This window comes from Nostoc sp. PCC 9305 (assembly GCF_963920915.1).
Classification (GTDB): Bacteria; Cyanobacteriota; Cyanobacteriia; order Cyanobacteriales; family Nostocaceae; genus Nostoc.
Window position 1 is genome coordinate 1 of record NZ_CAWUDN010000036.1, and the last position, 57671, is coordinate 57671.

Here is a 57671-nt window from a genome sequence, read left to right on the forward strand (position 1 = left end):
TAAAAGTATTTATATTTTAATCTAGTGTACCTCATAATAGACGCAAGTGCTGTATACTTATGCTTGCGATCGCTAATCAGGTTGAGAAGTTAGTTCCAAGTATAAAATCTTCAGGTAAAAATCAGAAAATTTATTTAATAACTTCTTAAGAAGGTATTATTAACAAGTAGCATTATATTATACAATAAAAATCTTAATTAAATTTACAAAGTGTAGAAAGTTAAAATATATGTTTAATTTTGACATCCAACTTAAGGATGAATTTATAACTGCCTCAAGAACCATTTAAAAACAAACATTAGTAATTAGAATAGAGTTAACAATCTATTAAATGTAGGTTATGTTGCTAGTGGATATCTAAGCCGGGAAACTTAGATATCCTTATATAAAATTTCACTAGTTTAATAAGTAATTAAGCAGACATAATCCGTACTATGCTAGCTCTATTAGGTCTAGCCTGTACACCTGGCTTGGAAAACTTGGTCAGAGACGACACTCACCCTTCAAAGCCAAGTCCTCCTGCCAATCCGCACATCCCAACTTTACCGCAACACGATTCACTGACATATCAGCAAGAGCATGTTACCCTGGCTTTCTACCTTCTCGTATGGCTAACAGTACAAGTGGATAAGCTTTTTGTGAGCTATCAAAACAACAGTTAATCATTAGGTATCTTGCAAAAGTCCCTAACACTCTACCCCTTAATACCCTCCCCAAGAATAAGGCTACGGTGTACACACAAGTCTGAAGTAGTTTACGAATCTGGTTTTTACCCCAATACGGTTCAGTTAAGCATTTTTTTCCTCTCTCTGTTCCCTCTGTGCCTCTGCGGTTCGTTAAAAAAATTGACTTTAATAAAGAGTTTTAGCCTTAACTGAACCGTATTGGTTTTTACCCCACCCTAACTCTGATGTAGAGACGCCATAAATCACGTCTTTCAAGACGTTTTTGCAAAATTGACATACTCATTAAGAATCTGGATTGATACATTTAAGATGCTCACAGCCAAAACCTTGAGTCATCATTGCAGATAGCTGTTGAAAACCTTGTTCATCAAAGTTGAGTTCTCGCGTGATTTGGTCATAGGGTTGTCCCTGCACTATCCGCTTTGCCATTTCCTGAAACTCTACCCAAGTTAAATTACTCTCAACAAATGCTTTAGCGAGGGTAATTACCAGTTCTTCATAATCATTGTCTTCCAATTTTGTCATCATTCGATGTTCAATGTGAAGCGAATCATCGAAACAGTAATACCAGGATTTCGGTTGCTGCTTAAGTATTCTTCGGAAGAAATCCTGCTGTTTCGAGCGACTAACAGCACGATCTGCCTCACTACATACCATTAAGATTGGGGCAGAAACACAGTCTTGAGCCTTGTCTAAAACCTGATATCCCAATTCTAGAAATATCCGTAATGCCTTGAGACGAAAACCTTTATAACCAAAATTCCCAGGTGCATTTTTGTTGAACCATTCAAAGTAAATTGGCAAAATTTTGATGAGTTGATCGAATAGTAAATAGCGGCTACCTAAATAAGGCGTAAACAATAAAGTGCAGTCAATCTCTTGAGGATGCTCTAAAGCTAACCAAGCAGCTAAAGTTCCACCTGTTGATAATCCACCAATCACAACTTGTTGCCCTAGCGTTTTGGCAATCTGCAACCATTTGATCACAAATTGTTGATAAATCTCAATATCTGTTGGCAAGGGTGGAGGATTTTGCGACTTCCAGTCACCTGAGCGTCCATGACCGGGTTGTAAAGGAATCAGAACGTTATATCCCTTGTTAAACAAAGCTTTACCAAGCGGCTCGAACTGGTAAGGGCCTGCTGTAAAACCATGCAAAAACAAAAAAACTTTTGACGTGAAGTCAGGATGAATCAAAAATTTAGAACGGCAGGGTTCATTTTTAAGACCTAGTGTGGACTCTAATTGGTGAACTTGCTCTATAATTTTTACTGTATTTTGAATGCCAACTTTCATTATGTAATTATTATGTTCATATATATAGTAATGCTACTTAAATTATGATTGGATCTTGAAAACTAAACCTTTGTGTGGTCAGCTTCTCAAAAGCTTAGTTGTTAAAAAATTAAATAGGAGTTCTATATATATGTTACTTTATTAATGAAGTAGTTACTCCGAATGCCTACATAACCTACATTAACCCTGGTGTCATGGATAAATTTGAAAACAATTTTTCAAGGCAACGATTACTCTTTCCCCAGTCGTAAAGCTGACCTTGGATGCTCGTAGCAGCTTCAACATGTGTGCTATCTCCATTGCTCTGAATTGATACGATGAGAGTACCTTCCCATGACAATAAATTAGAAGGTATAATCGCTTCAATCACACATCCATCTTGCCCCTGCCGAACGTAACGAACTTTTTGACCGTGCCGAGCAAGAGAACAAAGTAATGCAACCAGAATTTTACCAAAAGGCTTATTAAATGTTGCAGACCTGATTTTGCCTGTTCTTATTCCTAACCTGGCGTAAATAGGTCGTACTACAGATGCAATAGCTGTTACCGACACTCCAACTAATGGAACCAATGCCATATCACACAGTTTGAGATACTCTTCACCACTCATCTGCTGCCTTGATAAAGTTGCATGATGAGCAATCAAATCACGATCATCCTGATTGCTTAACAATTCCCTATAATTAACCGTATTGGTCGAATCAGGAGTTTGTTGGTTCACTGGCTCTAAGCCTGTCGATGATCGACCACAGTTTGCACAAAAGTTGCCATTGGCTTCAGCACCACAATTTGAACAATATGTCATGTTGTTGTCTCCATGTGAGATTGAGTATCTTCTAAGTCTATGTCCTCTTCATCATCTGCAAAATATATTACGTAAAATTCCCGATTTTCTAAATATTTCTTTAATTTAAGCAGTTCTGTAGATTTTCCAGCACCTCGATGTCCACAATACAATTGACAAGTTTTTTGACTTGCTATTGTCATCCTATTTCTTAATTCATCCAAAATACAGCAGATTATCAGGTTTATGAGTTACAGTAGCAACAGTTTCAAGCAAATCTCTCTCTTGACAATTTACCTATTTCCTTAACTTGTCACCAATGGAATCTAGCAGAGGATATATTGTCGAATTAGCTTCCTAGAAGTGAGAAACTTTTTTAAAGTCGGATGAGTATTCACTCCAAACTAATTTTCCACAACCCCTCTAGCGGATTAGACAGTTGGAATTGACTATCACTGCTACCGAGCCAATTATTGTCATACACCAACCCCACACTGAATATTCTATTTAAAGGATATTGTCCTAGTTTTCCAAAACCTTCAATATTCTTTGAGTCAGCGATCGCTCGCTGGTTCAACTGTATAGTTGTTTGGTTGCCGTCGTCAAAGTAAATTGTGGCTCGTTTGTTGTGAAAGCGCACCTGAACTTTGTAGACCCCACCAGTTGCATAGTAATAAGCTGTAGCAGGTAGCTTTTGACCGTCAATATTTTGTCCTTTAAGCTCAACTGCCATAGCAGGACTGCATAGCAGTAACATGACTGGCAGAACTAACCCTAAAACTTTCATTGGTAGTAACAAACACTTTCAATCAACTATTTTCTACTTTAAAACATAAGTAGAGCGACTGACAGCAGATTTCAAGTTGGTGAAATACACAAGCTAAGTCTGTTAGGAATCATGTAAAGCAATATGGTTGGGTAAGGACTTCTTTCTTATCTTTGCGTCCTTCTCTGACGAGACGCTGCGCGAATGCGTCCTTTGCGGTAGCCTGCGGCAAGCCGAAGCGTCTACGTTAAAAAAATTGACTTTGGCAAAGAGTTTTAGCCTTAACTGAACTGTATTGAGTTATAAAGCATGTTTACTCCTGAATTCTGAATTCTGCTGTAAGTTTCACAGCCAACGCCAGAAAATCATGTTTCCATACTCTTGTAGAGAGACGCGATATCTCGCGTCTCTAACCTTACTCCCTACTCATTAAATAAATCCAAGTCTGTGACAGCACCAACACTACTAGAGGAAACTAACTTGGCATATTTTGCTAAGATGCCTTTTGTATAACGGGGTGGACGGGGTTGCCATTTGGCGCGGCGACTGGCTAATTCTGCATCGGAAATGTTGATTTGTAACAAGCGAGAATTAGCATCGATAGTGATGCTATCACCTTCTTCGACCAGAGCGATCGCACCACCAACGGCGGCTTCGGGAGCAACGTGTCCGACTACCATCCCATAAGTACCGCCTGAAAAGCGTCCATCAGTAATTAACGCCACTGCATCGCCTAAACCTGCACCAATAATTGCTGAGGTGGGTGCTAACATTTCCCGCATACCAGGGCCACCTTTCGGCCCTTCGTAGCGGACGATAATTACATCACCGGCTTTAATCTTACTTGCAAGGATGGCATCTAAGCATTCTTCCTCGGAATCAAATACCCGTGCAGGGCCAGTAATGCCGGGATTTTTTACCCCAGTAATTTTTGCTACTGCTCCCTCTGTAGCGAGATTCCCTTTCAAGATGGCTAAGTGACCTTGAGCATACATTGGGTTATTCCAAGGACGAATCACATCTTGATTCGTGGGTGGTTCATCGGGGACATCTGCTAAAATTTCGGCGATGGTTTTACCTGCGATCGTGATACAGTCACCGTGAAGTAATCCATGCACCAATAGCATTTTCATCACTTGGGGAATACCACCAGCTTGATGTAAGTCTGTGGCGACATATCTACCACTGGGTTTTAAATCGCATAAAACCGGGACACGATCGCGGATAATTTCAAAATCATCTAGATTAAGTTCTACACCAGCCGCATGAGCGATCGCCAGAAAATGTAACACGGCGTTAGTTGAACCACCCACAGCCATAATTACAGAAATAGCATTTTCTATAGATTTGCGCGTGATAATGTGCCTGGGTAACAATTGATTGCGAATTGCTTCTACTAATACCTTGGCAGATTCTTCAGTACTATCGGCTTTTTCATTATCTTCCGCCGCCATTGTGGAAGAATAGGGTAAACTCATACCCATCGCTTCAAAAGCCGAGGACATAGTATTGGCTGTGAACATCCCACCGCAAGAACCAGCACCAGGACAAGCGTGGCGTTCTACTTCCATGAGTTCGGTGTCGTCAATTTTACCAGCACTGTATTCACCCACAGCCTCAAAGGAACTTACAACAGTCAAGTCACGGCTGTTGTAGTGTCCGGGTTTAATTGTCCCACCGTAAACAAAGATAGCCGGGATATTCATCCGTGCCATTGCAATCATTGCCCCTGGCATATTTTTATCGCAGCCACCAATGGCAATCACACCATCCATACTTTGACCATTACAGACGGTTTCAATGGAGTCAGCAATCACTTCTCGTGACACTAGGGAATATTTCATTCCCTCAGTTCCCATCGAAATCCCATCACTAATAGTAATTGTGCCGAACATTTGCGGCATTGCCCCGGCTAGTTTAATTCCAGCTTCAGCGATGAGTGCTAGTTGATTAATCCCCATGTTACAGGGAGTGATGGTGCTGTAGGCATTAGCCACACCGACAATTGCTTTCTTAAAGTCTTCGTCTTGAAAACCTACTGCACGCAGCATAGCCCGATTTGGCGATCGCTGTACCCCTTGTGTAACAACTTTACTTCTGAAATTCTCTGACGTTGTTTTTTCACTCATTGCTCTGGCCTCAATCAAATCTCTGTACGAGTATGATATGTAGCCTTTTTTGAGATGTCCAATATATATTTATTTAAAATTGATACTTATAAAGTATCAAAAAGATGAGACTACGAAACCTGAGCTACTTTATTGCTGTAGCTAAGGAATTACATTTCAGCAGGAATTAGACAAACGTATAATTTTATTCAGCCATAAATCGAATGGCTCTTTGCGTTCATATTACTCACCCGCAGAAATTATCAACTCTCAACTCGCGCCACACATCAGACGGTTGCCAGCCAGAGTTACCAATGGAGCGCAAAGGGCGATAGTGTTCACAGATGTAGTCCGATTCGGATGCTTCGATGTACACAGATAGATTTGGTTCAACCACCGATTCAGGAATATCTTGACTCTCAGGCATCTCAATCGGTTGAGTCGATGGTGGAGTTACTTCTGTTATCTCGCGAATTGGGTTAGAAGTTTTTTTGATGAGTCGTTGCATATTCAGAGTCATTATTTGGCTTTCCACAAGGTAAGATATCCCAGAATACAGTAAGTTATCAGACAATCCGAAATATTTTGTTGGAAAGTTTTTTCGGGTGCGGATTGCTTTTCGCTTTTCAAAGATGGGAGGATAGTACGATTGCATGATTGCACTAACAGGCGTTGCATAAATGCAGGATGAATTAGCTAAATACGAATATTTTTTTATACACTCAATAACCAAGTAACCATCGAAATTGAATATTTAAGCACATCTATTGATTTGGAATAGCATAATTTTTTTCGATAGCGAAGCGGTAGCGACGTTAGGAGCGTCTGTAGGCGTGTAAGATAATCACGTAAATGTGTATTTTCACTTTCTACGTAGTCATATATGTTTTACTGACGATATGATCTTCTGGGTTAATAAAAAAGAAGAATTTAGAATTCAGAAGTCAGAATCAAGTTCCGTATGGTTTTACACCATGCTTAATTGTAGACCGCCTATAGAGGCGTGGGTCTTAAACCCATTTATTCATCCACCAGTAGCACAGAATTCAATTCTGTTAGCGGATAGCTAAGGTTTAGCCCATCCTGACTCCTGAATTCTGTTTTGATAAAACTGGGGTAAACTTTCCATCCATCCGTCACATAAAAATAGCACTGCCAAGAGCAAATAATGTCCCATAAAGGTTTAAATGTTTCATCACTATGGTCTTCTAAGACCCAAGCTAAAATTCCAAAACTTTTCTCTCATCAAGAGGAATTTAACAACAAAATTAACTTACTATTTTATCAAGAAAATCATGAATAACACTAAATCATCTAAGCAATTTAAACGCAGATTTATCGGTAATTTTGCTCTTAAAGCGCTGTTATTTACAATAACACTATTATTTACAATAGTTTTATTAAATCATAGCACTACTGGAGTAAGTGTTGTACCTCAATCCCTGCGTCCTGATATCAAGGTTCGCAACATTATTAATACACTATCAGTCTCTCCTTCTGTGCGGATTGTAAAAGATCCACGAAACAATACTCTCTATTACCTCAAACGAAATGGTGAGATTTATCAAGTCAATTTAGCCTCCTCTACTAGAACACTTGTGTACAACTCTAGTAATCATAATATAAGTGAAACTCAAGGTATGGCCATCGGCCCTAACGGCACAATTTATTTAGTTGGCAATGCAGACCTTGTGAATAACCAAACTCAAGCAATTATTGTTAAAGGTGTAATTAATTCAAGTACAAAACAGCGTCTCTGGTCTATCTTAGCTAAGAGTGAAGCCTATCCCAAAAGCAAAACAGCTTATGACCATCGGTTCAACGGCGTAGTTGTTAGCCTGGATGGTAACTTTATCTATGTGAATAGCGGTTCTCGTACCGATCATGGTGAGGTTCAGTCTGTTGATGGTCTATATCCTAATACTCGCGAAGTCGGATTAACCGCCTGTATACTCCGTCTTCCTAGTAATGGTAACAATCTCTTTCTGGCAAACAATCGAGCAACTTTAAAGACAGCTGGCTATATTTTTGCAGAAGGAACACGTAATACTTTCGATATGGCTTTTGCACCCAATGGGGATTTATTTGGTACAGAAAATGGGCCAGATCGCGATATGTCCGAAGAATTAAATTGGCTACGTTTAGGTGGTAATTACGGCTTTCCTTGGCGTATTGGTGGAACAGATAATCCACAACAATTTCCCAATTATAATCCTGCTACTGACCGATTGTTAAGCCCTCAATTTAACGCTATCCAAAAGGGCTACTATCGTAACGATCCCACCTTTCCTATTCGGCCTACTGGAAATTTGATTGAACCAATTCCTAATCTTGGCCCGGACGCAGATAATTACCGCGATCCTGTAGATGGAAAAATCAAAGATGCCAGTGTTCTTGGGAAAACTTTTAGCACTTTTACAACACACCGTTCTCCTTTAGGGTTAGTTTTTGATATGCAAGGAGTAATGAGTCCAGAATTCAACAGAGATGGATTTATGTTGAGTTGGACACCAGGCGATCCCACTGGTGAAACACTAATAGGCCCTTTTAAAGATGCCAGCCAAGACCTACTGCATTTAAATTTAACTAAAGTAGGAAATACCAACTATAAACTTAAAGCTACGCGCCTTGTCAAAGGTTTTAGTAATCCCATTGATGCTGAGATTATTAGCAATAAGATTTATGTTCTAGAATATGGCGGAAATCAAGGAATTTGGGAAGTCTCTATGCCTACCAAGTAAAGTAAATTCGACATTCGCCCAACAAGTGACAGCATCGACAACGCCAAACGAAAATAGATTGCGAGAATCTAACTTTTCTAAACTTATTTATCTTTTTTCCTTAAGTGTCTTATCTGTCTTAACTGTCCTTGTAACGATTTTTCAGCCGTGATAAGTTCTTGTAAAACAACACTATTAACGAAGCATAACTATGTCAATAGAAACAAGAACTGTGAAAGACGTGACTATTTTAGATGTAAAAGGCAAAGTGACAATTGGCCAAGGTGATTTAACCCTTCGCGAATCTATCAGCAGCGCACTTGCAAATGGTGCTAAAAAGATTTTGCTCAATTTAAGCGGAGTGACTACAATAGACTCTTCGGGAATAGGTGAGCTAGTATCAGGTTATACTACAACCAATAACCAAGGTGGGAAACTTAAATTAACAAATCTTCCCCCGAAAGTTAATGATATTCTGACGATAACCCAACTAATAACGGTTTTTGAGACTTATGACAGTGAAACAGAAGCACTTGAATCATTCTAATTAGTAGGATTTTTGTTCTCTGTAATGATACTGAGAAACAAGTTGGTAAGTATCTAAATACAGTAGAGATTTAAAATTTTTGCTCTGCCTGTCCCTGTAACCAATTCAATACTTAACTCATCCCACCTTTTGATTGGTGGGATTTTTAGTTTCGGGATCTATGCATTAGTCACATCTTTCTTAACAAAAGAGTTAAAGTGTAGAAAGCAGATACAGCAGTAGTTTAAGCGATAGAAGGCAAGGATTAACGGGAGTGCGATGTCTGACGACAAGCCTTACGGCTGGCTACGCTTTTATTAGAGTAGTTGAGATCAGAGGATGCTGATTAAAAAATATTTCACAGAATAACACGAGTACTGTTATTTTTAAGCCATGCTAATCTAAGTAACATGAATCTTGTGATGTCTTTTTTGATGTCTACAGACCTTAATTTGCCGTTGGTGTTCTTGGAAGATTGCATTACGCAAAAAAAGCGATAATGCTATAGTAGTATAGGGAATACAGCAAAATTTCCTTAAATTTACAGCATTTGAATGTATAATAGATACTCAAATGTCTGAATAAATAGTTGGAGAGGTGTCCGAGCGGTTCATGGTGACGCACTCGAAATGCGTTTTGGGGAAACCCAACGGGGGTTCGAATCCCCCCCTCTCCGTTCAAAAGATTACTGAAAATTTACTACAATGTAGCGGAAATTTGCCTACCTTTAACAAGGGCTTTGAGAAACTTATCTGTTTATTTGCAAGTTAGATAGAATTATCGCTTAATATTTACGTAGTCAAATATTTGCCAAAAACACTAAAATATACACCGCTAACACAGATTTTACAGATTTTTGGGATAAACTAATGCCATCGTGTGAGGAGTGAACGATGGTAGATCGCAGCTTGGGGCGAGTATTCTCATTTAGTCTAATCAGCATTTCTTTATATCTGGGTATTAGTATAGGAGTCATCATCCGGCTTGGTCAATCACAGCGATTAAACGCTGCTACTATGCCTACTAAGCCTGTGCAATTTCCATTAGCTATTCCTGAACTTACGCCATCAAAAACACAACAACAAACCTTTCCAAATACTATTACCATCAAAGCTGTTGGAGATATTATTCCCGGTACTAATTTCCCTAACTATAGATTACCCCGTTTTCGAGATCAATTATTACCAAAGTCAGTGATAACTCACTTGCAAGGAGCTGATATCTTGTTTGGTAATTTTGAAAGTAGTCTAACTAATTATCCCTATACTGCCAAAGATATTAGTCGAGGACAAGTCTTTGCCTTTCGCTCTCCACCTGCATACGCCCAGCTTTTTGCTGAAGCTGGTTTTAATGTGTTCAATATGGCAAATAACCATGCAATGGACTTTGGCCCGGTAGGGTTCAAAGATACAATGAAAAATCTTCAGGCTGTAGGCATTGCAACATTAGGTCATAAAAATCAAATTCTTTATTTGCAAGCTAACAATATCCCCGTGGCAATGATCGGATTTTCTCCTTATGAAATGTATAACTCCATCCATAATTTAGGAGCGGCTAAAGCACTCGTGGCAGAAGCCAAAAATAAAGCCAATATTGTAGTAGTATCGATGCACGCTGGTGCGGAAGGAACGGGGGCACTACATGTTAAGAATCAAACAGAGTTTTTTTATGGAGAAAACCGAGGTAATGCGATCGCGTTTGCTCGAAACATGATTGACGCTGGAGCAGACTTAGTACTAGGACATGGCCCTCACGTTCCGAGAGCGATGGAAATTTATCGGGGAAAAATCATTGCCTATTCTTTAGGAAACTTTTTGGGATATCGGACTTTATCTACAAATGCCCAAACAGGTGACTCAATGATTTTAGAAGTCAAACTCAGCTCAGCAGGAGATTTGGTTTCAAGTAAAATTATTCCCGTTCGGATGGATCGGCAAGGAATTCCTCATATCGATCGGAGTTTTCAAACTGTAAAACTTATGCGTTATTTGAATAATCAAGCTTTTCCCAAGAATCCGGTGAAGATTAATAAGAAGGGGGAAGTTGTTGTACATAATAGGCTTGATCCTTCCTAAAATAATTCGTAATTCGTAATTCGTAATTCGTAATTAGTTAATAGGAGTCAGCGTGGTGCTTGAGTCACCGCGCTGCTTTACCAAACTCCAAAATTGATTAGTACAGTACGGCGTAAATAAACCACCCATTTCAAACCAATTAAACGCTTACGCTGTATTAATTTTGAATTTTGAATTTTGAATTCCGCCTTGCGGTACTAGTTATTGTCATCTTGTGGCTTTTCCTCAAACTTCTGAATATTCTGGGATTCACTATTAGTCGGTGAATTTTGCTTTTCCAATGTTGGTACTACCACAGCAGAAGGATCTGATTGTTTGGATTCTGTTGGTGGTGCTGGTGGTATAAGTAGAGGTTTTGATGGACTTACGGGTTGAGGGGAAGCAGGATTTTGACTAGAAGCGGGTAAGTTCTTTTGTGGAAATGGCAATGGTGCGGGGGCGGGGGAAGCTTCTCGAGATGAGCGGATTGCCCGTAATTTCTCCACTAATGAGGGTGTGGGTGAAACGCTAGGTGAAGGTGTGGATTGTTCGGAATCACCGCGTTGCGATTCTCTTGTGGGGCTGCTGGTAGATTCTTCTTGAGAAGAACGACGATTGCGGCGACGCTGCTTGGAATTAGAGCCAGGTGCTGTTTCGGTTCTTGAGGTAGTGTTAGTCTGTTCACCTCTGGGTGAAGATGTACTATCAAAATTAGGTGCTTTCGCGCCTGATTCTTGAGTTGGCTTTTCAACAAGTGGCTTGGCAGTTGGCTGCTGCTGAGATTTGGGTAATATGCTTGTGATCCCAAAACCTGCTGTAGCAGCAACTAAGGCTACACCTATACCAATAAGTACCTGAGATGATCCCAACTTTTTAGCCAGTACAGTTTCCTTAGCTATGCCTGGGTTGGGTTGCGCCAGCACAGATGGTCTATAAATAGAATTTTGGGCAGTTTTCCCAATTACAGTTGCTGCTTGCTGCGCAGATAAATTGACAGTTGGTACTGCGTAAGTGGGTAAAACTTGCGGTGTTCCATTCACCCCATTTCCAGGTAGCAATTGCAGCCACTCAGCAACTGTCGCTGGCCGAAAACGAGACTCTACTGCCATACCGCGCATTACCGCTTGGTTGACAGCAGCACTCAAGTGTGGTTGCAGTTCGCGGGGGGAAGGCATTTGTTCGCGATCGCGCAATAATGCTGGCATGGGAACTTGGGCTGTCAACAGTGCATACAAGGTTGCCGCTAAACCATAAACATCCGTGGCGGGTGTGCGCGCCGCTTGCGTCATATACTGCTCAATGGGAGAATAACCCTCAGAAACCAAACCTGTGTGGGTCTGCCTGACATTGCCATTAAATTCCCTGGCAATGCCAAAATCAATTAGTATTACTTCTTGTGTTCCTTGACGAAGAATAATATTATCCGGTTTGACATCGCGGTGTAACAAGCCGTTGTTATGTACTACCTGCAACGCTGCCCCAATTTGCCGGATGTAATGAATTGCTGTGGCTTCAGGCAAAGTTATCCCCGGTAATACAAATGCGTCTCCCAAGGTTTCGCCAGGAATGTATTCCATCACCATATAAGGCAGTCCAGCTTCCACAAAAAAGTCACTAACTCGGACTATATTTGGGTGAATACACGTAGCTAATCGTCTGGCTTCATCTTGGAATTGGCGCTCGAATTTGGCAAAATCAGGATGTTGTCGCAGCCGTTCATTGATGGTTTTCATCACCACCTCCTGACCCAAGTAGTGATGCGTAGCTTTAAACGTAATGCCAAAGCCACCCCGCCCTATTTCTTGAATTAGGGTATATTTTCCATCCTGCAAAATTGTGCCTGCTAACATAAAGAGTCCTGAGTCCTGAGTGAGCAGATAAGTACCGAGTCCTGAGTTTTGAGGGATTTCCCAAAAATTTTCCCATATTTTTATCGGGCAGGGTTCTTGCCTGTCTATTTTACGGGATGTAGTTGTTGGAATTTCTAAAGTGAGAAAGGCCTCCCCACGATCGCAACAGTTTTATCTTTCTCAGATGATAACGCGGGAGTGCGGCAAGCTTAAAGCAGAAGACGGGCTAAGGCTATTTTTGAGGTTTTATAGAAAAGTAGGCCAAAGTTTAATGTCAAAACAGAATTCAGGAGTCGGAATTCAGAATTCAGAATTCAGAATGAATTAATACGACTGGCGAATTTTGTGAAATTTCTGTTTAAACTCACTGGAATCTTGCTTAGTTTTGGATTTTAGATGTCTCTGAAATCTAAAATCCAAAATCTAAAATCCAAAATTCTTACAGTTGCCGCACTAATGGCTGACCATCTTTGACTTCGCCAATTAAAACTAAATCGACACAGTTCACAAAGATCCCATTTTCCAGAACGCCGGGAATGTTATTCAATGTCTTTTCTAGTCCGGCTGGATCTTCAATGGAGTCAAATCTGACATCTAAGACAAAGTTTCCTTGATCGGTGATTACTGGCCCAGCTTTTTTTACACCCATACGGAGTTCTGGTTTGCCACCGAGTTTTTTGATGGCATTGGTGACAGGGGTAATTGCCATTGGAATCACTTCCACGGGTACAGCAAAACTAGAACCCAAGCGGTCTACTAACTTACCACTGTCTACTACGACGATGAACTGTTCTGCCAGGTAGTCTACAACTTTTTCGCGGGTATGTGCTGCACCACCACCTTTAATCAAATTCTTCTGCGGATCGACTTCATCTGCGCCATCGATGGCAATATCGATGTGGTCAATTGCATCCAAGGTGGCGAGAGGAACACCGTACTGTTTCGCCAGCACTTCTGACTGAAACGAGGTAGGTATGCCAATAATATCTTTGAGTTCGCCCGACTTGAGGCGATCGCCCAAAAACTGAATCGTATATGCTGTAGTTGACCCCGTACCCAACCCCACAATGGAACCCGACTTGACTAGGGCGGCGGCGGCTTTGCCAACTTCTTGCTTCATCAACTTTACGGGATCTGCTGCTGCTGTCATTCCCAAAACTCCTGAAAAACTGACTATAGTCCATAGTAGTGGGCGGATAACGCCAAAATCTCAAAGAGAAAAAACAAGTTTTTGCTGATTTCTACTCCCTTGACGATCGAAACCAGCTAACGCACTACGTAACGGGAGCAACATTGCCTAGCCGAAATTCGTCATCAACTGAGACTAAATTTTGCGTTAACCTCAGTAACGTAGTTTTTTTTAATTCACGTTAGCAGCTAAAAGTAGTTATCATGATGCGTCAGCTTTCAATTACTCTATCTTTAATGGCACTACTACAAAGCTTGCCAGCAATTGCTCAAGTACCAGAATCTAATTCTGGAATAACAGCTGATTCCATTCAACAAGTAACTGCTGTCAAATGGATGACAAACTTTCCCGATGGCAAATTTTATCCAGAAAGATTACTGAGTCGGGCAGAGTTAGCCTCGATTATGGTAAAAGCATTTCGTCTAGATAAAAGAGAAGCTGTTACCAAAGAAAATTTAACTATTCCAGATGTTCCTCGTTCTTATTGGGCATTTAATGATATACAGACAGTCTTAAAAACTGACATCATGAAAGGCTATCGGGGCAATGAATTCTTTCCTAACCAAAAGGTGACAAGGGCAGAAGCTCTGGCTATTTTCGCCCAGGCTTATGGTGTATTTCAATTTCCTGATGCCGCTGTAAATGAGATTCTGGCTTCACATCCAGATGAAAAGTTTATCCCAACTTGGGCTAGAAAAGCGATCGCTACAGTCGCTACTGAGGGATTTCTGAATACAGATGCTCAAGGCAATATTTCCCCATTAAAACCCGTAACCCGTGGGGATATGGCTTATGTATTGAGTAAATATTTGCAACGACAACAGCAACAACCTGAAACACCAGAAGTTCCGATAATTCCAAATAGCCCACAATCACCTTAACTAGACTCGATCAAGCCAACGTACTCAAAATCAGTTTTGACCAGGATTTCTATACCTGTCTCGAAGTTGACGAAGATATACGGAATTAGACTGTGTTGGTTGCTGCAACACTGGTTGCTGCAAGCCATTATTCCCATAATTAGATTGTGGTAGTTGGGTCGGTTGCTGCAAGCCATAATTCCCATAATTAGTTTGTGGTAGTTGGGTCGGTTGCTGCAAGCCATAATTCCCATAATTAGATTGTGGGAGTTGAATCGGTTGCTGCAAGCCATAATTCCCATATCCCACGGGGTTTGTGGGTGTGACAACACTTTGACTCGGACTCTGGCTAGAGTAAGGTACAGTATTACTTGGTGTTACGTTAGGCACTACATTAGGCACTGCTTGACCGTTGTTTAAATTAGTGTAAGTATTGTAGGAATTTTGCGGTAAGTTCGTACCCGTAGTTAACCCATTATTAGGCACTACTTGACCGTTATTTAAATTACTGTAGGGATTTTGTGGGAAGTTCGTACCCGTTGACGTGTTGCCTGTCCCAGTAGTTAACCCAGTATTTGGTAGAGAATTCTGACTGGTTAAGCTATTGATGGGTGGCATTAGGGTTGTTCCTGGAGCGGAGTCTTGCCCCAAGGCATTTGTCTGAGTTGCAGTGCTACTACTAAAGCTAGACAATTTCTGGTTTGTCGATTGATTAAGAGCTGCTTGCAAAGGGTTGATAGAGAGAGAATTTTGATTCTTATTGGTTTGATTAGTGAATCCAACACCCAGGCTAGAAGATGTTTGGTCTCCCTCTGTTGGTTCAGACGCCGTATTAAAGGTTTTAAGACCTAGAAACGGGTTATTACTATCAACTGTTCCAGTACGCAATAAATTGTCTGTTTGTTGGACAAAGGGATTTTTCGCGGTTGGGGAGGTGTCGCCGTTAACACCTGAACTAGGATTTAATTTGGTATTATTAGCAGACTTTTGTTTATTAATTACATCATCTAATGAGCCTTTGGTTTTTTTTGCCTCAGTCTTTTCTTCAGGCGCATTTGCGTTTAATGAGAGAGTTGCTTGCTCAAAGTCATTAAATAAAACTGGTAGGTTATCAATATCTGCTGCAATAGCTTTGTTTTCTTCTGACAGCGAGGAATCAGCAGACTTTTGTAAAACGACTGGTTTTTTTTGCTTATAAACGAAAATATCTGGGTTTGACCAGTATTCCCAGGTTGCTAGCCCAACTACAGATAAAAAAATCGCAGTTCCCCAAAAACCAGGCCGCCCTAGATTCCATAACCTGGCTTTGAGATAGCGTAAGTAGGCGGGAGGATAATGACGATGTGGCATGGGATTTGCTAAATGAGATTTACTATAAATTGGTAGAATTCGACGGAAGAGGCATTGCTGTTTGATGCTTTTATTGTCTGGGAAGGAAATATCTTAACTAAAGTTCGATTGTGATTTCATCGTAACTTCTCAAGAAATTATTAGTCACAAGTAAGTCAAAAATTTACTAATCACTATTTTTAAACTAAACGGTTTAGTTTAAAAATTGCGACAACTTGTATTTTTCGGTAAGTATTTTGGTTTGTATATTTTATTAGAAACCAAAATACTTATAACAAAAATCTGTGATTTTGGATTTTATTATTAATTTGATTTTTAATTTAAATAAATAATTTTACTCTTCAAGCATAAAACAATCTTTAGATGCTAATTCTGCTAGCTTTGAGCGCAAATACTTGCGTAAAAGCTTTGACTGTCCTTTGGTTAGTCCGCTAGGTAAAGATTGCTCGAATAAACCAATGATTCCAGAGTGTCCTTTTGCCCCTGGATGGCTATCTCTTACAGATTTTTCAAGAAACACCCATATAACATCTAATAATTCAGGGTAAGTATTTTCTTTATCAACAATCCCCACAACTTTACGAATTTCCTCAACTTTCAGGCGAAGAACCAATTTTTTGTCTGAATTAGGATTGTTCTCCCGCAAGAAATTATATGCTTGGTTTGGTGTTGTAAGAAATTCAACCCAAAAACTGAGATGAGGAGGCTTTGAATCCTTGTCTTGAGTTGAAGGTTCCAATTCTTTATCTAGTTGAACGGGTAAAACCTTTTTCTTTTCTAAAAAATCTTTTGGTAATCGAGCAAGGCGTATAACGTGGCAATGATCTGGCACTGATTTTAAATCTTGTACCAGATCCAGCCTCATAGACAGGTCACCAAGCAAACAGCGCAAGCTTGTCAATAATTGCGGTAGAGAACTCCTGTCCAACTTTTATATCTTCTCCCCAAATATCATCATTATTGCGATAAAAGAACTCCACTTCTCCAGTGCCAAAAATTTCACATTCAAGATAGTGTTCTCCTTTTGACCAAGCATACATGAAATTATCTTGGTATCCAGGACAAGCATCTGGTACTTCTAAGCACTGGTCTTTCGACAAAAAAACGCTTCTTAGGTTTTTCCATACCTGCTCGGCTTTTTCGAGAACTGATAGCGTAAACTCAGTTTCATTGCTAGTAACCATTTTAGAGCGCAGAGATTGGATATAATCCAGAAGTCTTTGATTTCTTTGCTGATTATCTTCTTCAAAAGATTTTAAAAGTCTCTGGATTGGTTCATCCGTTTTAATTTTGTCTGATACTTGATGAATTTTACTGTTTAATAGTCTTCCTTCTTGCCCTTCAAGTGGAAGTGATGTGTTGCCAGTATTACGAACAAATGAGCTATTCTGTGACGCCAAAGTGAATGTAGCCATTATTTTAACAACTCCCTAGTTTTGTCGGTAATGCAAGCTTCAAATATTTCGTTTTTACGACTACGAAAAGTTTCTAGTAAACTCCAATGTTTATCATCGTTGCTAGCAAAATCAACATTAGAAAATAAATCTATATCTAATAATACAGAAAGAAAATTATCTTTAGAAGACGGTATAAGTGCTTCAATCAATACTAGTGTTGCTCCAATATCTTCTTGAGGAATTTCTAATTGCATAAAATAATCACTAAGCCCTTGAGAAAGTTTATGGGATATTTCTGGCGCTGTGAGTAAATATTCTTTGAGATTATTTAAAGGTAAAGGTAAATCTAGCCGATTGATGTAACGTACTGCTACTCTGGTAACCGTTGTTGAATTAGTGGTAACTTGGTATAAATCCCATAATCGTCGTGCCTCATCTCGAAATATTTCCCATTTTTCATAAGGTGCTAGTCTGCTGAATGAGAAGCCATCTAAACGTGCTTGAACAATTTGTTTATTGTCAGGAGATGAATAGCGATAACCGAAAACAGTCTGATTACCAGCTATGGATGTTTCACCCTCTTTAATCTGGATTTGACTTTCAACGTTAACTAGCTCGCTGCGTTTTAAGTATTCCGCTTGTATACGATGCCCAAAATCATTAAGAGAGGACAACCCTCCCTCAAAAGACATTTCAACGCGTAAGTCAATAACAGCCTCAGTAATTGGTGCTTTTATGTAATGCTGTATTTTTTCCTCCATCTTTTTACCTGTTTTGCTGCGTAGCGCTAAAGCCCACAGTGTTGCTATAGCAATTCCCATGCCATAATATTACTCTTAATAGATGCTTAGATGTGATTTAAATCAACAATTTTATATTTACAGATTAACAGATTTTAATAGAAGAGCTAAAACGCAGCCCAGCAAAGGAGTATAAGTTATTCTGGAGAAGCTAGTTTCGCTACAATCCTTGTCGAGCATTGAGCAGCTAAAACGACTCTATAGGCTGCTTGAGAACACGCTTGCCGACAAGGATTATTGCCTTGTAAATCATTTAGTTCAATCTCGTCATCAGCTAATGCTTCTGCGAAGCTAAGGGCTGTCAATTGCTTCCTGGTTAAATTCAGTAGACCGAAAAGTTTTGTGATCGCTAAAAAATAGTAGTGTATGATACAATTTTTCGGAGAACGTAAAAAAGCTGATTGCCTGGAACCGATAATAAGTCTAGCTTATAAATAAGCCGCAAAAATCAAGCAAAATCAGCCGGACGGTAAATAAACTTCGCAGGCTACCCCATAGTTGCGGTCTACTGCTTGGCGTAAAAATTCAAGCATCTGTTTGAGAGTAAATAGGTGAGAAAAAACTTGTCTAGTACTTCTTTTTAAACGGCTGATATAATGCCATACTAGATAAATCCAGACATTAATAATTAAGAATGCCAAAGCTACAAATAAAAGCCGAATGGTGGGATTTTTAATCTTTTGTTTTGATTCGGCACTGGTTTTTCATGCAATAACTACTCTCAATCCCGAAACGTAGACGATAGTCATCGTGTATCAGCTGCAAAGTTAACTTAACTTTATAGACAGCATAAACAAAAAATTCCCGCCCATGCTCTTGTCTTTTACCATTTTTATATGTGCAAACTATCCACACACTAAAAGTGACTGAACCATATTTATCGCTGTTTAAAGTGTAACTGGTCTTATAACTCCGCCTACCTCTAATTAATTGTTTAGTTCCACCACTTAGACTGGTATTCAGAAAAGAGCGATCGCAGAAGTTTTCGGTCTACTGACATTATGTAGAATACCATCGGTTGCAAAGTAGTCATTTTGATAACCAATCAAGATTACAGCAGTACGTTGGGGTTGCATTGTATTTATAACTATTTAGTATATCTAGACACTTTATTATTCCCGTTTTAAGTGTGTTTCTAACGCATTCCCAAAAAGTCAGCCACTGCCGCTAAACCGCTATCCCCATACAAACGGCTTCATGTGATTATTCCGATTAAAGATATGTTGTGGGCATCGCACCTTTTTCACCCAACCTCACAAAATCCCGTTCCTCCCGGCTGCTGCGATCGCTCCAGCTTCAATTTTCGCTATCTTAATTTTCTACAGGACTAGCCGACAGATTAGCAGAGGTGGCATCTCTGCGGTGAAAATGGTTGACCGCTATTGACTAAAGCGATCGCCAAGTCTATTTTTTATACCGGATAAAACTTGATTTATGAATTATAACTGTACAGACGGGCTATGACGCTCCTAACTTCTTCTTTAAATTATGATATACAAACCCCCTCAACCAAAGCTGTTGAGATGGATTGCATTGTTCCTAATTGGAACATTTCTGCAATTTTTGTTTTACATCCCGACACCAGTCTTATCTCAAAATTCCAATAGCTGTAGCAATATTACAACCCCGCTGACATCTGAAGAACAGACTTATGCTCGTGCAGCTTGGCAGTATTTTGTCAAAAATTATCAGCCAGCAACGGGATTTACCAATTCTACTGGGGGTTATCCTTCAGGTACACTCTGGGATATGGGTAACTACCTGATGGCATTGAATACTGCACGATGGTTGAATCTTACCGATCAAGCAGACTTTGATTCCCGCCTCAATAAGTTTTTGACGACTCTTAGCAGTCTGAAGTTATTTGAAGATGCTTTGCCCAATAAAGTCTATAACGCAGCCACCGCACAGATGGTTGATTATGGTAACAATCCGCTGGAGCGTGGTCTTGGCTGGTCTGCTTTGGATGTTGGGCGAATAATGGCTGCGTTTGATGTCATCCGTACCTGTCATCCTCAATATAATGACTGGCTCAAAGGAATTATAGCGAAGTGGCAGGTGGCGCGATCGCTCAAAGATGGACAACTTTTTGGCGCTACTGTTCTCCCTGATAACAAAACCTTACTAGTACAAGAAGGACGACTCGGCTACGAAGAATACGGCGCTAGGGGTTATCAACTTTGGGGTTTCTCAGCACCCAAGGCTATTGCCTTAGAACCGTTTAAGTTAGTTGAAATTAATGGTGTGCAAATCCCTGTTGATAGCCGTGACTTTCAAAGCACCAATGCTAATAATTACGTTGTGAGTGAGTCTTATATCCTTGATGGGATTGAATTTGGCTTGCAGGGTGAGTTAGCTGATTTTGCTGCTAGGGTTTTAGATGTGCAAAAACGGCGTTTTGATACCACAGGTCAGTTAACTGCGGTGACAGAAGATAATATCGACCAAGCACCTTATTTTCTCTACAACACCGTTTACGCCAACGGTACAAATTGGGCAACTATTACCGATACCAATCAACCTTATCCACAGTTTCGCAGCCTGAGTACAAAAGCAGCTTTTGGCTGGCACTATCTGTTTCCAGAGAATGCTTATGCCCAAAAAGTTTTTGATGCAGTCAAGGATCTCCGCAGTCCTGATGATAGTGGTTACTATGCTGGGATCTATGAAGAATCAAAACAACCCAATAAAGCTTTGACTGGTAATACTAATGGGTTAATTTTAGAGATTTTATACTACAAAGCTAGGGGAAATCACCCGTTAATTGCTTCCGCTTCTACGAGTGTGTCTACTAGCAAGCCTAGTGAGAATGCTTCTTCAGGAACATCCTCAAATCAACCTAATTCTACTGGCAAACCTAGTGAAAATGCCTCTCCAACAACACCTGCAAATCAACCCAATTCTACTGTTACGACTCCAACTGCAACCCCTGCGGATACTTCTAAACCGACAGAAGTAGCTGTTGCACCTATTCCACCAGTGGATAGTCCCCAGTCATCATCTAACCTGAAACTAGATCGATCGCTAACGCCTGTTGAACGGCGCTATGCAGAGGCGGCTTGGCGATACTTTCAAGCAAATTATCACGCCAAGAATGGGCTGATAGACGATCGCAGTGATTTTAAAGGTGCAACCCTCTGGGGATTGGGAGATTATCTCGCAGCACTCCATGCGGCGCGATCGCTCGATACAATTACCCCCAAAGAATTTGACCAGCGCACCCGCCATCTCTTAGGAGCTTTGACAAAGTTACCGTTATTTGCGGGTGAATTGCCGAGTCGGAGTTATGATACGCGATCGCTGCAACCAGTCGATTATGGTGGTAATCCAGCTCCCGAAGGCAATGGCTGGTCAGCTTTAGATTTGGGTAGAATGCTGGCAGCGCTTTACAACTTAAAAAGCTGTCATCCAGAATACACGGCTGCTGTAGATAAAATTGTTCTGGATTGGTCATACTTGCGTGTGGTGCGCGAAGGTATTCTCTCCAGTGCCACCGTTACCAGAGAGGAAGATGGGCGATATCTCACCCGCGTTAACCCCGAAATCCGCTTGGGTTATGAGGAATATGCCGCTCGTGCTTTTCAATTATGGGGGTTTAATCTCGATCGTTCTGCTGTTGGGGGTGAATATCAAACTGCCTCAGTGGAGGGATTGAAAGTCCCAATTCAACGCCATCGCACAGATACTAATTCTAAAGTTAACCAATATACAGTTAGCAATCCTTTTGTACTCTATGCATTGGAGTTTGGATTAGATCCAAAAATGCGATCGCTCTTTGAGCCAATTTTTCAAGCACAAGCTGAACGTTACCGTCGCACCGGCACCCTCACAGCCTCAGCCACCACCTCGATCGATCGTAAACCTTACACTGTCCACAGTACAATTACTGGACAAGGAGAGTCTTGGGTAGCTTTAGGAGATGACGGTCAACCAGTACCAAAAGGGCGATTGGTAAGTACAGCAGTAGCTTTTGCCTATAATGCCCTGCTTCCAGACAATAAGTATAGTCAACAGTTACAGGAAGGAACGACTGACTTATATAATCCACTAATTGGATTTTATGAGGGCTTCTACGAAACCACCGGCAAAACAGCAGTTGGTTTCACCAGCAGCACCAACAGTATGATTTTGCAATCCTTACTATACAATGTGACAAATCGACAACCCTTAATTCGTCCGACCACTATGAACTCCCTTTGGTGGCAGACAGTTACCAAGGGAAATTCTGGGCGAGGTCTACCAAATACTGCCATACAACAAACCAAGTTAACTTCTGATAGTTCTGGAAGTTACTGGGTTTCAGATGGTGAAAAGACTCACTTAGTAACTGGCACAAAATAACATAACCAAAATCCTGATTTTCAGATAGGGGCAATTCATGAATTGCCCCTACAGTGTGTAGTTTTGCATAAGTCCTAGTAATACCAAAATCCTTGTAGAGACATAACAGTGCTACATCTCTACATCCAGATTCATAACTCAATTCAGCAACGCCAATTTTGGGTTTGTCGACAAAAAATTGTTAGTCACAAATTTAACTAGGGAATACTTATTTTGATGGGGATGCAGATACATTAACTATCGGTACTAAGATGACTTCAGTTTCTCTGACAAACTTTTCTGGGAACAGCCGCTCATTACTCAAAAAAAGAACGCTGTTATTTCGTTATCTCGCAGAAATCAATTTAATTTTTGGTATCTGGTATTTGCAATGGCGCATCACCCATTCGATCAATTTTGATGCCCTCTGGATATCTATTCCTTTGCTGATGGCTGAGATTTACAGCTATTTCGGTGGCGTAATGTTTGTAATTGGGTTGTGGCGACCTTTGGTTAGACAAATTAAGTCTCTCGACCAGATGACCCCACCCATACCCAGAGCCGATTGGCCAACAGTAGATGTGTTTGTAACCTGCTACAATGAGCCGCCGGAAATTGTCGAAAAAACTGCCAAAGCTGCTCTGGCAATGGATTATCCGCCAATCAAGTTACGCGTTTATGTGCTGGATGATGGTAACTCGGCTGATATGCGAGCGATGACAGAAAGATTGTGTATTGAAGATTTGCAGTCAGCGCAATTACAGCTAGAAGCGGAACGGATTGATGCAGAACATTTTGGTTTGTTGGAGCGCTTGAAGCAACTGGAAAATCTGACGCCTGATACTCAAGCTGCCGAACAATGGCTGCAAACATCAGAATCAGTAGTGAACCAGCCTGCGGCTGGATTTGTGCAAAGTTTGCGATCGCTGATTCTTTGGCTATCTGCGACTCATCCCAGTATTAGCGATTCTCCGACAAAGACGCTACGCGATCGCCTAATTACCGAACGGAAAACTTTAGAAGAAGCTATTTACAAAAAAGAACTAGAACTAGTTGAACTCACTCGTTTTCGCTACATTGCTCGTCCGAAGACGCCTGGTGTAGCACATCATGCGAAAGCAGGCAACATCAATTACGCAATTTTTTCTGGAGAAACTTCAGGAAATTTTATTGTTACTCTAGATGCTGACCACATTCCCAAGCGAAATTTTCTCAAGCGAGTTCTGCCTTATTTCTACGCCTATAATCTTTCAACCGGAAAATACGACCAGAATCAAATTGCTTTTGTACAGACCCGCCAGGATTTTTACAATATTCCTCCAGGCGATCCTTTTGGACATCGAGCAAATTTATTTTATGGGCCACTTCAACAAGGTAAAGATGGCATGAATGCCGCGTTTTATACGGGTACAAATGCGATCCTCAGACGTGAAGCATTAGTTAGTGTCGGACTGCAAAATTTTGCTGATGAATTTGCCAAAGATGAAAAACGTTTAGATGAATTTGATTTAGTTGGTGGGGTATCCAGTAATAGCATCACGGAAGATATGAACACAGCCATGCGTCTGCATAGTGCTGGCTGGAAATCTATTTATCACAATGAACTTTTGGCAGAAGGTTTAGCTCCAGACGATCTAAGTTCTACTCTTAAACAGCGGCTACGCTGGGCACAAGGAACTATCCAAGTGCTAGTGAGAGAAAATCCACTGACAAAATCAGGGCTAACGTTTTGGCAAAGGTTGCAATATTTCAAGACGATGTATAGTTATTTCTCTGGTTTTGCAACTCTGGTTTTTATTTCTTGTCCAATTATCTATTTTTTTACGGATATTGTTCCAGTTAAAACCTACGGGTCTGACTTTGCCATACACTTCTTCCCAGCTTTTATTATTAACCGTCTGACTTTCCTTACAGCCACTTGGGGCATTCCAGCTAGAGAAGTATGGCGTTCTGAACAATATGCGATCGCTTTATTCCCCTTATTAATCCAAGCTGTATGGAGTGTGTTAACAGGACAAAAGCTCAATTTCCAAGTCACACCTAAGCAGCGCCAATCCGGGATTTATCTCCGGCTCGTTTGGCCACAGTTGGTTGTTTTTATCCTTACCATCTTGGGAATGCTATGGAGCCTTTACCAATTCGCAATTGGCCATTTAAATAATCCTGATGTTCACCTACTTAATGGTGCATGGGCCATCTATAATTTATTACTTTTGTGGGCGATCATCCGCGCATCTGTTTGGCAGCCTCCAAAAGAGGTTTAAAAGGTAAGTAAGAGGAGGAGCAGAAGGAAGAATGACTACTGACTTATAAATCCAGTCTAGAAAGAAAACAGCTATGAACACTCATTCAGACTCAAAAAACTTTGGTCAGCGAAGTGTCTTAACAATTTATGCTCATGCTGATGATGAAGTTCTACCTGCTGCTGGTACTCTCAGTTTGATGTCTCAAGCAGGATGGAATGTTCATTGCTTAATTTTGACTGATGGTGGTCTTTCTAGTTCGCCTGTTAAGGGTACACGTCATCAAGAAGCAGATGCGGCTGGTAAAATCATCGGTGCAACTTACGAGTTTCATGCTCTTGAGGAGTGTAATTTCTCAACACAAGCAGTGATTAAAGTTACTGAAGAAGCTCTTGGACGTTGGCAACCCGATCTGATTATTACTCACGCACCACAACCTGAAAAATATGGGCATAGAGATCATGAAGTGTGTGCGATCGCAGTTTCTAATGTTGCTACCCGCAAAAATATCCCTTTATGGTATTCAGCACCACCTGTTTTTTTGCGGGGTTTTGAACCCAACTTTTTTGTAGATATTACCTCTGTAATTGAGGAAAAAGTCGCAGCCATCGGTTGTTATGAATCAGAGTTAAATAAAGCATTTATGCAACTTGATGCCATACTTGTTCTGTCTCGCTTTTGGGCGCGAGAGTTAGGTCAAAAAGACGGCTATTTTGAAGCTTTTGAAATTTCTCGGCAATGGGTTGACGCTAGCTTTTTTACTGCTATAGCAAATAATAGTAATCAGCAAGTATTAAAACAAAACTAATTGTGGACTTTATCTCTTGCAGTTTGCATGAAGTCAATGCCAAAATATAACTATCCAATAGGCAAATAAAACTATGAACTTGAGTGTAAAAGTACTAGAAATATCTGGGATTTTAGATGGTATTAGAGGTAACGAACTACGTCGTGAAGTTAGAGGTATGCTAGCAAACGGGGCCGATATTTTGTTGATCGACATGAAAGAAGTAAAGTTTATTGATAGCTCTGGTTTAGGTGCTTTAGTATCAGCGATGCAAATGGTACGAACTGCTAATGCTAAACTGTTTGTTTGTTCGATAAGCGATCAAGTCAGGATGTTGTTTGAACTAACTAAAATGGATAGGATTTTTCAAACATTTGCTGACAAAGATGAATTTCACCGCCAAATATTGGCAACACAATAATCTCTTATCAAATCCAAACTTAACTATACATATTTGACTATTCTAACCAAAATTCACTTTTACTAAAGATAAGTCATCATCAAGATTGTCTTGAGCATTTAAGGTGAGAATCTTTGCTAATAGTTGATTGAGGTTGCAAGTATGTTTCTGACTATATTTGGTTAGTAATTCAATGAAAGCATCGATCCCCCAGATTTTACCATCTGACTGATTAATTTCATAAGCACCATCACTAAAAATGTATAAAGTGCTGTTTTCTTTGACCTCGAAAACAGCATCCTCAAATTGAACTTCCGGTAAAAAGCCAATTGGTAAATCTAAAGAAGTTAGCTGTTTAACTTCGATGTTGTTCGTGGAGGTATTAGATAACAGTAAAGCTGGTGGATGTCCGGCATTGGCATAAATGAGTTGACGTTTAAGGCGGTGATAAACTCCATACCAGATTGTAAAGTATTTATCACCGTGCTTACTCATTTGGAAGGCATGATTGAGAGCTTTTAGGACTTCACTTGGTTGACAAAAGTTAGTGTTTGGTAGAGATTGCGATCGCAAAACATTCAACACCGATACCGATAGGAGGGCTGAACCTACCCCATGACCTGATACATCTAACAAATAAATTGCCAAATGATCTTCGTCAATCCAATGATGGTCGAAACAATCACCACCTAGCTGTGCTGAAGGAATAAACAGATTTTCTGTAGTTACCAATCCTACAAGCGGTGAGGGTAAAAGCGATCGCACATAATCAGCGGCCTCAGACAATTCTGCTTCCAAAATTTGCTTTTGAGTTTGCAAATCCTGATTTAGTGTCTCCAAAGCTTGCTTTTGACTTTGTAAATCCTGATTTAGCTGGTGTAACCTTAGTCCTGCTCTTACTCGTGCTTTCAATTCATTCATCTCTATTGGTTTGGAAATAAACTCATCTGCTCCAGCGTCAAGTCCCCTAACTCTATCTTCCTCCTCTCCTCGAGCTGCTCCCCTAGCCGTCAATAGAATAAAAAAAGTAGTTGCCAACTCTGGATCTGTTCTAATTCGACGACACACTTCTAGCCCATCTACCTGTGACATCATCCAATCACAGATAATCAGGGCAGGATGTAGCAGTTGTGCTTGTCTAATTCCTTCTTCGCCATTGCTGGCTACAGTAGTCTCATAACCCTGCCTTTGGAGTGTAGTTTTCAGTACAGCTCGTACTGTCGGGTCATCATCAATAACCAGAATTTTAAACATAGATTACAATTTATTAAGTAAAATGTTCGGTAAATAGTTGCTTTAATTTAAGTTATATGCAATTTAGTTTTTAATGTATAGTAAAAATACTCAAATTAAATAAACTAATTAACGAATATGATGTTTAAAAACATTTTCTTAGTTAAGAAGTGAATCAGAAAATTTATCTCAAAGTCAATACAGACCTGACAGCTTCACCTCAAGTTTTGTCTTGGTTCGAGCAGATGAATCAACCACCTATTCCCGATCAAGAAATGTGGTGGCAATGTCAAACACTTTTGATGGAAGGCTTTACTAACATTGTTGAACACGCCCACAAAAATTTGCCTATTGAAACTCCTATTGAGATAGAAGCTGTGCGGTTAGATGAATCTATAGAAATCCGCATTTGCTCTCAAGGACAGCCCTTTGATTTAGAGCAGAAATTACGGCAAACATCTGAATTTGAGAATAACGATCGAGAGCGCGGGCGGGGTTTAAAAATCATGTCTGCCATTGCCGACAAGTTAAGTTATGAGCCGACGGCAGATAATCGTTACTGTTTATTTATTATGAAATATTACAAAAAATGCCTATGATTGGAATAGGGAGATAGGAACTACTTACTCATGATTAAAAACTCTTGGATGCGTTTAATAAAATTTTCTAACTCTACAATTAAGTTAATAGTACCTCGACGCTCTTGATTTATCGCTAATTGTTCTAGTTTTTCTGCTGCTAGATGCATGGTTGTAACTCCTATATTGGCACTAGAACCTTTAATTTGATGGACTTGAAGGGCTAGTTGATCAAAGTTACAATCTGCGATCGCTATTTTAATGGCCTCTAGACGAGGTTGAATATCTTCAACAAATATTTGTAGTAGTTCTAATTCAAATTCTAGGTTATTTTCTGAAAGTTGATGCAAGCGTTCCCAATCAATTGGGAGTTCAACTGAACCGACATCTGTTGTCGAAACAGTCTGCTCTGTGGTAGCTGTTTCTTTTGCCTTGAATATTACATTTCCCCAATACTCTAGCGTCGCAGCCAAATTTTCTTTCATCACCGGTTTGCTCAAATAGTCGTCCATTCCAGCATCTAAACACATTTGTTTGTCTTGTTTCATTGCATTAGCTGTCATTGCAATTACTACAGGACGACGACCACTAGCAAAGCTGCTTTCTGGCCAACGATGAATTTGTTTTGTGGTTTCTAAACCGTCGAGCATCGGCATTTGACAATCCATCAGAATTAAATCATAAGGAATTTTTTCTAATAGTTGCAACGCTTCTTTTCCATTATTAGCGATATCAGCACTGTAGCCTAGACTTTTGAGTTGCTTCAAGGCTATTTTCTGATTCACCAGATTATCTTCAGTTAAAAGAATTCTTAATTTATATAGGTCAGGAGACGGGGGGACGCTTAATAACTCCTGACTTCTGAATGCCAGTTGCTCCACTTTGGGGGACTCGATCGCTTTTGGTATCTCCTGTTGAGAGAAGACCACACTGGCTCCTGCTGACTCCTCTGGAATAACAGAAGCGGCAATCGTAAAGTAAAATGTACTACCTGCATTCAGTTCAGTTTCAACCCAAATTCTGCCACCCATTAACTCGCACAGTTGCTTGCAGATAGCAAGACCTAAGCCAGTACCGCCATACTGTCGAGTAATGGAGGAGTTAACTTGACTGAAAGCTTTAAATAAACGCTCTAGGCGATCGCGTGGAATTCCAATGCCTGTATCTTTAATACTAAACTGAATTTCGTCAGGATTTGCAGCAGAATGATTAATATCGCTATTCTTGCGGATTATAACTGAAACTTCTATACTTCCAGTTTCGGTAAATTTAATCGCATTACTGATTAAATTAATCAAGACTTGGCGCAGTCTGGTGATATCCCCCACAATCGTAGTCGGAAGTTGAGGACTATCTAAAAATGTGAGTTTTAAACCTTTTTCTCTAGCTGTAGGTGCAAGTAGATAAAGAGTCTCATGAATGCAATTTCGTAAAGCAAAAGGTTCCTCTTCGAGTTCTAAGTTACCCGATTGGATTTTGGAGAAGTCAAGGAAATCGTTAATAATTTTGAGTAAGGAATTTCCACTGGTGTAAATAGTTTCAACAAAATCTTGCTGTTCAGCAGTTAATTCAGTATATTGCAACAAACCGGCCATACCAATTACCGATGCGATCGGAGTCCGAACTTCATGGCTAATCATCGCTAAGAATTCCTGTTTAGCCAGTTCTGCTTGCTTTCGTTCAGTCATGTCTCGCAAAATGTAAACATAACCTTGAAAATGTTCAATTTCTGTCTTGACAATTGAGGATGAAAAAGCTATTGGAATGGTTTTACCACTTTTGGTATAACAAACGGTTTCTACTTCTTTTACTAAAAAATTTATGTCTTGACTGTGGGATATATCAATATCATCAATTATCAATGGATATTTATTGGCTTCTCCAATAACTTTTGCGATCGGTTGACCGATCAGTTCTATTTCGTTGTATTGCAATAAGATTTGTGCGGCATAATTCATTTTTTTGATCTCGCCTGATAGCGTTGTCACTAACAAGGCATCCGCCATTGATGTCACAATTTGGTCAATGTATTGTTTAGAAGCCTTTAAGTTGCGTAATAAAAGATTTGCTTCATTTGCACCTTGAAATAAAGATTGCTCAAGCACCATCCGTTCTGTCGCATCTTCGACAACAATGGTTAGTCGATTCCTAGAATGGTCTTCTTGGAGATTATTAGTAATACGAATATCAATATATAAAGGAGAAGCCATATCTTGCGATCGCATAATTCCTTTTAATTCAAAATTATCTTGTTCTCCCTGGAGAATTGCATCAAAAATATCTTCCAGTCCCTCTAATTCTGGAAACACAATCCGAACATCCTGACCTAGCTTTACTTCATTAAGAATATCGGCAAAATGATTTAATCCCAAAGACATCTCTAGAATCTTGAAGTTTTCATCAATTATCAAATATTCAATACCACATACAGCTAATAGGTTTGTAAAAAATGAATTCATCTTAATTAAATTAAACGAGTGGCTAAAGCTTGAAATATTTTATCAACATTATTGCCAGTTTTAGCTGAAGTTATATAAGTGTCTAATATATTAGCTTGATTAGTGAATTGATACATCTGCCGAATTTTGTCTAAATATTCGGCAGCAATCATATCTGATTTGTTCAGTGCAACAACAATATAGCTGTTAGGATTAACATCTAAAAAAGTTTGAACATGCTCATGGATATGATTGAGCGTTTCTGCTTGTGTCACATCACCGACTATTACAGCACCTTTAGAACCTTGAAAATAATTTTTAGCAACTGCTTTAAACTTATTACTACCTTCAATATCCCAAATTATTAACTGTAACTTTTGTTCAAAATGTGGGTCTTTTTCGGAAACAGAAACCAATTTACGAGAGATTTTTACTCCTACAGTTGAAAGGTATTCATCACTAAACTGACACTCTACAAATTGGCGAATTAGACTAGTTTTACCAACACCAAAATCACCAAATAAGCATATTTTTTTAGAGATTGTAGACATAGTTGCAGGAAAGTAGAGAATATTTTATCAAAATCATAACTACTATAAACTTAAAATTCCTTGTTGATCGCTTCGAGAGCGACACAGCGGCTTAACCACAAGGGTTGAGTTACATCAATTCCTGGTGGTAAATTTGTCCTCCCAATGACCTGTAGGCGAGATGGCTTGATGCCTAATTTAATCAGTGCTTGTTGTACAGCCTTTGCTCGCGCCAGTGCCAATTTTTGAGATTTGTTCGCGCCAGTACGGTCACTATAACCAATGATTTTTAAATGCTTATTTGGGTGCTGATTAAGGAAAAACTTAACCTGTTGAATCTTGTGTGCTGTATCTGCTTTCATTAAACTCGCTGAGTCGGGTTGAAAGTAAAATCGAACTTCAATCTGTGGGGGTTCTACTCGCACCGCACTAGACACAGATTTTACACCGGGAATTTGCGCAAATGCATTCGCAATAATCTGAGCATCTGCAATTCGGTTAACAGTTCCTTCAACAGCTACTTTACCAGCGATATATTGAGCGGAAATTGCTATATCGTTAGTCTGATTTAAAACTGCTGTGACTCGTTTGACTTCAGCAGCAGCTAATACGGGATCTGCTGGTACTTCTACTAATAAAATTTGATTGTCAATCAACCAATTAGGAGAGGTGATTTTAACAGTTTGCTCGGCTTTCTGGCGAAGAAGTTGATTAGGTAATCGTCCTGTTAGTTTTATTTTGTTGTGTTCTACTTGTACAGTGAGCCGATATACGGCTAGTTCTGGAACAGAAGTTAGAGCCAACGAAGTTTGATTTTCAATGGAATGTATAACTCCACTACGGTATTGCCAAATACCCCAAGGAATGAAAATGGTAGCGATAACTGTTAAAACTACTAGCTGTATTGGCGATATTTTCGCTTTCTTTTTATCCTGAATACCTGAATTTTTTAGCTCTTCAAGAAGTGTATGAATTTCAATAGGAACCAAATCTGGATCGCCGTCAAATTTCTCAATTAAATCACCATATTTTTTAACAATTGTGCTGAATACTTGCCGCATTTTCCAAATAAAGTTTTTGCTTGGCTCTCCTCGTACAACAATCGCTAAATAACAGTATCCTGCAACTTCTAAAATTATTTTTGATGTTCCATATTCAATTGCATCTAATTCTGTTATGTTTCCAGATTGATTGATACAATCATTGGCAAAGCTACGAATTGCTGTCAGCATTCCAGCTACCATTTCAGCCTCTAGCTGCTCTACATGAGAGTGCTGAATATCTGAGATAACTAAACCAGATGTTTTATGAATCAAGAAAATGGCTTGAATTGTAAATGGCAGAGCTTCTTTAAGAATTAATTCTGCTTCCGAAACTCCCTGTAGCTTGGCACGAATTTTACGTTTAACACCTTCAACACTAAGGGTTTCTTCAACTTGTCGGTTAATGGCACGGATTGTCTCTGCCATATATTTGGCTATGGTACTACCAATAATTGGATAGAGTGCATCCACCACAATATTCTGCTCAATTTCAATTTGCTTTTTTATGGCTCGTCCCATTGCCGGAGCGATCGCATCTGAAACTTCTTCTGGAGCTATAATAATTTGCTGGGAAATAGCTAGAGGAATTACAGGTGCGATCGCTGTACTCATGCTAACTTTATCTTGTTCAGTGCGACTGCGGATAGTCTCATCAATGATCGGAGCGATTATTTGGACAATTTCCTCTCTCGACTCTGTAATCTTCAGCCTTAAAAGTTCAGAAATCCACGGTAGTAGTAGATTTATTAGCTCTTTAGGGTCATAAATTTGATGCTCTATTTTTGTTAATTTTTGTTCCAACTTATCTGTAATATTGTTTATTTCTGTTAGCTCATATCCGACTAATATCTCCCGTAATTTTTGCAATGCATCTTCTGAGTTGTCTAATTTTTCCTCAAATTCTGTAAATATTTCAATAGATTCTTCTAATTCTTCTTGAGTAGTTTGTGAGTAATTAGATATATCTTGAGGAAAATTAAAATCAGACTCTAAATAAGCTTCACATACTTCTAATGTCACTGGAGGAAGTTGCAGTAATTCAATTTCTTCTGGAATATACTCATTACTATTATTAGTTTCTGATGGTAATAAAGGAGATTGCTCAGGTGATTCGATAATTTTGAGATCGATAAGCAAATGCAGCAAATTGTCAAGCTGTACAGCTGTTTCTGACTTCAACTCAACAGATTGAGAAACCGAATTTTCCACCTGAGTTATCCTTCTTAGAGTGCTGAGTTAGGGGTTATGAGTTTGGAGTCATTATCTCCTTCATCTCTCTTGACTTTCTGACTTTATTATGAATGCAATTTTGCTGTACTATTAAAGTGAGTTAACACTTAATTTTGACAACTTTGTAGTTTCTAGGAGCGGTACAGCAGTATATTCGTCGCTGCGTTCATTGGCTGCTTCTCGTAATTTAGGAATAAATTCAGTTTCTTTCAAACGCATTCCCAAGGCAAACAAAGTTTCAGCCATATCGTCTTTAGAAACTTTCGTGTCTGTCAACTGTGAGAAACGTCGATCTATTTCTTCTAAAATCAGATCCCGTAATGCCGTAACATCATCTTGTAATTGGACTTTAGTTTGAAAGATTTCATCTCGAATCGAGGTAGTTTGGCTATCTAAGGTTTCATCAAGCGACTGAACGCTGCTAGAGAACTTTTTATTAAGTCTATCAACCTGTTGCCGTAAGTCAAGAGTTTCTTCTTGAGTTGCGAGGTTCAGTGATTTCAGCTTTTTATCCAGCGACTCAAATCCCGCTTTTAGTTCGGCCGAAAAGTTGGACTTGAGTTGCTCGACATGCAATCGCGTCTGTTGTTGCAGGAGAGATATATCTGACTCCAGCTTGCTAAATCGATTTTCATACTCTCTTAGCTGTGTTCCAAGAATAATATCGCGGATCTGATCGATATTACCAAGTCTTTCTCGTACATCGTCTCTACTCATCTGACTCATTAGGAAAACCTCACTTTTTGGGAATCAATTGGGAATAATAGATGATGCATTTAACTGACATTTAGGCTAGAAATTCTTAGCTGATGATGTAGCTAACTCACCGAATGTACTTTGTTATTATTCCCAATCGGTTACAATTTCTATCTGTAATATAGAAAATGAGAGTGTTTTTTATAACTTACTCAGAAAAAATGCTTCAGTTAATTTTTTAATAAATATTATTATTTAAGGTTGTGGCATTACTATCTTTACAGTTCAAAAACTCTTGGATGCGTTTAATAAAGTCTTCTAACTCTACGATTAAGTTACTAGAACCTCGACGCTCTTGCTTATAAGCTAGTTGTTCTAGTTTTTCTGCTGCCAGATGCATGGTTGTAACTCCCATATTGGCACTAGAACCTTTAATTTGATGACCTTGGAGTATTATTTGCTCAAAGTCATGAGCTGCGATCGCTATTTTAATTAACTCTAGACGAGGTTGAATATCCTCAACAAATATTTGCAGTAGTTCCAATTCAAATTCTGGGTTGTTTTCCGATAGTTGGTGTAAGCGTTCCCAATCAATTGGGAGGTTAACTGCACCGACATCTGTTGTAGAAACTGTTTGCTCTGTGGCAGTTGTTTCTTTTACCTCGAAGATCGCATTTCCCCAACGCTCTAGCGTCGCCGCCAAATTTTCTTTAATTACTGGCTTGCTCAAATAGTCATCCATTCCGGCATCTAGACACATTTGTTGGTCTTCTCTCATGGCATTAGCTGTCATTGCAATTACCACCGGACGATAACCACTAGCAAAGCAGCTTTCTTGCCAACGGTGAATTTCTTTTGTGGTTTCTAAACCATCGAGAACTGGCATTTGGCAATCCATCAGAATTAAATCGTAGGGAATTTTTTCTAATAGCTGCAAAACTTCTTTCCCATTCCCAGCAACATCAGCACTATAACCCAGGCTTTTGAGTTGCTTCAAAGCGACTTTCTGATTCACCAAATTATCTTCGGCTAAGAGAATTCTTAATTTGTGGGAGTTAGGAGGTGGAAGCTGCAAACTAGAAGAATAATAGTTGAGGTTGTTTTCAGAATTTTGCAGTTTTAAATCCTGACTTCTAACTTCTAACTCCTGAATTTTGACTTCAGACTCCTCTTGCATCTGTGTTCCTAAAATAGTCATAATGGTATCGAGGAGCCGCGATGGCTTAATAGGTTTGACTAAATAAGCCGCAAATCCTATTTTTAGCGCTCGTTGAATTTCATCGCGTTGATTAGTAGAGGTAAGCATAATTAAAGGTAGCCCAGCGATCGCTGAATTTGCTTTAATTTGTTCTCCTAAAGTCATGCCATCTATTTTTGGCATCTGCATATCAATCACAGCTATGTCATAGAATTTTTTTTGCTTGGCAGCTTCCTGAATAGCTTTGAGAGCAACACTAGCCGAGGCAACCTGATCCACCAGCATCCCCCAACGGGTAGCTTGATGGTAGATAATTTTGCGATTAGTAGCATTATCATCCACCACTAGCAAGCGGCGATTGACCAAAAGTTCGCGTTCGCCTTCTAAGGAAATAGAGTCAAGTTGCTTGGCAAAAGTTACTTCAAACCAAAACTTAGATCCTTTCCCCAAGCGACTTTCTACGCCCATTTCTCCTCCCATCAAGCTTACTAGTTGCTTGCAGATAGCTAATCCCAAACCTGTGCCGCCATATTTACGGGTGGTGGAAGCATCTACTTGGGTAAATGGCTTAAAGAGTTTGGATTGATCTTCAGGAGTAATGCCAAGACCGGTATCTAAGATCGCAAAATAGATGGTGGCTGTAGTCAGGGAAAGCGATCGCAATTCTGCTCGTAATACTACCTCTCCTTTGCTGGTGAACTTGATCGCATTGCTAATCAGGTTCATAAGAATTTGCCGCAGACGGCCAGCATCGCCTTGGAGGTGGGTAGGGACGTTGCTGTAAATTAATCCTGCAATTTCTAATCCCTTATGATGGGCAGAGGGAGCCAATAATTCCAACACCTCTTCTACACAGGTAGATAAGTTAAAATCTAGAGTTTCTAGTGCCATTTCCCCAGCCTCTAGTTTGGACAGATCCAAAATTTCGTTGATCAGGCTTAACAGAGCATCGCCACTAATGCGAATTGTCTCCATAAAATCCCGTTGCTCGGAATTTAGAGGAGTTTCTAGCATTAAGCCTGTCATGCCTAATACAGCATTCATCGGAGTCCGAATTTCATGGCTCATGTTGGCCAAAAAGGCACTTTTGGTTTGAGAAGCTAATTCAGCTTGGTGACGAGCAATTTCGAGTTCTCGTCGTTGTTGAGTTTCTGCATCTAACATTTGGGCTTGGGCTAAGGCAATACCTACTTGGTCAGCTATTTGCCGTAAAAGATGAGTTTCAAAGCTAGACCATTGGCGGGAACTGCCGCACTGATGGACAATCAGTAAACCGCAGAGTTCTTCTTTGACAAGAATGGGTATGACTAAATTACACTGGACTCCAAATTGTTGCAGTAATTCAAGATGGTTTTTTTGGACTTCTGCTATATCCAAGTCAGCAAGACCTAGATTCGGTTTTTGTCGGTACTGCTGTAAATAGTACTGCTGTATGTATTCAGCTAGAAAATAAGCATCGACTAGCTCTTTATCTTTAATTGCCAGCCAGCCAGAAATTACTGCCTCAACTATGGTAGCTCCAGAGCCATCTGCCAAAGGCTGATAAATCAAAACTCGGTCGCTATGGAGAATTTTTTGTACCTCGGTGACAGTGATTTGGAGAATTTCTTTGATTTGCAAAGACTGACGAATTTTGAGGGTGATTTCAGTAAATAGTTGCGATCGCAAGTTTTGACGTTGGAGTTGTTCTTCTGCCTGCTTGCGCTCAATAAACTGCCCTACTTGCTCGCCAATCAAATTCATGACTTTTGCCAAATCTGGGTCAGCTTGCTGGATTTCATGGCTAAAGCAGGTAATGACACCGATGATTTTTTTACCGCTACGAATCGGAAAACCGAAAGCTCCGTGCAGTTCTGCTTGGGCAGCCATTTGAGAGCGGATGAAACTCCGATCTTGAATGACATCAGCGATCCAAACAGGTTCAAGACTAGCCCAGACACGACCAGGCAGCCCAATTCCTGGTGTAAACGTAATCTGCCGACTGAGGATGTCAAACTCTTGCATCTCGAAGGAGATTTTATACCATGAATTTAGCAAAGACAGTAGATTTGCTCGCCGATCTAGCATCCAAAATTCACTTAAATCCCATCCCAAACTTTCGCAGATTCCTTGCAAGATTTGGGGCATGGCTTCATTAATTGTGGTTGACTCTGCCAAGACACGGGTTGTAACATACTCTGCTTTCAAATGCTGTTCAGTTCGTTGGCGTAAGCGAAGTTCCTCAAAGACATCGCTGATATCAATACCTGTAGCAACAATATATTCAACGTGCCCCTCATAGTCTTTCAAGGTGGTGTTAGTCCAGGCAATCAGCCGCCGGCTGCCATCCTTAGTTACCCAATAGTTTTCGTATTCTTTGGGCGCTTCACCAGATCGCAACTGCTCAAAAACTGCTTTAACCGGCTCTACCTGTTCAGGAAGTAGAAACAGGTTCCAGAAATGCCTTCCTTTCACCTCATCAAATGAGTAACCAGTAATTTGTTCGCAAGCTTGATTGAAGCGAACGATTTGCCCTTTTGGGTCAAGAACTATTACTAAAGCGCTGGTTGTATTAAGGACTGCTGAAATAAAACTGCGTTCTTGATTCAGTATTTCTTCTGTTAATTTCCGCTCTTTTCCTTCACAGTAAATAAAGTAGTAGACTATAGCCAGAATCAAAAAACTTAAACAAATAGCGATCGCCAGTGTCAAAACTGTGTTGTTAGCACTGGCTTTTGCAGCTTGTGACTGCTGTTGAAGTAACCCTCTATCCTGATTTTGTATCTCATGGACGATCTTGCGGATATCATCCATGAGATGTTTTCCTTGATTTGTCTGGATTACCTGCAACGCCGCCTCAAATCCCTGATTTTGACGCAGGTATATAGTCTGCTTGAGTATGGCAAGTTTTGCAGCTATCAGAGATTCAAGAGTTGTGAACTGCTTTTGTTGGTTAGGTTGATCTGCGATTAAATCTTTCAGTTCTACAATTTTGCGATCGATGTTTCCAATTACTGCTTGATAAGGTTCTAGATAACTTTCTTGTCCAGTAAGGATGTAACCGCGTTGTCCAGTCTCAGCATCCTTTATCTCGGACAGTAATTCTTCTAGTTTATTGATTTTCTCTTGGGTTTTTTGTACCTGATTATTATTATCAATCAATATGCGTGTATTTTGATAAGAAATCACACCAATCAAAACTAAAATTGCCGATGCTAACCCAAACCCTCCGGCTATCTTTTGAAAAAATTGTTTGCGTCCCTTCTGGGCTTGTTTGCGTGTATCACTTGCCAATACCAAACTTGCTAAAGTGCGCCGCATTTCTAGTTGTTTAATTACCTGGCGACCGAGAATTCGTAATGCTTCAAGTTGTTCTGGAGAGAGGTCTCTTGGTACACGATCGATTACACAAAGTGTTCCTAGTGCATATCCTTCAGGGTTAGTCAGCGGGACACCAGCATAAAACCGAATATTTGGGTCAGAAGTGACTAACGGGTTTGTCGCAAACCTTTCGTCTTCTGTGGCATTAGGTACAACAAAAACTTCAGGTTGCAGAATAGCATGGGCGCAGAATGCCAAATCGCGGGGTGTTTCCAGACCATCCAAACCAACTTTTGACTTGAACCACTGACGATTAGTATCAATTAAACTGATTAAGGCAATGGGAGTTCCACAAATATACGAGGCTAAACGGGTGAGGTCGTCAAAGGCTGCGTCTGAAGGAGTGTCGAGTATTTTATACTGCAAAAGAGATTCAATTCGCTGTGTTTCGTTATCAGGTAATGGTGCTTTCATTCTCCAGCCTTATACCATTTTGGATTTTAAAAACAGAATTCTGAATTTAGGAGTTAGGAGTTAGGAGTTAGGAGTTAGGAGTTAGGAGTTAGAAGTTAAAATTAAGAAGACTTTGATAGTCAAAGTTTATAATTTGAAGAAAATCAAAAAATCAAAAATATATAGCGCACTTGATTTTATATTCATTCTGAATTCTGACTCCTGTTAGCGGTAGCGGGGCGTTTAGCCCATTCTGACTCCTGAATTCTTTTTTGTTAAAATTTGACCCGCAACTGTCCTGTGAAGGAATTGCCACCGTAGGCGCTTCCGCCGGTTTCTTGATTGCGGACATTACTAAAGCTATAGCCCAAGTCTGCTTCTATACTGGGCGACAGTTTTACCGTACAGCGCGTTTGATAAGTATTGGCGTTGTCAAATTCTCCTTTAAGTCGCTGCCTTCCTAAGTTGGCAGCAAAGCGACAGCGTAAGAATTGAGCAATATCTCCCTCCCAAGCTACCTCACCGTTGTAAACTAAGAAATCTGGTGGAGAAAAATAACCACTTGTGCGTTCTAAATCGCGATCAAAACTCCAAGTGAATAAGTTAGCTGCCAAAGAAAATTGTCCGAACTTGCGCTCTAACCTACTAAAAGACTGCACCTCAGAATTACCATCGTTGTAATTACCCAAACGCAATGACGAAAATAAGCTGGTATTACGGTCAATCTGCCAGTATAAATCAGGCCCAAATCGCCAAGCAGTAATTTGATTGTCTAAAGTTCGAGCATTGGATTTAGAGGGCCCTTGTTCTAAATTACCTGATATTATTACTGCCGATAGCAATCGACCTGATGACGAAACTCGCGGCGGCGAAATGGGAGCATCCACCTTAACATTGAGATTGATCGCTGTGGGTAAACGATTGAACACATCGACTCCGGCTGCTGTTTGTAGAGTCAATTGTCCAATTTTGCCTTGCCATCCAACTTGCAAGGGAAAATTGGTAATTGATTCAACACCGCGTTGCTCAAAGAAGTTAAAACCTGTCTTGAAAAATATTTTATTGCCATTTCTCAATCGAAACTGAACTGTTGGTTCTAAGAAAAAATTAGTTTGACCAAAGTTGTCTGTCTCATAGTGATAGTCTGTATGAATACTTTCCAGAACTGCATCCGGCGTTTTTGCTTCGGTGGCAGTTGTTGGTGGGCTAGAATTCTGCTGTGGTGGTTCAGGTAGCGGTGGTGGTTCAGGTAGCGGTGGTGGTTTGGGTAGCGATGGTGGTAATCGCAAATCAGGATTGAAGTTTTCGGGTGCTGCCATCAAAATAGGTGTTGGCTTTAATCGATAGGGGAGTGGTTTTGAGTATTGCTCTGCTGACTCAGGATTTATTGTGGTGACTTGCTTGGTCAATTCTGAAGGTGATTTCCAGGTCTGATGTGCTTGGGCTGCTTGTAACTTAGCTTCTGATAATACCCAAATACCTACGCTACAGATTACTCCCAACTGAATCTGTAGGCATCCCAAAAGAAATACAGCGTACAAACTATATCGAGAAACAAAGAGATAAGGTCTAAAACTATATACCATCGGTTGATACTATATTTATAAATGAAAAACTTGCTGCCAAATAGTTTTCTGGCTGCTAGCTGATGTATTCGGACTGGGATTATGATGCCCATAATCGATGCTTGTTAAGACATAGGAAAGGCAAAAAGCGTAAAAGCGTTTATTTGGCGGGATATGAAAGTTCCCAGGTGCATGAAGTACATATTAAAACCTCACCCCCAATCCCCTCTTGTTATCAAGGGGTTGGGGGTGAGGTTAAGTTGTACCTCATTCTGATAGGAAACGCTATATTCGAGTCGATAGTTAGTGTGATTTTGACGAGATGCCAACAGTGATTTTCGAGTCTGCTGTTCCTATCTCAGAGTTTTCAGCATTGTCAACCTCAAGACTTCGGAGCAATTCTCGAATTACATCTGTTGCTGGTCTTCCTGTGAGAGTACAGTATTGTTCAAGTTTCTTCATTTCCTCAGTTGTGAGATTTACTGTCAGTCGTTTAACAGCCCATTTTTTCTTCATAATTTTTTTGGATCTTCAATATTTTGCTTTTTCTCGAAATCACCACGTTATTACGATTACTCCCGTAGTGCATAGCCTACACCACGGACTGTATGAATCAAACGTTTTTCATTATTTTCTTCTAACTTAAGTCGCAAATAACGAATATATACTTCAATAATATTAGAATCACCCATGAAATCGTAACCCCAAACTTTCTCTAAAATTTGATCTCTAGTAAATACTTGACGGGGATGTGAAAGGAGATATTCTAATAAGTCAAATTCTTTTGCTGTTAACTGAATGCTTCGTTTTTCCCGAAATACTTCACGAGTGCGCCTATTTAAGCTTAAATCTTCAAATTGCAACAAATCCTCGTCTGTTTCTTGCGTGCGCCGGAGATGAGCGCGAATTCTAGCTAATAGTTCCTCAATGCTGAATGGCTTAACTACATAATCATCGGCTCCTGCATCTAATCCGGCGACGCGATCGCTCACTTCATCTTTTGCTGTCAACAAAATCACTGGTACTGTACTGCCTGTTGTTCTCAAACGGCGACAAATTTCCAAACCTGTCAACCCTGGAAGCATCCAATCTAGAATCGCTAAATCTGGTGATGAGTCTCGCGCCAGAGTCAAGCCCGCGATGCCATCATGGGCGACACTTACCCGGTATCCTTCGCTATTAAGTTCTAATTCGACAAATCGCGCCAGTTTGACTTCATCTTCCACCAAAAGTATATGTGCTGTCATATTTTTGCTCCTAAAGCAGTTAATGTGAGAATAAAAGTGCTACCATAACCTGGCTTTGAAAGGATGGCAATTTTGCCTCCCATACCTTCGGTTAGGTGTTTCACAATCGATAAACCCAAATCTGCTTTGCCAGTTAAACGAGGGCTGCCTTTATTCTCACAGGAAACGGGGTGACTTCCAAATAGATTACCCGATGCTTAAATTTCTGGCATGAAATCACGCAAAATCATTTTCATCCTGGAATTCAGCAACGCCAAATTTCTCTGTCATCTGTACTATGTCTGCAATCAAATCAATAAACTGGGGATCTGAGTCTTTCAAATTTTACAAATCAGATAGAACTACTATATGTAGGTAAATTGATTGTAAACACACTCCCTTCTCCTAACTTTGATTCCACACTGACACTACCTCCCATACCTTCTACAAGAGTCTTAACAATCGATAAACCCAAACCACAACCCCCAGTATTATGAGAGCGAGATTCATCTACACGGTAAAATCTCTCAAATATCCGTGCTTGCTGTTGTAAAGGAATGCCATAACCTTTGTCACAAACTTGAATAATAGCCCGATCTTGAAGCTGGTTTAACTTAAAATTTATGGGTGAATCAGCGTCAGAATACTTAATGGCATTATCAATTAAATTTAATAACACTTGTTTAAAGCGACTATAATCTGCTTTGATCTCAATGGGATAAATTTCTGACTCGATTGTAATTGTGCGATCGCTATATTTTTTTGCCATCATGACAACTTCTTCAACCAAGTCATTCAGCACATAAGATTTCATTTGAAAATATAGGTATCCACTATCTGCACGTGCTAAATCAAGTAAATCTTGTAGCAGACGAATTGTGCGTTCAGCTTCCGATGCCGCAGTTTCTAAAGCTTCTTGTTGAGTTTGGGTTAAGTTATTCTGCCTTCGCAAGACGCTTTGTAAATATCCATGTACAATCGTTAAAGGTGTGCGTAATTCGTGAGAAACATTACTCACAAATTCTCGCTCTTGCTCCCATGATTGGGAAAGGCGCGATAACAGCATGGTTAAAGTTTGAGCTAATTCTTTAACTTCACTGGGTGCATTATCAAGATATAGCTGCGCTTGTCCTAAATCTTCAGCAGAAATCATAGAAGCCATTTGATTTAGCTGACGCAGAGGTTGCAGAGAACGCTTAATATAAAATGCGATCGCAGCAGTTAAAACAATAATTGCCAAAATACTAGTAATACCTAAACTCTGCACCATTACCACAAACATTCTCTGTTCGCGGGTAATATCCTTGACTACAAATAACTCACCCAATAACTTACCCTGCACTTGCACAGAACTACCACATAAAACAAAATAGCTTTGGTTCACTTTGTAAACTTGTGGTTTAATCGGCATCTTAGTCAGGGTCATTAACTCACCTACCGTAGTATCAGATAATAAATCCAAAGTGGTAGATTTTGCTATAATTTTATAATCGGGACTTTTTAGCCATAATAATGTGTTAGTACTTGCCAAATTATTAATAGCTTTTTGCAATCCAGTTTCAGGTCGCATCATTTCACTATAAATTTGCACATCTTGCGGCAAGCGCTTGGCAATTTTTTCTATATTATATTTATGACTATCAACTAAAATTTGCTGCATTTTCCAACTAGTCCATGTAGCAAAGCTACCTAATACTAAAGCTGAAAATGTTGCAATACCAACCGTGAGGCGTGACTGTAAGGAAAATGGATCTATATTTATCCCAACTTTTATGATTTGCTTCACTGTTCCGGTTGCGCTGAAGGTGTTTAATAAGGCTCGATCAATAAAAGAAGACTGCTGAATATCAAATTATTGTTAACCACTACATCTTTAGTTATAGCTGATTTGAACTTACCTCTGTTGCATACTTACAGGGAAAAGTGCAGCCATTACAAAAAGATTGCTAAACTTTTTATTTAATTGCCATCTCAAATCTGCGAATTATTGTCTAATAATAATCTAAATGCATTTACTAGTAATTAAATTAATTTCTGCTGAGAATTACCTTAAAATTTTTAATCCTCGAAATTGATTGCGAGGCAGGGTAGTAACAACAAGCCTTTTCACTCCTTAGAGAGAATTAGAATTAGATTTAGATGTTGTTATGTTAAAGCGATCGCGTCTTTATCCTTCTCTATTTCTGGTTCTTGATACTGTGCTTCATATTCACAAAATTGCTGGATTAATTTAACATCTTCCCCATGATTTACTTCGCTACCAGTTAGACTAAAAATTCTTTCTTTGAGAATTGAATCTTCGCCATTCCAAAGTGCGATCGCAAGTTGAAAATAAGCAGACGAGAGCGACACTATAGCGTGTCTATAAACTTTTGAGGATTACTTCAGCATTACGTCTTTCCTTTTCTGAAGGATGTTAATTTCTTAAAAATTCTTGACAAAATCGACTTTGTAGATAGAGCACGGTTCGGCGTATCAACTCGTTGTTGCCAACCAAGCACGTAAAACCTCTGCCACTGTCCACGCTTGGGCAATACATCCCCGTGGAGTCATCGGGGCATCACCATCAAAAATTTCGCTGAGACTGCCAACACCGTGCGCAGTCAGATGATTAGCCATTGGTTCCAAAAATTGACGAGCCTGCTCAGGATTTTTGTAGACGCGCAGGTGTGCTAACACAAACGGCCCCAACAACCAACCCCAAACGGTTCCCTGGTGGTAAGCTCCATCACGTTGATACTGATTGCCACCGTATTCTCCCTGATATTGAGGACGATCGGGGGAAAGCGATCGCAATCCATAAGAAGTCAGCAGCGATCGCCCGCAAGCTTCCACCACACCCCTTTGCTGGGTAGGTGTAAGCGGACTTTCTGGTAATGACACAGCAAATATTTGGTTAGGACGTAACGCCGCATCATCACCATCAGGACTGTCTAAAACGTCATAGCAATAACCAGTCTCGTCATTCCAGAAGCGAGAAAATCTATACTTGGCACGCTCTGCCATTGCCTCATATTCTTGGTGTGGTTTACCAAGTTGACGGGCAAACTTTGCCATTGTCCGTAAAGCATTATACCAGAGAGCATTAACTTCAATCGGTTTGCCAATTCGGGGTGTAACTACCCAATCGTCAACCTTGGCATCCATCCAGGTCAGTTGTACGCCTGCAACGCCGGCATAAAGTAAGCCATCGGCGGCATCAAGATGGATGTTGTAGCGTGTACCGCGACAGTGCCAATCAATGATGTCTGCAAGTATGGGAAAGAGTTCACCAAGCAAAGTATCATCATCTGTAGCGCTGTAGTAGGCGCGGACTGCTTCAAAGTACCAGAGAGTGGCATCGACTGTATTATATTCTGGTTGCTCACCCACATCGGGAAAGCGATTAGGTAACATTCCCTGGTCTACGTATCTGGCAAAAGTGCGAAGAATTGAGCGTGCTACCTCTGGACGACCAGTGGAAATTGTCAAACCAGGTAGACTAATCATCGTGTCGCGTCCCCAGTCGCTAAACCAGTGATAACCGGCGATGATGGTTTTGCCGTAGGGGTCTTCTGGTAATGAGCGATCGACAATAAACTGGTCAGCAGCTAGTACTAGATGGTCGATCCAGCTAGGTGATTCCTTAGTTTTCAGGGGTCGATTAGTTTTCCAAAATCCTGTTAACTTCTGCTCTTGAGCGCGACGTAACTTGAGTGCAGCTTCACCGTTGAGATTTGGTTGTTTTTCTGTGCTGGCTACAAAGGCGATCGCTTCCCCAGGATTCAGTGTAACTTCAAAGGTGGCGGCGTGGAGGTGGTCTTCTTTATCTCTCAATCCCCGATAGCGTTCAACTGCTAAGTCAAAACCATGATACCAATCGTGGACAACAGATACACTAGGGCGCGAAGCGTTGCGTAGCTTGCCGCCGTAGGCATCGCCTTTAGGTGAATCACTCAGTAGATATAGTGGTACAGCACCCGGATAAGCAGTTACACAAATCCCCTGTTCTACCTCCTCAACAGACATTTGCCAACCATTACTTTGAGTGTCGCTGTGATAATCGCGGTAGTTGACTATTGCTTTGAGCGTCAACTTTAGCGGTTGAGTGGCACGACGCAAAGTATATTGAACATAAGTTGTGTTCGCGCCTTGTTGCATCCACACCCGTTTTTCTAATAAGGCATCAGCAACAGCAAAAGACCATACAGGAATTGTACCTTCCAGAGAAAAACGTTCAATATTTTGATAACCTTGGGGACTGACAATACCATCAGCCCAACGATTGGTGTCTAGAGAATAAGAGCGAGCCTCCTGCGGAGGAGCTGGGCTAACGCCATACAATACAGTTTCATCTAGTTTTGCCAGCATTAAAGTGCGACCCAAAGGTGGTTTTAATGCTGCTACCAGTAGTCCGTGATAGCGGCGAGTCAACAAACCAGCCACAGTCCCAGAGGCGTAACCACCAATACCGTTAGTAACTAACCACTCCCGCGATTCTGCAATGTCAAGATTGCCGCAGATTTCCCGCCCAAATTCTATACACATAAGTCACGCCACTTTGCTCTAAATTCAAAATTAACAATCGCCATCATGCTTTTCTCTCTGCGTTTTCTATACCTCTGCGGTTTAAAAGTAATTTATTCAACCACAGAGGCGCAGAGAACACGGAGAAAAGAGAAATTATTACCCCAAAATTTTACCCAGCTTGAAAGGGCTACTCTAGCTTTTATTGGATTGGGGATTGATCCTCAGTTATTTGAGATTCATTCACTAGAGGATTGAGGACGACTTCATTAGCAACACTATCAGCTTTCCGGGCACGAATTGCTGGACGCGATCGCTTGTAACCAGCTCTTTCAGCTTTTTGGTGTTCGTAATCAATTAATCTGCCATAATATTCGTGCTTGCTTAAATTCATCGACAAGAAAATATGCTGGCGAGTATTACCAAAACCTTTGCGGTTAAAAAACTTTAATGCTGAAGTATTGGTGGGGTCAGTGTCTACCAGCATAAACCGCGCCCCATCTTCAATCATCCGAGCGACGACTTTATCAACCAACTTGTCTGCAACTCCCCGACGCTGATATTTTGGACTAACTCCCAGCCATAAAATATATCCATAAGTCCAGGATGCTTTGGTGATGATCGTTCCCAAAACGAATCCTGCTAATTCCCCCTCTGTTTCAGCCACAAGACAATATTCTGGATCGGTGTTGTAAAGTCCAATTACCTCCCATTCGTCCCAGGTGCGGTATAAATAAGGATATAAATCACTGGTAAATAACCCTTCTCCCAAGTGGTAAACGGCAGCAATGTCATCAATTCCTAATTCGCGCACATAAATTGCTTCAGTTTCGTCAAAGGTTGACATAAATTTACATAAATTTAAAAGTTATAGCTTCTTTATACCCCGATTGGATTTTACAAACATCCTCTAATTTATAGGGTTGAGTGAGACTTCTTGAATACTGTCAAAATTTGGCAATGAGTCTTTCATTGCTTCTTTAGTAGCTTGTGTGCGTAGTTTACCGCCGTGGGCATCGCACCGTTTGGCAAACTGACAATAATCACAGGTTTTGCTACCCTCCACCACTTGGGGAAACTGCTGGTTATTTTGATAATTTTCCAGCCAATGAGTTAACCGACTTAATAGTTGATTAAGTTTCTTTCCTGTTTGTGTATGTTGAGCAGTACTGTAATTAAATTTAATATTTTGCGGTTTACCCTCAGATTGAACAAACCAATAAGTCATAGAAATATTTTCTGGCAAATAGTCGCTAGTTTCTGCCAATACATACAGATAAAGCCGTGTTTGCCAGTTTGATTCTAACTTGCGTTTATTGGGTGGTTTAGGATAAGTTTTCCAGTCGAGAATTTGAGCTTGTTGGTTATCTGCAATCAATAAATCATAGATAACTGTGAGCAAATAATCCTGAACTTGCAAAGTGCGGTAGTGTTCGCTTTCACGGAAAGTTTGATTATCAGATGCAGTGGTTAAGATTTCTGGCGCTGCATCAGCAAAACCTAGCATCCAGCTTTGCAGTTGAGCATCTGCTTGCAGGAAACTATCAATTGGCAAACCCATTTCTCGCTGTTGCATTAGCAAGTGAAAACGACTACCCAAAGTTTGCCGTTCTTCTTGTTCTGGATTTGAGGGGGAATTGAGTTTTTCTAGATAGGTATGTTGAAATTTACGCGGACAAGTTTCTAGTAAGTTAAGTTGTCCTTGAGATAGTCGCAATAGTTGAGTGGGAGTTGACAGCATTCTTCTATTTTAGAAGTAAATTATAATCTGCAACTCACCTTTGGTAGAGTATCTGTAAAAAACAGGTAATTAAAGTCAGTGAAGGAGTTACCCCCTTCACTGCTCTCCAAAACGGAACGTGATAGTTTCCCATCATTCCGCTCCTCAGTAAAACGGCTGTTGTCATCAGTACGTCGTTGCCAACATATCGTTTTCCCCGTTAGTTTACGGGTTCCACAGGTGGCTTAGGTTTAACACTATTAATGTGCTAATTTCTTACCGAGACTACCATCAAGGGCAGTCTTTTTATCATGGCAATGTCGATGGAGTAGTTGCCAATTCTCGTATGAGTTCCGTCCACCAATGGATGTAGGAACACGGTGGTCAACTTCAATCGAATCTCCATCTGTGAAGTAGTTATAGCAGTGAGCGCATAGGGTGCATCCCAGTTTTTATTATTCCAAAACAAATAAATAACTGGGAAGGTTTGTTACAGAAAACGGAAGTCAGGAAGTAAGGGGACATCAGGAAGGGATAATAAAGTCATCAAGACTAGGTGTATCAATGACTCCTGAAGAAGAACAACAGATAAAAGAATATTCTCGTGCAATAGCAAAGATACTGTACAAAAGTACTACGAGTGAGCAACTCACAAGTTTGGCAAAAATAGAAGAAGTAGTACGCTCTCAAATGCAGGAATATGTCATGCTAGAAGTAGGGGTTTTTTTATCGAAAATGCCACAGGAGAAAGCAGCGGATATAAACGAAAGATAAAAAGTATTATTGGAGAACTGCCAATTACAAACTCTCAAGCACAAAAGCTAGAAATTAGACCCCATAATCAATTGAGTCCATATCTAGAAGCTTGTTGTTTACGAATTAGCGCGTCGGTATCGTATCAACGTGCGGCAGAAGATATTGAATATTTAACTGGTGTAGAAGTATCAAAAAGTGTGCAGCAACGACTAGTACATCGTCAAAATTTTGAATTACCGCAAGTAGAATCAACCTTGGAGGAATTGAGTGTGGATGGGGGAAATATCCGCATTCGTACAATCAAGGGACAAGTGTGTGATTGGAAGGGTTATAAAGCTACCTGCTTACATGAAAAACAGGCGGTTGCTGCCTCATTTCAAGAAAATAGTCTTGTAATTGATTGGGTCAAAAGCCAATCACTTGCTCCTATCTTGACCTGTCTTGGCGATGGCCATGATGGTATTTGGAATATTGTCCGCGATTTTGCTCCTGAACACCAACGTCGGGAGGTACTTGATTGGTTTCATCTGATGGAAAACCTACATAAGATTGGCGGTTCTAATCAACGGCTCAATCAGGCTAAAACCCAACTCTTGCAAGGAAAAGTTGATGATGCTATCGCTGTTTTTGCTGACTGTCAGCTAAAACAAGCTTTGAATTTCTGTGCTTACCTTGAGAAACATCGACACCGGATTGTCAATTACCAATATTATCAAGCAGAACAAATCTGTTCCATTGGTTCTGGTGCTATTGAGTCTACTGTTAAACAGATTGACCGTCGAACCAAAATTTCTGGCGCACAATGGAAATCTGATAACGTTCCTCAAGTCTTAGCTCATCGTTGTGCTTATCTCAATGGATTAATCTTTGCTCGCTAAATAAAAACTGGGATGCTCCCCTTCGTCTTTTAGTTTGTTCAGGGTATGGGCAAGTCTTGTTTTACTCGGTTTTAGTTCTAACCCAATGTCACTTAACCACTTCTCTATCTCTGTTTTACACAGTTTTATGACTTCTAAATTCTGATGAACTACCACGAAGTCATCTGCGTATCTGATTAATGAAATCGATTTCAGCTTATCTCTGACACTCATTTGAGTATTATCGGGTCGCTTCATGTCGAATTTTGGGGCTAATCCCATAATCAATTCCTCTAGTCCGTGTAAGGCAATATTCGCAAGAAGAGGTGATATCACCCCGCCTTGTGGTGTGCCTTCGTCGGTTGGGAACAGACTTTTCCCATCCATAAAACCAGCTTTTAGCCAAGCTCGAATTTGTCTTCGTAAGGTTGGATAGGTATTTAATTTTTTGAGAAGTACATCGTGATTAATGCGGTCGAAGCATTTACTAATGTCAACATCCAAAACGCTAAACTTCGCTGTCGTCGATTTCCCATCGGTTGCTGGCACAACACCATCTGCGTCCCCGTCCAGCGTGATCGTCGGCACCGTAATGGTCGGTTGCGCGGCGAGTCGCTGCTCAAGTTCCTCATACATGGGATAGCCAGCAGCAAGTCCAAGGCGATGGCGGTAGGAATGAATGACGACCTCCACATAATCGGGGTTGTCGAAGGCGCTGGCGTGTTGATCGAGCGTTGCCTCGTCAAAGTGCCAGTTCGGCGAATTGCGAGTCCAGAGAATCCTTGCAATCTCACGTCTGTTAGCCGTCAATCCGGCGCGTCCGCGCTCGGTCTGGAAATAATATTGGTACCAGATACCAGATTCGATCGCGGGTGAAAGTGGCAACCCTGCTTTAGCAATATCCTGGATCAGGTAGCTATTGACGGACACCAGACCTGTGCATCGTTCAGGCCAAAGAGCCGCAACAACGCAAGCGGCTCGTCCACCCCAGTCATAGCCAGCAAGCACAGCACGGTTCAGCTGTAATGCATCCATCAAGGCGATCGCATCAACACCAATCGCGGCTTGCTGCCCGGAGCGTGGTGTGGCGCTGTTGAGAAAACTGGTTGATCCATGTCCCCGCAGGTAGGGAACATCCTATTGCAGATATTTCTTCAATTGGGCAGCAGCTTGAACAAATAGAGAGCGGACTTGTGGCAGTTCGGCTAAACCATTGAGCAGTCCGAAGTCATGAATCATACCGTTGTACTGCACCGTTGTCACCTCGACCCCAGCTTCATCGAGCTTGCGTCCGTAGGCTGTGCCTTCGTCATGCAAAATATCGCTCTCTGCAACCACAATTAATGCTGGAGGCAAGCCTTTGAGTTGCTCAAGCGTCGCCTGTAGGGGAGAAGCATGGATGTCTTTGCGCTTTTCTGGATCAGCGATGTACATATCATACATCCACTTCATCGTTGGTACTGTCAGAAAACGCTGATCGCCAAATTGGTGATAAGAATTCGTTTCAAAATCAGCATCTACAATAGGCCACATCAGGATTTGCAGCTTGATGTGTGGCCCTCCTTTTTCTTTCGCTTTCAAAGCAGTGACAGTTGTCATGTTGCCGCCGACACTGTTGCCAACGACTGCCAAATTCTTGCCATCCACCCCAATCTCCTCACCATGCTCGGCAACCCATTTGGTAGCAGCATAAATTTCATTGATTGCCTGTGGGTACTGAGCATCTGGCGTGCGAGTATAGTTGACAAAGACACCTGCAAACCCTGAAAGCACAACCAGATCGCGAACCATGCGCTTGTGTGTTGGGTAATCACCCAGCACCCAACCACCACCATGAATAAAGATGAAAACAGGCAATGTGCCTTTGACGCCTTCAGGTCGTACAATATTGAGGGTAATTGAATAACCATCAGCAGTAATCGTCTTTTCGGATTCTTCAATGCCTGAAAGGTCTACTGAAACAGAAGCTTGTGCATCCGCAAGAACTTGACGTGCTTCGATTGGAGTGAGTTTCTCCAGCGCCACACCCCCTGAATTCAGCACTTTCAAAAATTCCTTTACTCCTTTGGAAAGACGTGGATCATCGGCAACTTCCAGAATTTTTGCTGTTTGCGAGTTTGCTTGAGCAACCATGACATTCTCCTTTAATAACTTGTAAACAATCTGTTGAGATGGCACTGTTAAGTTAATTGATCTAACACTGTTGCTTGATCAGTAGTAATTGTAGTAATGACAATCACTTTTTACCGACATCGTTTAAGAGCCAAAACTATTTGTTACTAGTGGTTAGCTTGGTGTTCTCTACAACGTAAGTGGTCAGAAAGCGGTGAATATGGTCTGCGATAGCGTCTCCATCTTCTTCCAGAGCAAAATGCCCCGTATCAAACAAATGAAACTCCAGGTTTTTTAAGTCGCGTTTGTAGGCATAAGCTCCCTCGACTAAAAAGCCCTGGTCATTTTTGCCCCATACAATTAGCGTGGGTGGTTGATATTGGCGCAAGTAAGCTTGCCATTGTGGATATAACTGCACATTGGACTGGTAGTCGTATTTTAATGCCAATTGAATATCTATATTGCCAGGGCGATCGAGGAGTGCCTGATCCAGAGTCCAGGTATCGGGACTGATGTTTTCTAGATTCCTGGCTCCAGTGGTATAATGCCATTTCGTGCCCTTGCTTGTCAGAGCCTGTCGCACGCGATCGCCATTTTCGGGTGTCTTATTCTGCCAAAAAGCGCGCATAGGCTCCCAGAAATCACCGAGTCCCTCCTCGTAGGCATTGCCATTTTGCACAATCAGCGTCTCAATCTGCTCAGGATGCTGCGTTGCTAATCGATAGCCAATGGGAGCGCCATAATCCATCAGGTAAAGACTATAGCGGTTTAATCCGATCGCAGCGATAAAGCCTGCCATTACTTCGGTAAGGCGATCGAAGTGTAATCAAACTCGTCCACCGTGGGCATGGAACTATAGCCAAAACCTGGATAATCAGGGGCAACAAGATGGAAGCGATCGGCTAAGGCAGATATCAAGTTGCGAAACATGTGAGAGGAGGTTGGAAAGCCGTGCAACAGCAGAATTGTCGGATTACTGCGGGAACCAGCTTCTCGGTAAAAGATATCTAAACCATTGATCGAAACTGTGTGAAATGTGGTCATGCCATTACTCCTTAGACATTTTGAGCGATCGCCCAGCAACTTTTGCACTCAATTAGACAGAGACGGGTTGCAGTCGTGAGGCGAGAAATTGAGCAATATGGTCTGCGATCGCATCGCCTTTTTCTTCCAGGGCAAAATGTCCGGTATCGAGTAAATGCAACTCAACGTCTTTCAAGTCACGCTGGTAGGGATAAGCACCGTCAGCAGGAAAGATGTAGTCATTCTTACCCCAAACAATCAGAGTTGGTGGCTGATATTTGCGAAAATACTCTTGCCATTGCGGATATAATGGTGGATTCGTACCATAGCTATACAGCAGTGCCAGTTGAATCTCATCGTTGCCGGGGCGATCGAGGAAATGTTGATCGATAGTCCAGGTATCGGGGCTGATCGCTTCTAGATTGCGAACACCGTTGGTATATTGCCACTTCGTCGCTTCCAGGGTGACAAGATATTTGAGCTTTTCAGCATTTTCAGGCGATCGCTCTTGCCAGTATGCCTTAATCGGTTCCCAAAATTCGCGCAGACCTTCTTCGTAGGCATTCCCGTTTTGAACAATCAGAGATTGCACGCGCTCTGGATATTTAGCGGCAATCCGATAGCCTATCGGTGCGCCATAATCCATCACATAAAGACTGTACTTTTTGAGAGCGATCGCAGCAATGAATTTTTCTACAATCTCAGCCAAGCGATCAAACGTGTAATCAAATTCATTTACAGTTGGCATTGAACTGTTGCCGTAGCCAGGATAATCGGGTGCAACGAGATGGAATTTATCAGCGAGGGCAGGTATGAGATTACGGAACATGTGAGAGGAAGTTGGAAAGCCGTGCAATAACAGAATCGTTGGATTATCACGGGAACCCGCTTCACGGTAGAAGATATCTAAACCATCGATGGAAACTGTGCGATATGTCGTCATGAAATTACTCCTTATAAGTGATAAAAGTGACATGATGGCGTTTTACGACAGGTCGATCTATCTCACATCCTGACGATGGATCTGCTCCTGAAAGTAGTCCCGCCAGCTTTAACTTCTTTTAGACTTCAAATCTGTGCCATACCACCATCAACAAACAACTCAATGCCGTTCACAAAGCTACTGTCATCTGAAGCCAGAAAAACAACGGCTTTGGCAATCTCATCGGGTTTGCCGACTCGTCCTAGTGGGATGGCGCTGGCTTGGCTGTCTACAAATTCTTGCAACTGCTGGTCATTCAATCCCAGATGATCGTAACCAGGAGTCGGGACCACACCAGGGCTAATGGCATTCACTCGGATCTTGCGTTCTTTGAGGTCGAGTATCCAATTCCGAGCAAATGATCTCACGGCGGCTTTGGTGGCGCTGTAAACACTGAAAGCTGGCGTACCTTTTATAGAAGTAATCGAAGCATTCAGGATAATAGAAGCACCCTCTGGCAACAGTGGCAGTGCCTTTTGTACAGTGAACAGCAAACCTTTGACGTTTACGTTGAATGTTTTGTCAAAGTGTTCCTCAGTGATTGCTCCAAGTGGCGCAATTTGTCCACCGCCAGCATTAGCAAAGATGATATCGAGGTGTCCTTGCTCTTGCTTGATGGTGGCAAACAGACGATCGAGGTCTGCCAGATTAGAAACATCGCTCTGCACAGCCGTAACATTTTTACCAATGGCTTCTACAGCAGCATCCAGTTCGATTTGGCGACGACCCGTGATGTAAACATAAGCACCTTCAGCAACAAACTGTTTAGCTGTGGCAAGACCGATGCCACTGTTGCCACCCGTGACAAGGGCGATTTTTCCTTCTAGTTTTGTCATAATGTTAATCCTTTGATTGTTGGGTTTAAAGCGGTCAGTTACGAATGGCACTAAGAAAAGCCCAAAGGCTTGGTCGTCTTGTTCCCAGCCTGGAGGCTGGGAATGTATTTAAAAGAGGCTCTGCCTCTTGTCAAGCTCCTGGAGGCGGAGCCTCCCAGAATGGGTTCCCAGCCTAGAGGCTGGGAACTAGTCAGAGCACAACCTTGTTTTCACCTGCCCAGACAGTAAACTCTCCTTCCAGCACATAAAGTTGTTCGGAATAGCGTGTATGGCGATGGGGTGGAGTCTGTGTACCAGGAGTGAAATAGCCCTCAATCAGGTCGTATTTACCGTCAGTCGTGGTGCGATCGGCGAGGATAGTGAGGCGAGAACCAAGAAGCCAGAATGATTTTGTCATGGAATAGATGCTTCTAATGAATGAATTGTATTACGAATGCTCAAGTTTGCGGTTCAGATAAGGCAGGCTTTCATGCAGTTTTTAGATAGACAAGTGTGACAAATTTTTAACATTAAGCTTGTTGGGAAGACTTTGCGAGGTACGCTCCGCTTTAATTAAATCTGCTGCCTTCTCAGTAATCATGATAGTAGGTACGTTCGTATTTCCCGTGGTGCTCGTGGGCATGATGGACGAAAGGTTGGCAGGTTTACGACCGGTAATTCGTTCATCAACAGCGTGAAGCTCACTGTTACTAACAGGTCAAGCGAGCAGGCGCAACGATTCATTCCAGAGCCGATCGGCATTGTCTGGGTTCAGGGCGTAGGGGGCAACTCCGCTTATATAGCCGTTCCCGTTGGTGACGAGAGTGGCTTCATTGCAGTCCTCGAAATAGCGTCCGCTAACGCCCTTTAGTAGCAAAGAGGTTGCCAACAGAACGGAAGTTGCCGCACCCTGCGCTATTGTCTTCTGCCGCTCAGGTGGGGTTCTAAGACCGCCCGTATGACGCTGGAGGTTGGTTGCGATCGCCCCAGGCATCAGGGCATTAGCGGTAATGCCATCTTTGAACCAGCGCGCAGTAGCACCCACAGCAAAGAGGATGCTTGCGGTCTTGGACTGTCCATACGCTAACCACGGATCGTAAGGACGGAACATGAAGTGAATATCATCGAACACAATGGGCGACATCAGGTGTCCGCTAGAACTAACCAATACGATACGGGCGGCACCCTCGGCAGCGAGAGCGTCGTGTAGTCCGAGCGCTAGGGCAAAGTGTCCGAGATAGTTAGTGGCAAATTGCATCTCCCAGTCTTCGGGTGTCCGCTGTTCGGGCAGTGCCATTACCCCTGCATTATTAACAAGGATGTGCAGCGGCCCACGCCAGGCAGCAATGAACTTGGCAATTGAGTTGCGATCGCTTAAATCAAGCAAAGCAACATGAATATTCCGGTTCCCAGTAGTAGCCATAATGTCAGCTGCGACTTGCGCTCCAGCATCGGTGTTACGCACAGCTAGAGTGACGATCGCTCCAGTTTGAGCCAGTGCCCGCGCCGTTTCTACGCCGATGCCCGATGCGGCTCCCGTAACGATCGCCCGCTTGCCGGAAAGATCAATTCCTTCTACGACCTCGGCGGCGGTGGAATGTCGTCCGAATGGTGTTGTAATCAGTACCATTGTGTATTCCTTTAGAGATTGATCAAAGACAATCGCTCGTTTCTAAATAGATGAATACGCCGGATTTTGGACGTTAGATTTGCTGAGAACCGTTCGTGCTTTGCGACCTGCTTTAATTAAATCTGCTGCTTTCTCACCAATCATGATGGTGGGTGCGTTCGTATTTCCCGTGGTGATTGTTGGCATGATGGAGGCATCAACAACTCGCAATCCCTCAACCCCATGTACCCGCAACTCAGGATCGACCACTGCCATTGGGTCAATGCCCATTTTGCAAGTGCCAACCGGATGCCACACAGTACTGCAAGTGTCCCGAATGTAAGCTTCGAGTGCTGCATCACTCTGCTTGTCAGCACCTGGAGCGATTTCCTTACCGCGAAACTCATCCAAAGCACTTGCACCGAACAAGTTACGGAGTAATTTAATCCCGACAACTAACTTTTGCACATCAGTTTCACTTTGGAGAAAGTTCATTTGAATCATCGGTGTGTCTTTGGGGTCGGGGGAACGCAAACTGACACTACCAATGTTTTGAGGATGAGTTAAACAGACGAGACTTGTAAATCCTAAGCCAGAGTGGGCATAACCAGGCGGTGCCAACACAACTGGGCCGAAGAGAAACTGTAAATCTGGCGCGGCATCCAGATTACCCGGAGTATGCAAAAACAAGCCAGCTTCAGCGACACTACTGCTGCTTGCCGTGTGTAAATCCTGAGTTGCCTCGTGTGCCACGGACACAACAGGGTGGTCTTGGAGGTTTTGACCGACACCAGGCAAATCAGCCACTACCGAAATTCCCAAAGTTTGCAGGTGTTCTGCATCACCAATACCGGAAAGCATCAGCAGCTTGGGCGAATCGAATACGCCAGCACTTAAAATCACTTCGGAGTTTACCCTAACCTGGTGCAGCATGTCCTCGTGCAGGTATTCTACCCCAATAGTGCGGGTACCCTCAAACAACAAGCGAGTTACCAACGCTCCTGTGGTTACAGTCAAATTGGGACGCTGGAAAATGGGTAACAGGAAGGCAGCGGCGGCGCTGTGGCGTTTACCATCCTCGATCGTCAACTGATAGAGTCCTGCTCCTGACTGCTGCATTCCATTGGGATCGGGATTGTGGTCATATCCTAGTTCCACTGCTGCGTCTACAAAACGTTGGGATACCACAGCAGGCGCAATCAGATCGGTGACACTCAACTCTCCATCGACCCCGTGAAATTCAGACGCGCCTCGTGAGAAGTGTTCTGATTTCTTGAAGTAGGGCAAAACATCAAGGTACGACCAACCGGGATTCCCCAATGACTGCCAGTGGTCATAATCGTGAGAATTACCCCGCAGATAAATCATGATATTAATCGAACTGCTGCCGCCCAGGACTTTGCCACGGGGACAAAAAATTTTGCGGTTATTCAGGTAGGGTTCTGATTGGGAGAAATATGCCCAGTCCACCTCAGAACCTAGTAGACTGAGACATTGCGCTGGGATGTGAATTTCTGGTTTCGTATCGGGATTACCCGCTTCAAGTAGTAACACAGTTGCGTCGCTGTCTTCTGTCAGACGGTTGGCGACAACGCATCCGGCCGAACCTGCACCAATTACAATGTAGTCATAATTAGTCATAAAGTTCTCTTCCTCTGTTATCTA

46 protein-coding genes, 1 tRNA gene and 3 pseudogenes are annotated in these 57671 nt (G+C 41.4%); 11 read left to right on the forward strand and 39 right to left on the reverse strand.

From position 1 onward, the window contains the following. Positions 1 to 968: 968 nt before the first annotated feature. The 7 genes and pseudogenes from ACM0OX_RS15335 to ACM0OX_RS15365 form a co-directional block, all read right to left on the reverse strand. A complete protein-coding gene (locus ACM0OX_RS15335; protein WP_414515842.1) occupies positions 969 to 1982 on the reverse strand; it encodes an alpha/beta hydrolase in 1014 nt (337 codons plus the stop codon). A gap of 175 nt (positions 1983 to 2157) precedes the next feature. Further along, positions 2158 to 2787, reverse strand: coding sequence for a hypothetical protein (locus ACM0OX_RS15340; protein WP_414515843.1), 630 nt, complete (start codon positions 2785 to 2787; stop codon positions 2158 to 2160). A gap of 20 nt (positions 2788 to 2807) precedes the next feature. Further along, positions 2808 to 2993, reverse strand: a pseudogene (locus ACM0OX_RS15345) (ATP-binding protein); the annotation flags it as partial. Between the two features lie 167 nt (positions 2994 to 3160). Further along, positions 3161 to 3553 carry a hypothetical protein gene (locus ACM0OX_RS15350; protein WP_414515845.1) on the reverse strand — a complete coding sequence of 131 codons (393 nt, stop codon included), beginning with the start codon at positions 3551 to 3553 and terminating at the stop codon, positions 3161 to 3163. A gap of 401 nt (positions 3554 to 3954) precedes the next feature. Beyond that, positions 3955 to 5661, reverse strand: coding sequence for a dihydroxy-acid dehydratase (gene ilvD / locus ACM0OX_RS15355; RefSeq protein WP_414515847.1), 1707 nt, complete (start codon positions 5659 to 5661; stop codon positions 3955 to 3957). Between the two features lie 226 nt (positions 5662 to 5887). Beyond that, on the reverse strand, positions 5888 to 6160 hold the full coding sequence (locus ACM0OX_RS15360; protein WP_414515849.1) for a hypothetical protein: 273 nt from the start codon (positions 6158 to 6160) through the stop codon (positions 5888 to 5890). A 584-nt stretch (positions 6161 to 6744) separates the two neighbouring features. Next, a pseudogene (locus ACM0OX_RS15365) lies at positions 6745 to 6870 on the reverse strand (IS1 family transposase); the annotation flags it as partial. A gap of 65 nt (positions 6871 to 6935) precedes the next feature. On the opposite strand from ACM0OX_RS15365, the gene ACM0OX_RS15370 reads away from it, so the two are divergent. From ACM0OX_RS15370 to ACM0OX_RS15385, 4 genes are all read left to right on the forward strand, one after another. Next, positions 6936 to 8381, forward strand: coding sequence for a PQQ-dependent sugar dehydrogenase (locus ACM0OX_RS15370; RefSeq protein ID WP_414515851.1), 1446 nt, complete (start codon positions 6936 to 6938; stop codon positions 8379 to 8381). Positions 8382 to 8571: 190 nt separating this feature from the next. Next, the gene (locus ACM0OX_RS15375; protein ID WP_414515852.1) at positions 8572 to 8907 is read left to right on the forward strand and encodes an STAS domain-containing protein; all 336 of its coding nucleotides are present in this window, start codon (positions 8572 to 8574) and stop codon (positions 8905 to 8907) included. Positions 8908 to 9477: 570 nt separating this feature from the next. Next, positions 9478 to 9562: transfer RNA gene (locus tag ACM0OX_RS15380), tRNA-Ser, on the forward strand. Between the two features lie 217 nt (positions 9563 to 9779). Continuing rightward, entirely contained in the window at positions 9780 to 10961 is a 1182-nt protein-coding gene (locus ACM0OX_RS15385) for a CapA family protein (protein ID WP_414515854.1), read from the forward strand. A gap of 197 nt (positions 10962 to 11158) precedes the next feature. On the opposite strand, the gene ACM0OX_RS15390 is transcribed toward ACM0OX_RS15385, so the two are convergent. Continuing rightward, positions 11159 to 12790 carry a protein kinase domain-containing protein gene (locus tag ACM0OX_RS15390; RefSeq protein WP_414515856.1) on the reverse strand — a complete coding sequence of 544 codons (1632 nt, stop codon included), beginning with the start codon at positions 12788 to 12790 and terminating at the stop codon, positions 11159 to 11161. Between the two features lie 439 nt (positions 12791 to 13229). Beyond that, positions 13230 to 13940: a ribose-5-phosphate isomerase RpiA gene (gene rpiA, locus ACM0OX_RS15395; protein ID WP_414515858.1), complete on the reverse strand. Its 711-nt coding sequence runs from the start codon at positions 13938 to 13940 to the stop codon at positions 13230 to 13232. Positions 13941 to 14185: 245 nt separating this feature from the next. Here rpiA and ACM0OX_RS15400 point away from each other — a divergent pair, with 245 nt between their 5' ends. Next, positions 14186 to 14860 (forward strand): S-layer homology domain-containing protein, encoded by a 675-nt coding sequence (locus tag ACM0OX_RS15400; protein WP_414515926.1) that lies wholly within the window; start codon positions 14186 to 14188, stop codon positions 14858 to 14860. A 30-nt stretch (positions 14861 to 14890) separates the two neighbouring features. Here ACM0OX_RS15400 and ACM0OX_RS15405 read toward each other — a convergent pair whose 3' ends face one another. From ACM0OX_RS15405 to ACM0OX_RS15425, 5 genes are all read right to left on the reverse strand, one after another. Continuing rightward, a complete protein-coding gene (locus tag ACM0OX_RS15405; RefSeq protein WP_414515860.1) occupies positions 14891 to 16189 on the reverse strand; it encodes a hypothetical protein in 1299 nt (432 codons plus the stop codon). A gap of 334 nt (positions 16190 to 16523) precedes the next feature. Continuing rightward, entirely contained in the window at positions 16524 to 17054 is a 531-nt protein-coding gene (locus tag ACM0OX_RS15410; RefSeq protein WP_414515861.1) for a hypothetical protein, read from the reverse strand. A 7-nt stretch (positions 17055 to 17061) separates the two neighbouring features. Beyond that, positions 17062 to 17604, reverse strand: coding sequence for a hypothetical protein (locus ACM0OX_RS15415; RefSeq protein ID WP_414515862.1), 543 nt, complete (start codon positions 17602 to 17604; stop codon positions 17062 to 17064). Next, positions 17604 to 18407, reverse strand: a complete 804-nt coding sequence (locus tag ACM0OX_RS15420; protein WP_414515863.1) for a TIGR04255 family protein — start codon at positions 18405 to 18407, stop codon at positions 17604 to 17606. The genes ACM0OX_RS15415 and ACM0OX_RS15420 overlap by 1 nt, the downstream gene beginning before the upstream one ends. A 116-nt stretch (positions 18408 to 18523) precedes the next feature. After that, the gene (locus ACM0OX_RS15425; protein WP_414515865.1) at positions 18524 to 18691 is read right to left on the reverse strand and encodes a hypothetical protein; all 168 of its coding nucleotides are present in this window, start codon (positions 18689 to 18691) and stop codon (positions 18524 to 18526) included. A 1183-nt stretch (positions 18692 to 19874) separates the two neighbouring features. Between ACM0OX_RS15425 and ACM0OX_RS15430 the strand changes: the two genes are divergently transcribed. The 4 genes from ACM0OX_RS15430 to ACM0OX_RS15445 all read left to right on the forward strand — a co-directional run bounded on the left by ACM0OX_RS15430 (position 19875) and on the right by ACM0OX_RS15445 (position 26157). Further along, on the forward strand, positions 19875 to 22727 hold the full coding sequence (locus ACM0OX_RS15430) for a DUF3131 domain-containing protein (RefSeq protein ID WP_414515867.1): 2853 nt from the start codon (positions 19875 to 19877) through the stop codon (positions 22725 to 22727). Positions 22728 to 22978: 251 nt separating this feature from the next. Then, positions 22979 to 24970 (forward strand): glycosyltransferase, encoded by a 1992-nt coding sequence (locus ACM0OX_RS15435; protein WP_414515869.1) that lies wholly within the window; start codon positions 22979 to 22981, stop codon positions 24968 to 24970. A 73-nt stretch (positions 24971 to 25043) separates the two neighbouring features. Continuing rightward, the gene (locus ACM0OX_RS15440; RefSeq protein WP_414515871.1) at positions 25044 to 25757 is read left to right on the forward strand and encodes a PIG-L deacetylase family protein; all 714 of its coding nucleotides are present in this window, start codon (positions 25044 to 25046) and stop codon (positions 25755 to 25757) included. Positions 25758 to 25830: 73 nt separating this feature from the next. Further along, the gene (locus ACM0OX_RS15445; protein WP_099099412.1) at positions 25831 to 26157 is read left to right on the forward strand and encodes an STAS domain-containing protein; all 327 of its coding nucleotides are present in this window, start codon (positions 25831 to 25833) and stop codon (positions 26155 to 26157) included. A gap of 42 nt (positions 26158 to 26199) precedes the next feature. Here the strand turns inward: ACM0OX_RS15445 and ACM0OX_RS15450 are convergent, their stop codons facing one another. Beyond that, positions 26200 to 27390, reverse strand: coding sequence for a SpoIIE family protein phosphatase (locus ACM0OX_RS15450; protein WP_414515873.1), 1191 nt, complete (start codon positions 27388 to 27390; stop codon positions 26200 to 26202). Positions 27391 to 27539: 149 nt separating this feature from the next. Between ACM0OX_RS15450 and ACM0OX_RS15455 the strand changes: the two genes are divergently transcribed. Next, positions 27540 to 27968, forward strand: coding sequence for an ATP-binding protein (locus tag ACM0OX_RS15455; protein WP_414515875.1), 429 nt, complete (start codon positions 27540 to 27542; stop codon positions 27966 to 27968). 20 nt (positions 27969 to 27988) lie between these two features. Here ACM0OX_RS15455 and ACM0OX_RS15460 read toward each other — a convergent pair whose 3' ends face one another. The 15 genes and pseudogenes from ACM0OX_RS15460 to ACM0OX_RS15530 form a co-directional block, all read right to left on the reverse strand. Next, the gene (locus tag ACM0OX_RS15460; protein WP_414515877.1) at positions 27989 to 30406 is read right to left on the reverse strand and encodes an ATP-binding protein; all 2418 of its coding nucleotides are present in this window, start codon (positions 30404 to 30406) and stop codon (positions 27989 to 27991) included. A gap of 5 nt (positions 30407 to 30411) precedes the next feature. Further along, positions 30412 to 30936, reverse strand: a complete 525-nt coding sequence (locus ACM0OX_RS15465) for a Rab family GTPase (RefSeq protein WP_414515878.1) — start codon at positions 30934 to 30936, stop codon at positions 30412 to 30414. Between the two features lie 50 nt (positions 30937 to 30986). Next, complete coding sequence (locus tag ACM0OX_RS15470) at positions 30987 to 33167, reverse strand: OmpA family protein (RefSeq protein WP_414515880.1); 2181 nt, start codon at positions 33165 to 33167, stop codon at positions 30987 to 30989. A 111-nt stretch (positions 33168 to 33278) separates the two neighbouring features. Next, positions 33279 to 33914 carry a hypothetical protein gene (locus ACM0OX_RS15475; RefSeq protein WP_414515881.1) on the reverse strand — a complete coding sequence of 212 codons (636 nt, stop codon included), beginning with the start codon at positions 33912 to 33914 and terminating at the stop codon, positions 33279 to 33281. Between the two features lie 208 nt (positions 33915 to 34122). Continuing rightward, the gene (locus ACM0OX_RS15480; protein ID WP_414515883.1) at positions 34123 to 38856 is read right to left on the reverse strand and encodes a response regulator; all 4734 of its coding nucleotides are present in this window, start codon (positions 38854 to 38856) and stop codon (positions 34123 to 34125) included. A gap of 254 nt (positions 38857 to 39110) precedes the next feature. Beyond that, the gene (locus ACM0OX_RS15485; RefSeq protein WP_414515885.1) at positions 39111 to 40421 is read right to left on the reverse strand and encodes a hypothetical protein; all 1311 of its coding nucleotides are present in this window, start codon (positions 40419 to 40421) and stop codon (positions 39111 to 39113) included. Between the two features lie 282 nt (positions 40422 to 40703). Continuing rightward, entirely contained in the window at positions 40704 to 40916 is a 213-nt protein-coding gene (locus ACM0OX_RS15490; protein WP_414515887.1) for a CopG family transcriptional regulator, read from the reverse strand. Between the two features lie 56 nt (positions 40917 to 40972). After that, positions 40973 to 41647 carry a response regulator transcription factor gene (locus ACM0OX_RS15495; protein ID WP_094351405.1) on the reverse strand — a complete coding sequence of 225 codons (675 nt, stop codon included), beginning with the start codon at positions 41645 to 41647 and terminating at the stop codon, positions 40973 to 40975. Then, positions 41644 to 41772 (reverse strand): annotated as a pseudogene (locus tag ACM0OX_RS15500) (ATP-binding protein); the annotation flags it as partial. The gene ACM0OX_RS15495 and the pseudogene ACM0OX_RS15500, both read right to left, overlap by 4 nt. Before the next feature lie 206 nt (positions 41773 to 41978). Further along, positions 41979 to 43412, reverse strand: a complete 1434-nt coding sequence (locus ACM0OX_RS15505; RefSeq protein ID WP_414515890.1) for a sensor histidine kinase — start codon at positions 43410 to 43412, stop codon at positions 41979 to 41981. A gap of 359 nt (positions 43413 to 43771) precedes the next feature. Continuing rightward, positions 43772 to 43978: a hypothetical protein gene (locus ACM0OX_RS15510; RefSeq protein ID WP_414515892.1), complete on the reverse strand. Its 207-nt coding sequence runs from the start codon at positions 43976 to 43978 to the stop codon at positions 43772 to 43774. Between the two features lie 123 nt (positions 43979 to 44101). Next, on the reverse strand, positions 44102 to 46153 hold the full coding sequence (locus ACM0OX_RS15515; protein WP_414515894.1) for an amylo-alpha-1,6-glucosidase: 2052 nt from the start codon (positions 46151 to 46153) through the stop codon (positions 44102 to 44104). 181 nt (positions 46154 to 46334) lie between these two features. Beyond that, on the reverse strand, positions 46335 to 46979 hold the full coding sequence (locus ACM0OX_RS15520) for a GNAT family N-acetyltransferase (RefSeq protein WP_414515896.1): 645 nt from the start codon (positions 46977 to 46979) through the stop codon (positions 46335 to 46337). A 63-nt stretch (positions 46980 to 47042) separates the two neighbouring features. After that, positions 47043 to 47873: a PD-(D/E)XK nuclease family protein gene (locus tag ACM0OX_RS15525; protein WP_414515898.1), complete on the reverse strand. Its 831-nt coding sequence runs from the start codon at positions 47871 to 47873 to the stop codon at positions 47043 to 47045. A 239-nt stretch (positions 47874 to 48112) separates the two neighbouring features. Then, a complete protein-coding gene (locus tag ACM0OX_RS15530) occupies positions 48113 to 48301 on the reverse strand; it encodes an HNH endonuclease (protein WP_414515927.1) in 189 nt (62 codons plus the stop codon). Between the two features lie 115 nt (positions 48302 to 48416). Between ACM0OX_RS15530 and ACM0OX_RS15535 the strand changes: the two genes are divergently transcribed. Continuing rightward, positions 48417 to 49486 (forward strand): ISKra4 family transposase gene (locus ACM0OX_RS15535; protein ID WP_414515900.1). Its coding sequence is split into 2 segments (ribosomal slippage): positions 48417 to 48573 and positions 48573 to 49486, totalling 1071 coding nucleotides; the frame shifts between segments, so codons are not numbered across the junction. Here the strand turns inward: ACM0OX_RS15535 and ACM0OX_RS15540 are convergent. The 9 genes from ACM0OX_RS15540 to ACM0OX_RS15580 form a co-directional block, all read right to left on the reverse strand. Further along, the gene (locus ACM0OX_RS15540; RefSeq protein WP_414515929.1) at positions 49469 to 50590 is read right to left on the reverse strand and encodes an alpha/beta fold hydrolase; all 1122 of its coding nucleotides are present in this window, start codon (positions 50588 to 50590) and stop codon (positions 49469 to 49471) included. The two genes, ACM0OX_RS15535 and ACM0OX_RS15540, sit on opposite strands and share 18 nt — an antisense overlap. Before the next feature lie 12 nt (positions 50591 to 50602). After that, positions 50603 to 51643: an alpha/beta hydrolase gene (locus tag ACM0OX_RS15545; RefSeq protein ID WP_414515901.1), complete on the reverse strand. Its 1041-nt coding sequence runs from the start codon at positions 51641 to 51643 to the stop codon at positions 50603 to 50605. A 91-nt stretch (positions 51644 to 51734) separates the two neighbouring features. Then, a complete protein-coding gene (locus ACM0OX_RS15550; protein ID WP_414515903.1) occupies positions 51735 to 52376 on the reverse strand; it encodes an alpha/beta fold hydrolase in 642 nt (213 codons plus the stop codon). Then, positions 52376 to 52621: an alpha/beta fold hydrolase gene (locus ACM0OX_RS15555; RefSeq protein ID WP_414515904.1), complete on the reverse strand. Its 246-nt coding sequence runs from the start codon at positions 52619 to 52621 to the stop codon at positions 52376 to 52378. Before ACM0OX_RS15555 ends, ACM0OX_RS15550 begins: the two co-directional genes overlap by 1 nt. A 52-nt stretch (positions 52622 to 52673) precedes the next feature. Next, positions 52674 to 53543, reverse strand: a complete 870-nt coding sequence (locus ACM0OX_RS15560) for an alpha/beta fold hydrolase (protein ID WP_414515906.1) — start codon at positions 53541 to 53543, stop codon at positions 52674 to 52676. 125 nt (positions 53544 to 53668) lie between these two features. Then, complete coding sequence (locus ACM0OX_RS15565) at positions 53669 to 54418, reverse strand: SDR family oxidoreductase (RefSeq protein WP_414515907.1); 750 nt, start codon at positions 54416 to 54418, stop codon at positions 53669 to 53671. Positions 54419 to 54608: 190 nt separating this feature from the next. Next, complete coding sequence (locus ACM0OX_RS15570) at positions 54609 to 54815, reverse strand: cupin domain-containing protein (RefSeq protein ID WP_414515909.1); 207 nt, start codon at positions 54813 to 54815, stop codon at positions 54609 to 54611. A 300-nt stretch (positions 54816 to 55115) separates the two neighbouring features. Then, a complete protein-coding gene (locus tag ACM0OX_RS15575) occupies positions 55116 to 56027 on the reverse strand; it encodes an SDR family NAD(P)-dependent oxidoreductase (RefSeq protein ID WP_414515911.1) in 912 nt (303 codons plus the stop codon). A gap of 42 nt (positions 56028 to 56069) precedes the next feature. After that, positions 56070 to 57647: a GMC family oxidoreductase gene (locus ACM0OX_RS15580; RefSeq protein ID WP_414515913.1), complete on the reverse strand. Its 1578-nt coding sequence runs from the start codon at positions 57645 to 57647 to the stop codon at positions 56070 to 56072. Positions 57648 to 57671 lie beyond the last annotated feature (24 nt).

What these genes read in the sequence shown, in the direction of transcription:
- ACM0OX_RS15335 (WP_414515842.1), bottom strand. Translation starts at nt 1,982, where the DNA reads ATGAAAGTTGGCATTCAAAATACAGTAAAAATTATAGAGCAAGTTCAC.
- ACM0OX_RS15340 (WP_414515843.1), bottom strand. Translation starts at nt 2,787, where the DNA reads ATGACATATTGTTCAAATTGTGGTGCTGAAGCCAATGGCAACTTTTGT.
- ACM0OX_RS15350 (WP_414515845.1), bottom strand. Translation starts at nt 3,553, where the DNA reads ATGAAAGTTTTAGGGTTAGTTCTGCCAGTCATGTTACTGCTATGCAGT.
- ilvD (WP_414515847.1), bottom strand. Translation starts at nt 5,661, where the DNA reads ATGAGTGAAAAAACAACGTCAGAGAATTTCAGAAGTAAAGTTGTTACA.
- ACM0OX_RS15360 (WP_414515849.1), bottom strand. Translation starts at nt 6,160, where the DNA reads ATGACTCTGAATATGCAACGACTCATCAAAAAAACTTCTAACCCAATT.
- ACM0OX_RS15370 (WP_414515851.1), top strand. Translation starts at nt 6,936, where the DNA reads ATGAATAACACTAAATCATCTAAGCAATTTAAACGCAGATTTATCGGT.
- ACM0OX_RS15375 (WP_414515852.1), top strand. Translation starts at nt 8,572, where the DNA reads ATGTCAATAGAAACAAGAACTGTGAAAGACGTGACTATTTTAGATGTA.
- ACM0OX_RS15385 (WP_414515854.1), top strand. Translation starts at nt 9,780, where the DNA reads ATGGTAGATCGCAGCTTGGGGCGAGTATTCTCATTTAGTCTAATCAGC.
- ACM0OX_RS15390 (WP_414515856.1), bottom strand. Translation starts at nt 12,790, where the DNA reads ATGTTAGCAGGCACAATTTTGCAGGATGGAAAATATACCCTAATTCAA.
- rpiA (WP_414515858.1), bottom strand. Translation starts at nt 13,940, where the DNA reads ATGACAGCAGCAGCAGATCCCGTAAAGTTGATGAAGCAAGAAGTTGGC.
- ACM0OX_RS15400 (WP_414515926.1), top strand. Translation starts at nt 14,186, where the DNA reads ATGCGTCAGCTTTCAATTACTCTATCTTTAATGGCACTACTACAAAGC.
- ACM0OX_RS15405 (WP_414515860.1), bottom strand. Translation starts at nt 16,189, where the DNA reads ATGCCACATCGTCATTATCCTCCCGCCTACTTACGCTATCTCAAAGCC.
- ACM0OX_RS15410 (WP_414515861.1), bottom strand. Translation starts at nt 17,054, where the DNA reads ATGAGGCTGGATCTGGTACAAGATTTAAAATCAGTGCCAGATCATTGC.
- ACM0OX_RS15415 (WP_414515862.1), bottom strand. Translation starts at nt 17,604, where the DNA reads ATGGCTACATTCACTTTGGCGTCACAGAATAGCTCATTTGTTCGTAAT.
- ACM0OX_RS15420 (WP_414515863.1), bottom strand. Translation starts at nt 18,407, where the DNA reads ATGGGAATTGCTATAGCAACACTGTGGGCTTTAGCGCTACGCAGCAAA.
- ACM0OX_RS15430 (WP_414515867.1), top strand. Translation starts at nt 19,875, where the DNA reads ATGATATACAAACCCCCTCAACCAAAGCTGTTGAGATGGATTGCATTG.
- ACM0OX_RS15435 (WP_414515869.1), top strand. Translation starts at nt 22,979, where the DNA reads ATGACTTCAGTTTCTCTGACAAACTTTTCTGGGAACAGCCGCTCATTA.
- ACM0OX_RS15440 (WP_414515871.1), top strand. Translation starts at nt 25,044, where the DNA reads ATGAACACTCATTCAGACTCAAAAAACTTTGGTCAGCGAAGTGTCTTA.
- ACM0OX_RS15445 (WP_099099412.1), top strand. Translation starts at nt 25,831, where the DNA reads ATGAACTTGAGTGTAAAAGTACTAGAAATATCTGGGATTTTAGATGGT.
- ACM0OX_RS15450 (WP_414515873.1), bottom strand. Translation starts at nt 27,390, where the DNA reads ATGTTTAAAATTCTGGTTATTGATGATGACCCGACAGTACGAGCTGTA.
- ACM0OX_RS15460 (WP_414515877.1), bottom strand. Translation starts at nt 30,406, where the DNA reads ATGAATTCATTTTTTACAAACCTATTAGCTGTATGTGGTATTGAATAT.
- ACM0OX_RS15465 (WP_414515878.1), bottom strand. Translation starts at nt 30,936, where the DNA reads ATGTCTACAATCTCTAAAAAAATATGCTTATTTGGTGATTTTGGTGTT.
- ACM0OX_RS15475 (WP_414515881.1), bottom strand. Translation starts at nt 33,914, where the DNA reads ATGAGTCAGATGAGTAGAGACGATGTACGAGAAAGACTTGGTAATATC.
- ACM0OX_RS15480 (WP_414515883.1), bottom strand. Translation starts at nt 38,856, where the DNA reads ATGAAAGCACCATTACCTGATAACGAAACACAGCGAATTGAATCTCTT.
- ACM0OX_RS15485 (WP_414515885.1), bottom strand. Translation starts at nt 40,421, where the DNA reads ATGGTATATAGTTTTAGACCTTATCTCTTTGTTTCTCGATATAGTTTG.
- ACM0OX_RS15490 (WP_414515887.1), bottom strand. Translation starts at nt 40,916, where the DNA reads ATGAAGAAAAAATGGGCTGTTAAACGACTGACAGTAAATCTCACAACT.
- ACM0OX_RS15495 (WP_094351405.1), bottom strand. Translation starts at nt 41,647, where the DNA reads ATGACAGCACATATACTTTTGGTGGAAGATGAAGTCAAACTGGCGCGA.
- ACM0OX_RS15515 (WP_414515894.1), bottom strand. Translation starts at nt 46,153, where the DNA reads ATGTGTATAGAATTTGGGCGGGAAATCTGCGGCAATCTTGACATTGCA.
- ACM0OX_RS15520 (WP_414515896.1), bottom strand. Translation starts at nt 46,979, where the DNA reads ATGTCAACCTTTGACGAAACTGAAGCAATTTATGTGCGCGAATTAGGA.
- ACM0OX_RS15525 (WP_414515898.1), bottom strand. Translation starts at nt 47,873, where the DNA reads ATGCTGTCAACTCCCACTCAACTATTGCGACTATCTCAAGGACAACTT.
- ACM0OX_RS15550 (WP_414515903.1), bottom strand. Translation starts at nt 52,376, where the DNA reads ATGGCAGGCTTTATCGCTGCGATCGGATTAAACCGCTATAGTCTTTAC.
- ACM0OX_RS15555 (WP_414515904.1), bottom strand. Translation starts at nt 52,621, where the DNA reads ATGACCACATTTCACACAGTTTCGATCAATGGTTTAGATATCTTTTAC.
- ACM0OX_RS15560 (WP_414515906.1), bottom strand. Translation starts at nt 53,543, where the DNA reads ATGACGACATATCGCACAGTTTCCATCGATGGTTTAGATATCTTCTAC.
- ACM0OX_RS15565 (WP_414515907.1), bottom strand. Translation starts at nt 54,418, where the DNA reads ATGACAAAACTAGAAGGAAAAATCGCCCTTGTCACGGGTGGCAACAGT.
- ACM0OX_RS15570 (WP_414515909.1), bottom strand. Translation starts at nt 54,815, where the DNA reads ATGACAAAATCATTCTGGCTTCTTGGTTCTCGCCTCACTATCCTCGCC.
- ACM0OX_RS15575 (WP_414515911.1), bottom strand. Translation starts at nt 56,027, where the DNA reads ATGGTACTGATTACAACACCATTCGGACGACATTCCACCGCCGCCGAG.
- ACM0OX_RS15580 (WP_414515913.1), bottom strand. Translation starts at nt 57,647, where the DNA reads ATGACTAATTATGACTACATTGTAATTGGTGCAGGTTCGGCCGGATGC.